The organism is Microvirga sp. jy35, from assembly GCF_056148915.1.
Map to the genome: position 1 here is coordinate 1 of NZ_JBWBEW010000036.1, position 53,133 is coordinate 53,133.

Annotated in this window: 45 protein-coding genes, 2 tRNA genes and 1 pseudogene; 20 read left to right on the forward strand and 28 right to left on the reverse strand. The window is 63.8% G+C overall.

Features of this window, described 5'->3' with window-relative positions:
- Window positions 1-208: 208 nt before the first annotated feature.
- The 4 genes from AC0QTX_RS20930 to AC0QTX_RS20945 form a co-directional block, all read right to left on the reverse strand.
- Window positions 209-394, reverse strand: a complete 186-nt coding sequence (locus AC0QTX_RS20930; RefSeq protein WP_474605754.1) for a hypothetical protein — start codon at window positions 392-394, stop codon at window positions 209-211.
- 276 nt (window positions 395-670) lie between these two features.
- Window positions 671-745, reverse strand: a tRNA-Gly gene (locus AC0QTX_RS20935).
- A gap of 45 nt (window positions 746-790) precedes the next feature.
- The gene (locus AC0QTX_RS20940) at window positions 791-1,882 is read right to left on the reverse strand and encodes a 2'-deoxycytidine 5'-triphosphate deaminase (protein ID WP_474605755.1); all 1,092 of its coding nucleotides are present in this window, start codon (window positions 1,880-1,882) and stop codon (window positions 791-793) included.
- Window positions 1,883-1,957: 75 nt separating this feature from the next.
- Window positions 1,958-2,584: a CDP-alcohol phosphatidyltransferase family protein gene (locus AC0QTX_RS20945; RefSeq protein WP_474605756.1), complete on the reverse strand. Its 627-nt coding sequence runs from the start codon at window positions 2,582-2,584 to the stop codon at window positions 1,958-1,960.
- A gap of 87 nt (window positions 2,585-2,671) precedes the next feature.
- Between AC0QTX_RS20945 and apaG the strand changes: the two genes are divergently transcribed.
- Both apaG and argE read left to right on the forward strand, forming a co-directional pair.
- Window positions 2,672-3,064 carry a Co2+/Mg2+ efflux protein ApaG gene (gene apaG / locus AC0QTX_RS20950; protein WP_474605757.1) on the forward strand — a complete coding sequence of 131 codons (393 nt, stop codon included), beginning with the start codon at window positions 2,672-2,674 and terminating at the stop codon, window positions 3,062-3,064.
- Between the two features lie 8 nt (window positions 3,065-3,072).
- Window positions 3,073-4,245 carry an acetylornithine deacetylase gene (gene argE / locus AC0QTX_RS20955; protein ID WP_474605758.1) on the forward strand — a complete coding sequence of 391 codons (1,173 nt, stop codon included), beginning with the start codon at window positions 3,073-3,075 and terminating at the stop codon, window positions 4,243-4,245.
- Window positions 4,246-4,392: 147 nt separating this feature from the next.
- Here argE and AC0QTX_RS20960 read toward each other — a convergent pair whose 3' ends face one another.
- The 3 genes from AC0QTX_RS20960 to AC0QTX_RS20970 are packed head-to-tail and all read right to left on the reverse strand — an operon-like array spanning window position 4,393 to window position 7,510.
- Complete coding sequence (locus tag AC0QTX_RS20960; protein ID WP_474605759.1) at window positions 4,393-5,382, reverse strand: Hsp33 family molecular chaperone; 990 nt, start codon at window positions 5,380-5,382, stop codon at window positions 4,393-4,395.
- Complete coding sequence (gene argF / locus AC0QTX_RS20965; protein ID WP_474605760.1) at window positions 5,379-6,305, reverse strand: ornithine carbamoyltransferase; 927 nt, start codon at window positions 6,303-6,305, stop codon at window positions 5,379-5,381. Before argF ends, AC0QTX_RS20960 begins: the two co-directional genes overlap by 4 nt.
- Window positions 6,302-7,510, reverse strand: coding sequence for an acetylornithine transaminase (locus AC0QTX_RS20970; RefSeq protein ID WP_474605761.1), 1,209 nt, complete (start codon window positions 7,508-7,510; stop codon window positions 6,302-6,304). The genes argF and AC0QTX_RS20970 overlap by 4 nt, the downstream gene beginning before the upstream one ends.
- A 374-nt stretch (window positions 7,511-7,884) precedes the next feature.
- On the opposite strand from AC0QTX_RS20970, the gene AC0QTX_RS20975 reads away from it, so the two are divergent.
- Entirely contained in the window at window positions 7,885-8,424 is a 540-nt protein-coding gene (locus AC0QTX_RS20975; RefSeq protein ID WP_474605762.1) for a GcrA family cell cycle regulator, read from the forward strand.
- Window positions 8,425-8,500: 76 nt separating this feature from the next.
- Here AC0QTX_RS20975 and phoB read toward each other — a convergent pair whose 3' ends face one another.
- The 8 genes from phoB to AC0QTX_RS21015 all read right to left on the reverse strand — a co-directional run bounded on the left by phoB (window position 8,501) and on the right by AC0QTX_RS21015 (window position 16,341).
- Window positions 8,501-9,217: a phosphate regulon transcriptional regulator PhoB gene (gene phoB, locus AC0QTX_RS20980; protein WP_474605763.1), complete on the reverse strand. Its 717-nt coding sequence runs from the start codon at window positions 9,215-9,217 to the stop codon at window positions 8,501-8,503.
- Between the two features lie 2 nt (window positions 9,218-9,219).
- Window positions 9,220-9,933: a phosphate signaling complex protein PhoU gene (gene phoU / locus AC0QTX_RS20985; RefSeq protein ID WP_036348087.1), complete on the reverse strand. Its 714-nt coding sequence runs from the start codon at window positions 9,931-9,933 to the stop codon at window positions 9,220-9,222.
- A gap of 25 nt (window positions 9,934-9,958) precedes the next feature.
- Window positions 9,959-10,777 (reverse strand): phosphate ABC transporter ATP-binding protein PstB, encoded by an 819-nt coding sequence (gene pstB / locus AC0QTX_RS20990; RefSeq protein WP_474605764.1) that lies wholly within the window; start codon window positions 10,775-10,777, stop codon window positions 9,959-9,961.
- On the reverse strand, window positions 10,774-11,682 hold the full coding sequence (gene pstA / locus AC0QTX_RS20995) for a phosphate ABC transporter permease PstA (protein ID WP_474605765.1): 909 nt from the start codon (window positions 11,680-11,682) through the stop codon (window positions 10,774-10,776). The genes pstB and pstA overlap by 4 nt, the downstream gene beginning before the upstream one ends.
- A 7-nt stretch (window positions 11,683-11,689) precedes the next feature.
- A complete protein-coding gene (gene pstC / locus AC0QTX_RS21000) occupies window positions 11,690-12,664 on the reverse strand; it encodes a phosphate ABC transporter permease subunit PstC (RefSeq protein WP_474605766.1) in 975 nt (324 codons plus the stop codon).
- A 35-nt stretch (window positions 12,665-12,699) separates the two neighbouring features.
- Window positions 12,700-13,743 carry a phosphate ABC transporter substrate-binding protein PstS gene (gene pstS, locus AC0QTX_RS21005; RefSeq protein ID WP_474605767.1) on the reverse strand — a complete coding sequence of 348 codons (1,044 nt, stop codon included), beginning with the start codon at window positions 13,741-13,743 and terminating at the stop codon, window positions 12,700-12,702.
- A gap of 177 nt (window positions 13,744-13,920) precedes the next feature.
- Window positions 13,921-15,219 carry an ATP-binding protein gene (locus AC0QTX_RS21010; RefSeq protein ID WP_474605768.1) on the reverse strand — a complete coding sequence of 433 codons (1,299 nt, stop codon included), beginning with the start codon at window positions 15,217-15,219 and terminating at the stop codon, window positions 13,921-13,923.
- Between the two features lie 57 nt (window positions 15,220-15,276).
- The gene (locus AC0QTX_RS21015) at window positions 15,277-16,341 is read right to left on the reverse strand and encodes a lysylphosphatidylglycerol synthase domain-containing protein (protein ID WP_474605769.1); all 1,065 of its coding nucleotides are present in this window, start codon (window positions 16,339-16,341) and stop codon (window positions 15,277-15,279) included.
- A 262-nt stretch (window positions 16,342-16,603) separates the two neighbouring features.
- Between AC0QTX_RS21015 and AC0QTX_RS21020 the strand changes: the two genes are divergently transcribed.
- Together AC0QTX_RS21020 and cobU are read left to right on the forward strand one after the other, a co-directional pair.
- Entirely contained in the window at window positions 16,604-17,995 is a 1,392-nt protein-coding gene (locus tag AC0QTX_RS21020) for a sensor histidine kinase (RefSeq protein ID WP_474605770.1), read from the forward strand.
- 6 nt (window positions 17,996-18,001) lie between these two features.
- A complete protein-coding gene (cobU, locus tag AC0QTX_RS21025; protein WP_474605771.1) occupies window positions 18,002-18,547 on the forward strand; it encodes a bifunctional adenosylcobinamide kinase/adenosylcobinamide-phosphate guanylyltransferase in 546 nt (181 codons plus the stop codon).
- A 12-nt stretch (window positions 18,548-18,559) separates the two neighbouring features.
- Here cobU and AC0QTX_RS21030 read toward each other — a convergent pair whose 3' ends face one another.
- Window positions 18,560-19,336 carry an ABC transporter substrate-binding protein gene (locus tag AC0QTX_RS21030; RefSeq protein ID WP_474605772.1) on the reverse strand — a complete coding sequence of 259 codons (777 nt, stop codon included), beginning with the start codon at window positions 19,334-19,336 and terminating at the stop codon, window positions 18,560-18,562.
- A gap of 443 nt (window positions 19,337-19,779) precedes the next feature.
- Between AC0QTX_RS21030 and AC0QTX_RS21035 the strand changes: the two genes are divergently transcribed.
- Window positions 19,780-20,937: a transglycosylase SLT domain-containing protein gene (locus AC0QTX_RS21035; protein WP_474605773.1), complete on the forward strand. Its 1,158-nt coding sequence runs from the start codon at window positions 19,780-19,782 to the stop codon at window positions 20,935-20,937.
- Here AC0QTX_RS21035 and AC0QTX_RS21040 read toward each other — a convergent pair.
- Window positions 20,892-22,217 (reverse strand): MFS transporter, encoded by a 1,326-nt coding sequence (locus tag AC0QTX_RS21040; protein ID WP_474605774.1) that lies wholly within the window; start codon window positions 22,215-22,217, stop codon window positions 20,892-20,894. The two genes, AC0QTX_RS21035 and AC0QTX_RS21040, sit on opposite strands and share 46 nt — an antisense overlap.
- Window positions 22,218-22,372: 155 nt before the next feature.
- Window positions 22,373-22,603: a hypothetical protein gene (locus tag AC0QTX_RS21045; protein ID WP_474605775.1), complete on the reverse strand. Its 231-nt coding sequence runs from the start codon at window positions 22,601-22,603 to the stop codon at window positions 22,373-22,375.
- Between the two features lie 303 nt (window positions 22,604-22,906).
- On the opposite strand from AC0QTX_RS21045, the gene ggt reads away from it, so the two are divergent.
- The 7 genes from ggt (at window position 22,907) to AC0QTX_RS21080 (ending at window position 30,644) form a co-directional block, all read left to right on the forward strand.
- The gene (gene ggt, locus AC0QTX_RS21050) at window positions 22,907-24,661 is read left to right on the forward strand and encodes a gamma-glutamyltransferase (RefSeq protein WP_474605776.1); all 1,755 of its coding nucleotides are present in this window, start codon (window positions 22,907-22,909) and stop codon (window positions 24,659-24,661) included.
- A 73-nt stretch (window positions 24,662-24,734) separates the two neighbouring features.
- On the forward strand, window positions 24,735-25,652 hold the full coding sequence (rfbD, locus tag AC0QTX_RS21055) for a dTDP-4-dehydrorhamnose reductase (protein ID WP_474605777.1): 918 nt from the start codon (window positions 24,735-24,737) through the stop codon (window positions 25,650-25,652).
- Window positions 25,653-25,723: 71 nt separating this feature from the next.
- Window positions 25,724-26,914, forward strand: coding sequence for an O-succinylhomoserine sulfhydrylase (locus tag AC0QTX_RS21060; protein ID WP_474605778.1), 1,191 nt, complete (start codon window positions 25,724-25,726; stop codon window positions 26,912-26,914).
- Between the two features lie 305 nt (window positions 26,915-27,219).
- Entirely contained in the window at window positions 27,220-28,356 is a 1,137-nt protein-coding gene (locus AC0QTX_RS21065) for a TRAP transporter substrate-binding protein (protein ID WP_474605779.1), read from the forward strand.
- Window positions 28,357-28,461: 105 nt separating this feature from the next.
- Complete coding sequence (locus AC0QTX_RS21070; RefSeq protein ID WP_474605780.1) at window positions 28,462-29,046, forward strand: TRAP transporter small permease subunit; 585 nt, start codon at window positions 28,462-28,464, stop codon at window positions 29,044-29,046.
- A complete protein-coding gene (locus tag AC0QTX_RS21075; RefSeq protein ID WP_474605781.1) occupies window positions 29,046-30,383 on the forward strand; it encodes a TRAP transporter large permease in 1,338 nt (445 codons plus the stop codon). Before AC0QTX_RS21070 ends, AC0QTX_RS21075 begins: the two co-directional genes overlap by 1 nt.
- Window positions 30,384-30,479: 96 nt before the next feature.
- A complete protein-coding gene (locus AC0QTX_RS21080; protein WP_474605782.1) occupies window positions 30,480-30,644 on the forward strand; it encodes a hypothetical protein in 165 nt (54 codons plus the stop codon).
- Between the two features lie 444 nt (window positions 30,645-31,088).
- On the opposite strand, the pseudogene AC0QTX_RS21085 reads toward AC0QTX_RS21080, so the two are convergent.
- A pseudogene (locus tag AC0QTX_RS21085) lies at window positions 31,089-31,268 on the reverse strand (hypothetical protein); the annotation flags it as partial.
- 267 nt (window positions 31,269-31,535) lie between these two features.
- Entirely contained in the window at window positions 31,536-31,700 is a 165-nt protein-coding gene (locus AC0QTX_RS21090; RefSeq protein ID WP_474605783.1) for a hypothetical protein, read from the reverse strand.
- A gap of 532 nt (window positions 31,701-32,232) precedes the next feature.
- On the opposite strand from AC0QTX_RS21090, the gene AC0QTX_RS21095 reads away from it, so the two are divergent.
- Entirely contained in the window at window positions 32,233-32,643 is a 411-nt protein-coding gene (locus tag AC0QTX_RS21095; protein WP_474605784.1) for a hypothetical protein, read from the forward strand.
- 389 nt (window positions 32,644-33,032) lie between these two features.
- Complete coding sequence (locus AC0QTX_RS21100) at window positions 33,033-34,532, forward strand: polysaccharide lyase family 7 protein (protein WP_474605785.1); 1,500 nt, start codon at window positions 33,033-33,035, stop codon at window positions 34,530-34,532.
- A 69-nt stretch (window positions 34,533-34,601) separates the two neighbouring features.
- Here AC0QTX_RS21100 and AC0QTX_RS21105 read toward each other — a convergent pair.
- Window positions 34,602-34,677, reverse strand: a tRNA-Glu gene (locus AC0QTX_RS21105).
- Window positions 34,678-34,772: 95 nt separating this feature from the next.
- Here AC0QTX_RS21105 and AC0QTX_RS21110 point away from each other — a divergent pair.
- Complete coding sequence (locus AC0QTX_RS21110; RefSeq protein WP_474605786.1) at window positions 34,773-35,771, forward strand: RluA family pseudouridine synthase; 999 nt, start codon at window positions 34,773-34,775, stop codon at window positions 35,769-35,771.
- A 188-nt stretch (window positions 35,772-35,959) separates the two neighbouring features.
- Complete coding sequence (rpoH, locus tag AC0QTX_RS21115; protein ID WP_474605787.1) at window positions 35,960-36,850, forward strand: RNA polymerase sigma factor RpoH; 891 nt, start codon at window positions 35,960-35,962, stop codon at window positions 36,848-36,850.
- A gap of 75 nt (window positions 36,851-36,925) precedes the next feature.
- On the opposite strand, the gene AC0QTX_RS21120 is transcribed toward rpoH, so the two are convergent.
- The 3 genes from AC0QTX_RS21120 to AC0QTX_RS21130 form a co-directional block, all read right to left on the reverse strand.
- A complete protein-coding gene (locus tag AC0QTX_RS21120; protein WP_474605788.1) occupies window positions 36,926-38,122 on the reverse strand; it encodes a histidine kinase in 1,197 nt (398 codons plus the stop codon).
- Window positions 38,123-38,156: 34 nt separating this feature from the next.
- Window positions 38,157-39,449 carry an adenylosuccinate synthase gene (locus tag AC0QTX_RS21125; RefSeq protein ID WP_474605789.1) on the reverse strand — a complete coding sequence of 431 codons (1,293 nt, stop codon included), beginning with the start codon at window positions 39,447-39,449 and terminating at the stop codon, window positions 38,157-38,159.
- Window positions 39,450-40,300: 851 nt separating this feature from the next.
- Complete coding sequence (locus tag AC0QTX_RS21130) at window positions 40,301-41,164, reverse strand: type 1 glutamine amidotransferase (protein ID WP_474605797.1); 864 nt, start codon at window positions 41,162-41,164, stop codon at window positions 40,301-40,303.
- 76 nt (window positions 41,165-41,240) lie between these two features.
- Here AC0QTX_RS21130 and AC0QTX_RS21135 point away from each other — a divergent pair, with 76 nt between their 5' ends.
- A complete protein-coding gene (locus AC0QTX_RS21135) occupies window positions 41,241-42,146 on the forward strand; it encodes a DMT family transporter (protein ID WP_474605790.1) in 906 nt (301 codons plus the stop codon).
- A 179-nt stretch (window positions 42,147-42,325) separates the two neighbouring features.
- Here the strand turns inward: AC0QTX_RS21135 and purU are convergent, their stop codons facing one another.
- The 3 genes from purU to AC0QTX_RS21150 form a co-directional block, all read right to left on the reverse strand.
- The gene (gene purU / locus AC0QTX_RS21140; RefSeq protein ID WP_474605791.1) at window positions 42,326-43,219 is read right to left on the reverse strand and encodes a formyltetrahydrofolate deformylase; all 894 of its coding nucleotides are present in this window, start codon (window positions 43,217-43,219) and stop codon (window positions 42,326-42,328) included.
- 111 nt (window positions 43,220-43,330) lie between these two features.
- Complete coding sequence (gene serA, locus AC0QTX_RS21145) at window positions 43,331-44,923, reverse strand: phosphoglycerate dehydrogenase (RefSeq protein ID WP_474605792.1); 1,593 nt, start codon at window positions 44,921-44,923, stop codon at window positions 43,331-43,333.
- Window positions 44,924-45,101: 178 nt separating this feature from the next.
- On the reverse strand, window positions 45,102-46,274 hold the full coding sequence (locus AC0QTX_RS21150; RefSeq protein WP_474605793.1) for a phosphoserine transaminase: 1,173 nt from the start codon (window positions 46,272-46,274) through the stop codon (window positions 45,102-45,104).
- A gap of 246 nt (window positions 46,275-46,520) precedes the next feature.
- Between AC0QTX_RS21150 and AC0QTX_RS21155 the strand changes: the two genes are divergently transcribed.
- Window positions 46,521-47,795 (forward strand): efflux RND transporter periplasmic adaptor subunit, encoded by a 1,275-nt coding sequence (locus tag AC0QTX_RS21155; protein ID WP_474605794.1) that lies wholly within the window; start codon window positions 46,521-46,523, stop codon window positions 47,793-47,795.
- 173 nt (window positions 47,796-47,968) lie between these two features.
- Window positions 47,969-51,130, forward strand: coding sequence for an efflux RND transporter permease subunit (locus AC0QTX_RS21160; protein WP_474605795.1), 3,162 nt, complete (start codon window positions 47,969-47,971; stop codon window positions 51,128-51,130).
- Between the two features lie 246 nt (window positions 51,131-51,376).
- On the opposite strand, the gene glmM is transcribed toward AC0QTX_RS21160, so the two are convergent.
- The gene (glmM, locus tag AC0QTX_RS21165) at window positions 51,377-52,732 is read right to left on the reverse strand and encodes a phosphoglucosamine mutase (RefSeq protein WP_474605796.1); all 1,356 of its coding nucleotides are present in this window, start codon (window positions 52,730-52,732) and stop codon (window positions 51,377-51,379) included.
- Window positions 52,733-53,133: the final 401 nt, after the last annotated feature.

Genomic DNA, 53,133 nt, shown 5'->3' on the forward strand with positions numbered 1-53,133 from the left:
TCATCCGATCCTTGCGGATCGGCGCAAGGACACCGCCGCCTACGCTTCTCTTCCCCTCTCAACAATGTCAAAGAGCATGTCTCACAAGAGACTGGAAAGAACCTCAAGGACCCCGGCTTTCCTTGCGGACGATCCAGGACTTGAAGCTTCCCCCGGCAGCAGCCCCAAAGAACCGCGCCGTCGATGAAGATGTTCTACTCGAACCCTCTCAGAAGGTCAACACCATTTTCGAAAATTTTTCCGAAATCGGCATCGCCCGTCGCCACGCCTCAGCAATCAGGCAAGCTTCAGCGTTCACAGAGAGCGTATTCGCCTCTGCGTTTACTTGATCCAGATCGACAACATCGATCTGGAACCTTCTTTTTTCGTCAGAGGAACCATGAAGGGCTGCCATATACTGGCGCTCATGGCTCGTGCCGCAGATCAGGATCCTCTGGGATCACCGATCGAGACCCGAACGCATACGGGATCCGAAGACCTCGGCAGCGTCGGCGTCTTTTGAGATTGAAGCTCGCCTGAACTGAATTCCGGCGGGGTTGCGGATATGTCGATTCCCGGTTCGTTTGTCAACACCCGGCAAGCGAACACCGAAGGCATTTCCCTACTCCCTCGACAGCCAAGGTAAACGGAAGCGCTGTTCCGCCGGCCTTAGCCTCGATTGTGAAAGAAATGGAGCGGGCGATGGGAATCGAACCCACGACATTCAGCTTGGGAAGCTGACGTTCTACCTCTGAACTACGCCCGCGCGCCCTTATTCATATCCGGCCTTCCGGCGATCCGGCAAGGGGGGTCAGCGGAAGTGCTTCGAGAGCTTCAGCCCCTGGGCCTGGTAGTTCGAGCCAGCGCCGGCGCCGTAGAGCACCTTCGGCCGCTCGGCCATGCGCTCATAGACGAGCCTTCCAACAATCTGTCCGTCCTCCAGGATGAAGGGCACGTCGCGGGACCGCACCTCGAGCACGGCCCGGGCCCCCTCCCCTCCGGCTTCAGCATGACCGAAGCCCGGATCGAAGAAGCCGGCGTAGTGGACGCGGAACTCGCCCACGAGGGGATCAAAAGGCACCATCTCGGCCGCATAATCCGGAGGCACGTGCACGGCCTCTTTCGAGGCCAGGATGTAGAACTGGCCCGGATCCAGGATCAGGGTGTGGGAAGCATCCGCGTAGAGCGGCTCCCAGAAGTCGGCGACGCGGCAGGAGCCCGGCTTGTCCACATCAACGAGGCCCGTGTGTCGCTTGGCCCGGTAGCCGATCAGGTTGTCCGGCCCGAAACCGGCGAGATCCACACTCACCGCCACACCATCCTGGATCGAGGGTTCGGCGGAGGTCACCACCCTTTCGCGCTGATGGAGCTCCAGGAGTTCCGCATCGCTCAGGCGCACTTCGCCCCTGCGCAGGCGCAGCTGGGACAGACGAGTTCCGGTTCGGACCAGCACCGGGAAGGTCCGTGGTGAGATCTCGGCGTAGAGACGCCCGCGATAGCCGGCCCCAATCGTATCGAATTCCTGGCCCTGATCGGCGATGACTCTGGTGAACACGTCGATACGGCCTGTGGAGCTCTTGGGGTTTGCGGCCGCCGAGAGATCCCCTGGCAAAGCCAGTTCCTCCTGGAGTTCCGCGATATAGACACTGCCGGTCTCCAGGATGGCACCCAGGCTCAGATCAATCTCGTGAAAGCTCAGCTGGTCGAGACGGTCGCGCACCGTATGGTTCCGGCCTGGCAGAAAGCTGGCCCGGACCCGATAGGCCCGGCGCCCCAGCCTGAGATCCAGGCTCGCCGGCTGGACCTGATCCGGCGCAAAGGGCGTCTCAGGTCTGATGGCACCCGCCTCCGCCAGGCGCATGATGGCATCAGCCGATTGGATTCCGTCCTTCAACGCTACCATGTCCGTCATCCGAGAGCCCTGCCGTCTTCAGAGTGTTGAGCCTGACAGTATCCTCTAAGCCTTGTTACGGAATTCTCAATCGCTTTCCTCAGGATCGTCCCGGAAGGCGTGCCAAGCCAGGGTGATGCGGGCCAGCGCGCTCATCACAGTCAGCCCGGCGAAGGCATAGGCCAAGATCGGGAAGTGCTGCGGAAGCAGGATCATGACGGCAAAGAACAGGATCGTCTCCGTGCCCTCCATAAAGCCTGCCGTGAAATAGATCGATTTGATGCCCCGGATGTCGCTGCTCATGCGCCGCTTGGCGGCAACGGCCGCGAAGGCGAGGAAGCTCGCGCCGTTTACATAGAAGGAGAACAGAAGGACGGCTGCCGGCAATGCAAAGGCGCCAGAGTCCCGCAGGGCAAAGGCCAGAGGGATGGCTCCGTAGATGGCGAAATCGAGCACGATGTCTAGGAACCCTCCCCGGTCCGTCCGCCGGGTGGAGCGGGCGATGGCGCCATCCAGGCCATCGAGGAGCCTGTTGAGCCCGAAGAGGACGAGCGCCGCCGCGTCGAGATTCAGGGTGATCATAAGGGCCGCGGCGAGGCCGATCCCCAGCCCTACGAGTGTCACGGCATCGGCGGCGACCCCCATTCCTGCAAGGCTCTGCCCGAGGCGATCCAGCGGCGGATCCATCCTGCGCCGCATCCATCCGTCGAGCATAGCCGTTCTCCTCAGCCTCGATTGACGAGGTGTGAGGACGGCCTTACCACGGGGAGGTCGAACTCCTCTACTGGCTGAAGGCAGCTCATGTACAAGGCTGTGACCCGCGGCATCTCTGTGACGGTAACGCCCCGCTACATGCCCGAAGAATCTTCCCCCGACGACGGCCGCTACTTCTTCGCCTACACGGTGGAGATCATCAACAGGAGCCTGGAGCGGGTTCAACTGCGCGCCCGCCACTGGCGTATCACCGACGAGCACGGCCATGTGCAGGAGGTGCGCGGGGCTGGCGTGGTCGGCGAGGAGCCGGTGCTCGGGCCGGGCGAGAGCTTCAGCTACACGAGCGGCTGCCCCCTGACGACCCCGAGCGGCACCATGCAGGGCACCTACCTGATGGAAACCGCCGGCGGCGAGACCTTCGACGCCGAAATCCCCGCCTTCTCACTCGATATCCCGCGCGCGAAGCGCGTGCTGCACTGAGGTTCCCGATGTCATCCCAAGGCCAGCGGCTCACGCCGCTCGAAATGCTGGCGAAGCTCGTGTCGTTCGACACGGTGAGCTCGAAGTCGAACCTGCCCCTGATCGAATTCGTGGAAGACTACCTGCAGAGCTGGGATGTGCCGTATGTGCGCGTGCCGAACCAAACCGGCGACAAGGCGGCCATCTATGCAACGGTCGGCCCGCAGGACCGTGGCGGCATCGTGCTCTCCGGCCACACGGACGTGGTGCCCGTGACAGGTCAGTCCTGGACGACCGATCCCTTCACCCTGCGGGTCGAGAGCGGGCGCGCCTATGGACGCGGCGCGGTGGATATGAAGGCCTTCGATGCTCTCGCCTTGGCGCTCATCCCGGAGTTCCAGGCCGCGAACCTCATGACGCCGATTCACATCCTGCTTTCCTATGACGAGGAGACGACCTGTCTCGGCGTGGTCGACGTGATCCGACGCCTCGGCCATGACCTGCCGCTGCCGAAGGCGGCCATCGTGGGCGAGCCGACCATGATGGAGGTGGTGGATGCACACAAAAGCGTCGTCACCTTCAGCACGACGGTGCACGGCTTCGAGGCGCATTCGTCGAAACCGTATCTCGGCGCGAGCGCCGTGATGACGGCGGCCGAGCTGATTGCGGAACTCAACCGCGTCGGCGATGACATGATGGAGCGCGGCGACACGAGCGGGCGCTTCGATCCGCCCTATACGACCGTGCATGTGGGTACGATTGCAGGCGGCACGGCGCGCAACATCCTGTCGAAATCCTGCAGCTTCCATTGGGAGTTCCGGGGCCTGCCGAACCTCGATCCCGAGGAGATTCCAAACCGTCTGGAGACATTCGCGCAGGAGGTTGCCCTCAAGCGTCTCAACCGCTTCGGTGACTTCGGGCGGATCGAGACGAAGCTTGAGGTCGCCGTGCCAGGCCTCGCACCGGAACCGGGATCCTTTGCGGAGACTCTCGCCCTGCGGCTCGCTGGCAAGAACCACACGCAGACCGTACCATTCGGCACGGAAGCTGGCCATTATCAGGCGGCAGGCATTCCAACCGTGGTCTGCGGGCCTGGCTCCATCGATCAGGCGCACCAGCCTGATGAATATATCACGCTGGATCAGCTCGAAGCGGGCGCGGCCTTCATGCGCCGGCTCGCGGCGGCATGCGCGAGTTCATAAACTTACCTGTCAGCACCTAACCTCATCCTGAGGAGGTCCCGGAGCGACCGTCTCCAAGGAGGATCCAGTGCTCTCTGGAAGATCCTTCGAGACGCAGCCTCACGGCGGCTCCTCAGGATTGAGGTGAGTGTGTGTTGAAAGGCCGCGTTATGCTTCCGACTTGGCGATCTCGGCCTCCACCTTCACCGGGTCGAGATCGTAGAAGCGGGAGCAGAACTCGCAGGTGATGCCGATGCGGCCGTTCTCGCCCACCATGTCGCGGCGGTCTTCCGGCGGAAAGCGGCGCATCATCCCCATGATGCGCTCGTGCGAGCAGGTGCATTCCTCATGCACGTGCTGCCCTTCGAAGACGCGCACGCCGCGCTCGTGGAACAGACGATAGAGAAGCGTCTCGCTGGACACGGTGGGATCGATCAGCTCATGGTCCTCGACCGTACCGATCAGGGACTTGGCCTCCATCCAGGCATCGTCCTCGGACGGCGCCGCCAGATCGTTCGACGGGTGACCCTCGGGAACATCACCCGGATCGAGATCCGCCTGCCGCAGGCGCTCGGGAGACGAGGGCAGGAACTGGATCATCAGACCGCCGGCGCGATAGGTGTGGCGGCCGTTCTCGAACTGCTCGGCCACGGCGAGCCGCACCTGCGTCGGGATCTGCTCCGACTGGCGGAAATACTGGTGCGCCGCCTCCTCGAAGCCTTGGCCATCGAGCGCGACGACACCCTGGTAGCGGCTGCGCTCGGATCCCTGGTCGATGGTCATGGCGAGATAGCCGGAGCCTAGAAGTTCGCCCGTGCCCGCCGAGGCTGGATCGAGCGTTTCGAGCCGGTCCTTGTCGAACCGGGCCGTGGCGCGCAGGCGGTCCGGCGCATTGAAGTCGACCACCACCATGTCGATGACGCCGTCGGTCTTGGTCTGCAACTGGAAGCGCCCCTCGAGCTTGAGGGACGCGCCGAGCATGACGGTGAGCGCCGCCGCCTCGCCGATGACGCGGGCCACCCGGTCGGGATAGCCGTGGCGGGCCAGGATTGTGTCGATGGAAGGACCGAGGCGCACCACGCGCCCGCGCACGTCGAGGGGCTCGACCGCGAAGGGGAGGACGACGTCATCATTTCCTTCAAACGAGGCTGAACTCATGCGCTTGCTGCTCCGAGGCACCAGGCTAGGATGCCCTTCTGGGCGTGAAGCCGGTTCTCGGCCTCGTCGAAGACAACGGATTGCGGACCGTCCATCACTTCATCCGTCACCTCCTCGCCGCGATGGGCGGGAAGGCAATGCATGAAGATGGCCTCCTTGTCGGCCACGCCCATGAGCCTGCCGTTGACCTGATAGGGCTTGAGCAGGTTCTGGCGGCGGAACTCGTCGTCGTCGCCCATGGACACCCAGCAATCGGTGATGACCGCGTGGGCCCCATCGGCGGCCTCGAAGGCATCGGTGGTCACGCTGATCTTGGCCCCTTCCTGTTTCGCCCAGGACAAAAGCTCCGGACGGGGGGCAAGTTCCGGCGGGGACGCGATCTTCAGGGTGAAATCGAGACGCGCCGCCGCGTGAACCCAGGAGGCGAGCACGTTGTTGGCGTCGCCCGTCCAGGCTACGGTCCTGCCCTCGATGGAGCCGCGATGCTCCTCGAAGGTCATGATGTCGGCCATGATCTGGCACGGATGCGTCATCTTGGTCAGACCGTTGATCACCGGGATCGAGGCGTACTGGGCGAGCTCCGTCACCATGGCATGATCGAGGGTGCGGATCATGATGGCGTCCACGTAGCGCGACAGAACTCGCGCGGTGTCGGCGATGCTCTCGCCGCGGCCGAGCTGCATCTCCTTGCCGGTAAGCATCAGGGTCTCGCCGCCGAGCTCGCGCATGCCGACATCGAAGGAGACGCGGGTGCGGGTCGAGGGCTTGTCGAAGACCATAGCCAGGACCTTGCCCTCGAGGGGGCGCTCCTTGGCCTTCTCGCCGCGGCGGCGCTTGGCCTTGATCTCGGAGCCGATCTTCAAAAGGCCCCGGATATCCGCTCCGGAGAAATCGCTCAAGTCGAGGAAGTGGCGGGTTGTCATTGAACGGCTCCCCGCTGGGCGGCAGAGGCCTGCCCGGCTTCGATGGCCGTGCAGGCGGCCTCGATGCGGTTGACGGCCTCGCCGATCTCCGCGTCGCTGATGATCAGCGGCGGCAGGAGGCGGGCCACATTGTCGCCGGCCCCGATCAGGAGCAGCTTCTGGGCACGGGCGGCGGCGATGAACTCGGTGTTGGGCACCACAATGCGCAGGCCCATCATGAGGCCGTTGCCGCGCACAGTGTCAATGACGCCAGGATGGCGATCCTTCAGCTCGGCGAGGCGCTGCTTGAGCAGGAGGCCCTTGCGTTCCACCTCCTTCAGGAAGCCGGGTTCCAGGATCACGTCGAGCACCGCGTTGCCCACCGCCATGGCCAGCGGGTTGCCCCCGAAGGTGGTGCCGTGGGTGCCGACCGTCATGCCCTTGGCGGCCTCGGCCGTGGCAAGGCACGCACCCATCGGGAAGCCGCCGCCGATGCCTTTGGCGACAGACATGATGTCGGGCGTCACACCGGTCCATTCATAGGCGAAGAGCTTGCCGGTGCGCCCGACTCCGGTCTGGATCTCGTCGAAGATCAGGAGCAGACCCTGGCTGTCGCAGAGATGGCGCAGCTCGCGCAGGAAAGCGTTGGAGACGGTCCGGATGCCGCCCTCGCCCTGGATCGGCTCGATCATCAAGGCGGCGGTCTCAGGGCCGATCACGGCCTTCAGGGCATCCAAGTCCTCGACGGGCACCTGATCGAAGCCTTCCACCTTGGGGCCGAAGCCCTCCAGGTACTTGGCCTGGCCGCCGGCCGCGATGGTCGCCAGCGTCCGGCCGTGGAAGGCGCCCTCGAAGGTGACAATGCGGAAGCGCTCCGGATGTCCGTTCACGGAATGATACTTGCGGGCCATCTTGATGGCGGCTTCATTCGCCTCGGCGCCGGAATTCGAGAAGAAGACCACGTCTGCGAAGGTGTTCTCGACCAGGCGCTTGGCCAGCCGCTCCCCTTCGGGGATCTGGAACAGGTTCGAGGTGTGCCAGACCTTGGAGGCCTGTTCGGTCAGGGCCTGAACGAGGTGCGGATGAGCGTGTCCGAGGGCATTGACGGCAATGCCGGCCCCGAAATCAAGGTATCGCTCGCCATCTCGGCCGAAGAGCCAGGGGCCCTCCCCTTTCTCGAAGGAAAGCTCGGCGCGCGCATAGGTCGGCAGCAATGGCGATGTCACAGGTTGTCTCCGCCTCCAAGGACCCAAGGTCGCACCCGGGTCCGAAAAAGAAAGCGCCGCCCCAACGGGGGCGGCACGAATAGGGATTCTACCGAGGTGCGAGACCCTGTCAATTCAAGAGAAATGAACTGACTCATCACAAGGAACTTTTCCCAAAGGTCAGTTCCTTGGGGAAAACGACAGGCCCTGTCCAGGGACTCTTGCGCCGGAGTCCACCCATCCTGTAACTTCGGGTCAGTCGAGTACGGCATTCGTGCGGCGGCATTCACCCTCAGGAGCGGCCCAAGCAACGCGGTCGGACACAAAAACCCTGTCCGCGATGTATCCGGGATTCTGAGCGTTTGAAGGCCGCCTCCGATGGAGGCAGATTGAAAATGATAGATGCGGGCGCAACTTGGACGGACGAGCGGGTCGAGCTTCTGAAGAAGCTCTGGACCGATGGTTTGAGCGCGAGCCAGATCGCCGCCGAGCTTGGCAACGTGACCCGCAACGCGGTTATCGGCAAGGTTCACCGCCTCGGCCTGTCCGGCCGCGCCAAGGATGCCAAGCCGGCCGCTTCCGCGGCGGCGGCCCGCCCCCGCAAGGGAACCCGCGCGCCGAGCGCGCCGGCGCCGATTGCGCCCCAGCCCCACGTCAACAACGTGGTGGTCGCGCCGATGGCGCTCCAGCCCATCACCCAGGAGCCGAGCGTCTACGTGGAGGAGGACCTTGCCGTCCCGGTCTCCGAGCGCGTGACCATCATGGACCTGCGTGAGTCAATGTGCCGCTGGCCCATGGGCGACCCGACCAAGCCGGAATTCCGCTTCTGCGGGGCTCGCTCCATCACGGGACTTCCCTATTGCACCCACCACGCCCGCATCGCCTACCAGCCGGTGGCCGACCGGAAGCGCGAGCGGAAGCTCGCCCGGGCATAAACCTCAAAGTTTTCAAAAGAAAAGGGCTGCGCTGATCGCTTCAGCGCAGCCCTTTTCCTTGATTGTATCCTGTGGTTCAGGCCTCCATCGCCTGCTCCTCGCGAGCAAAGGTCTCGTCGAAGGAGTAGCCGGCGCCCCGCACGGTGCGGATGGGGTCGGGCTTGCGCGGCAGGTTGATCGCCTTGCGCAGGCGCCCAACATGGACGTCGACCGTGCGCTCGTCGATATAAACGTCGTGGCCCCAAACGGCATTGAGCAGGTGCTCGCGGGAAAAGACGCGGCCTGGGCTCTGCATCAGGAATTCCAGCAGGCGGAACTCCGTCGGCCCCAAGTGCAGCTCCTGGCTCGCACGGCGCACCCGGTGGGTCTCTCGGTCGAGCTCGATGTCGCCAGCCCTGAGGAGGGTCGCAATGTGGGCGGGCTTCGTCCGGCGCAGGAGCGCACGGACCCGTGCCAGCAGCTCCGGCACGGAGAAGGGCTTCACGATGTAATCGTCGGCACCGGTGGACAGCCCGCGGATGCGGTCGCCCTCCTCGCCGCGCGCCGTGAGCATGATCACCGGCAGGCGTTCGGTTTCCGACCGGGCGCGGATGCGGCGGCACAGCTCAATGCCGGAGAGTCCAGGCAGCATCCAGTCGAGCAGCACGATGTCGGGCACCTGCTCCCGCAGGCGGATCTCCGCCTCGTCGCCGCGGGAAACGCCGTCCACCTCGTAGCCCTCGGCCTCGAGGTTGTAGCGCAGGAGGAGCATCAAGGGCTCCTCATCCTCCACAATGAGAACGCGAGGCCCCATGGTCAGGCTCCTGCCTCGACCGTCGTGTCGATGGAACGGTCGTTCTTGGGCCGGTCGATGGCCAGCGTTTCGGCCGTGACGAGATAATGGACCGTCTCGGCGATATTGGTGGTGTGATCGCCGATGCGCTCGATGTTCTTGGCACAGAAGAGGAGATGCGTGCAGAACGAGATGTTGCGCGGGTCTTCCATCATGTAGGTGAGGAGTTCGCGAAACAGCGAGGTGTAGAGCGCGTCGATGGCGCCGTCGCGTTTCCACACGTCGAGCGCCTTCGCCGTATCCTTCTGCGCATAGGCGTCGAGCACGTCCTTGAGCTGGCCCATCACCAGATCGTTCATGTGCCGGAGCCCGACCACGATCTTGTGCGGCTGGAAGTCGTCGCCGATGGCAAGCGCCCGCTTGGCGATGTTCTTGGCAAGATCGCCGATGCGCTCCACGTCGCCGGCGATGCGGATGGCCGAGATGGTCTCGCGCAGGTCGACCGCCAGGGGCTGACGGCGTGCGATGGTGAGAATGGCGTTCTCCTCAACCTCGCGATGGAGCACATCGAGGCGCGGGTCGGACGCGATCACCGTCTGGGCCAGAGGCTTGTCGTGGCGGGCCAGCGCGGCAACGGAATCGACCAGCATCTTCTCGGCGATGCCGCCCATCTCGGCGATGCGCTGCCGGAGCCCCTGGAGATCGGTGTCGTAGGAGCGGACGATATGCTCTGACATGAAGGTTCTCCCTGAGCCGCTTCGATCAGCCGAAGCGGCCCGTGATGTAATCTTGGGTCTGTTTCTTGGTGGGGTTCATGAACATCTTGGTCGTCGGCCCGAACTCCACGACCTCTCCGAGATACATGAAGGCGGTGAACTGCGAGATGCGCGCCGCCTGCTGCATGTTGTGCGTGACGATCACGATGGTGAACTCGGAGCGGAGCTGCTCGATCAGCTCCTCGATCTTGCCGGTGGAGATCGGGTCGAGCGCCGAGGTCGGCTCGTCGAGGAGGATCACTTCGGGCTTCTGCGCGATGGTGCGCGCAATACACAGGCGCTGCTGCTGGCCGCCGGACAGGCTCATGCCGGACTGACGCAGCTTGTCTTTCGCCTCATCCCACAACGCTGCCTTGCGCAGGGCCTCCTCGACGCGGCCGTCGAGTTCTGATTTCGGCAGCCTCTCGTAGAGTTTGATGCCGAATGCGATGTTGTCGTAGATCGACATCGGGAACGGCGTCGGCTTCTGGAACACCATGCCGACGCGGGCGCGGAGTTCGTTCACATCGATCGAAGGCGACAGGACATTCTGCCCGTCGAGCAGGATCTCGCCGTCCGCGCGCTGCTCAGGGTACAGGCTGTAGATGCGGTTGAAGGTGCGCAGCAGGGTCGACTTACCGCAGCCGGACGGGCCGATGAGCGCCGTCACCTGCCGGTCGTAAAAGTCGAGGGAGATATCCTTCAGGCTGCGGAAGTCGCCGTAATAGAAATTCAGGTTTCTGACGGCGATGCGCACCGGCGCTTCTGCATTTCCAGCGGCGGCTTTTCCGACGGCGCTGCTCGTATTAAGGGCAATCGTGCTCATCGGACTCTATCCTTCCTCAGGAGCAGGCGCGCCACGATCGACAGCGCCAGGATCGACATGGTGATGATGAGGGCGCCGGCCCATGCCAGTTCGCGCCAGTTCTCATAGGGCGAGAGCGCAAACTGGTAGATCATGACCGGCAGGTTGGCGACGCCACCCATCAGGTTGGGGTTGAACCAGAAATTATTGTTGAGGGCCGTGAACAGCAGCGGCGCGGTTTCGCCGGCGATGCGGGCGGTGGCCAGCAGCACGCCGGTCACCATGCCGGCCCGAGCCGCCTTCCAGCTGATCTTGATGATCACGGTCGACATGGGCGCACCGAGCGCAGCACCCGCCTCGCGCAGCGGACCCGGCACGAGGCGCAGCATGTCCTCCGTGGTGCGCACGATCACGGGAACCGCGATGATCGCGAGGGCCACCCCGCCCGCCCAGCCGGAATAGCCGCCCATGGGCTGCACCATGAGCATGTAGACGAAGAGGCCGATGAGAATGCTGGGCGCGGCGAGCAGGATGTCGTTCACGAAGCGGATGACCTCCGCGAGCTTCGAGCCCTTCCCGTACTCGGAGAGATAGGTGCCGGCCAGCACGCCCACAGGCGTCGCCACCACGATGCCGAGCACCGTGAGGATCAGGCTGCCCACGATGGCGTTTGCGATGCCGCCGCCCTGGCTCCCCGGTCCCGGGGTCGTCTCGGTGAACACCGCCAGCGACATGCCGCCGATCCCTTCGACGAGGAGCATCAGAAGGATCCAGCCGAGGACGAAGGCGCCCAGGACCGTGAACAAGGTGCAGATGATCTTGAGGGCGCGGTCGGCCACGTGGCGGCTGCGGCGCACCCGCCCCCAGGGGGCAGGAGCGGTCGTCGGTTCAGCTGCGGCCGGGTGCTGCAGAGCGGTGTCCATCATGTACTCCTCAGCCCACCTTCACCCGGGACACCAGGATCCTGGCGAGCACGAGCACGGTGAACGTGACCAGGAACAGGATGCAGCCCAGCGCCATGAGGGCGTTCAGCTGCAGGCCGATGGCCTCGTTGAATTCGTTGGCGATGCGCGACGCGATGGTGGAGCCCGGGTCGAAGAGCGAGCCCGACAGGCGGTTGGCATTGCCGACCACGAAGGTCACGGCCATCGTTTCGCCGAGCGCGCGGCCGAGGCCGAGCATGATCGCGCCGATGATGCTGACGCCGGCCTGGGGCACAAGCACGTTGCGGACCACTTCCCAGGTGGTGCAGCCGATCCCATAGGCGCTCTCGCGCAGGATTGACGGGATCTGATCGAGAATGTCCCGCGCGATCGAGGCGATGAAGGGGATGATCATGATCGCCAGAATGATTCCGGCTGTGAGAATGCCGACGCCGGAGGGGGTGCGCGCATACAGGATGGTGCCGATGATCGGCATTCCCTCGACGATGTTGGAGACGGGGATCTGAACGTAGTTGGCGAACAGAGGCGCGAAGACGAAGAGGCCCCACATGCCGTAGATGATGCTGGGAACGGCCGCCAGGAGCTCGATGGTCGTCGCCACGGGCCGCTTGAGCCAGGGCGGGCAGAGCTGCGTCAGGAAAATGGCGATGCCCAGGGACAGAGGCACGCCGATCACAAGGGCGATCAGCGCCGTCGTCAGCGTTCCGACGATGGCAACCCAGGCGCCGTACTGGTCTTCGTTGACGTTCCAGACGCTCGACGTGATGAAGCCGAGGCCGAATTCACGGAAAGCGGGCATCCCGCCGTAGATCATCGATCCGATGATGCCCAGCAGCACGATCAGCACCAGAAGGGCGGATGCGAGGCTGGCCAGTCGGAAGAGCCTGTCGAAGCTGGGTGGAGTGGACCGACGAGCGGGAGCATCCGCGCTCGTAACGAGACGTTCTTGCGAGAGAGCTACCATTCGCCGATCCGCTGTGTTGTTTGATCGAGGTCAGATTACTGCGTGAAGACAGGCTGACCCGAAGCGTTCTTGATCTCGCTCTTCCACGTCGCGCGCACCTGATCCTTCAGCTGGGCGGGAAGCGGGACATAATCGAGCTCAACAGCCATCTTGTCGCCGTTCTTGAACGACCAGTCGAAGAACTTCAAGGCTTCAGCCACCTGCTCCGGCTTCTCGGGAGCCTTGGGAACGATGATGAAGGTCGGAGCCGTGATCGGCCAAGCCTCATCGCCCGCCTGGTTCGTGAGCGAGATCCCGTAGCCGGGGGTCGACTTCCAATCCGCATTGGCGGCAGCGGCCTGGAACGTCTTGGCTTCCGGCGAGACGAACTTGCCGTTCTTGTTCTGGAGCTGAGCGAACGGGATGCTGTTCTGCTTGGCGTAGGCATATTCCACATAGCCGATCGAGTTCGGCACCTGCTTCACGAGAGCGGCGACGCCCTCATTGCCCTTGCCGCCCTGACCCACGGGCCACTGCACCGAAGAGCCCGCGCCAGGCCCGCTCTTCCAGGGCTCGGAGACCTGGGACAGGTAGGTGGTGAACACGCTGGTAGTGCCGGATCCGTCGGAGCGGTAGACCGGAGTGATCGTCGCGTTGGGGAGCGTCACGCCTTGGTTGATCTGGGCGATCTTGGCGTCATTCCATTTGGCGATCTTGCCGTTGAAGATGTCAGCGAGAACCTCGCCCGTCAGCTTGAGCTGACCGGCGGAAACGCCCTGGACGTTGTAGACGGGAACCACGCCGCCCATGACGGCCGGGAACTGAACGAAGCCGTCCTTCTGCAGTTCCTCGCCTTTGAGGGGAGCATCGGTCGCACCGAAATCGACGGTCTTGGCCCGGATCTGGCGGATGCCGCCGCTGGAGCCGATGGACTGGTAGTTCAACCGGTTACCCGTCTCCTTGTTATAGGCCTCGGCCCATTTGGCGTAGATCGGGAACGGGAACGTCGCGCCTGCGCCGGTGATGTCAGCGGCAGAGGCCGTGGTCGTAAAGCTCGCGACGGCAAGGCCAGCCGCAATGGCGTAGGACATGATCTTCAAGGGTCAATCTCCTGTTCATGCAGCGTGACAGGCGGCTTTACAAAGCCAGGGCCGCGTCACGTGATGGGACAGCTAGGCCCGACGGATGTCTCCTCTACGACAGTTGGATGACAATTACATGACACTCCTTCCGGATCCCTTGGAGCGTCTCGATTTCTGCCCTGAGGAAAGCTGCGGTCAGGAACGGGCCTCGGGCAGCGTCACCGTGAACCGGGCGCCCTGCCCCGGTTCGCTGGCAATGTCGAAATGGCCCCGGTGGCGGTTGACGATGTGCTTGACGATGGCAAGCCCCAGGCCCGTCCCGCCCTTGTCGCGGCTCTGGGCCACATCTGCGCGGTAGAACCGCTCCGTCAGGCGCGGCAGGTGCTCGGGCGCGATGCCGGGGCCGTAATCCTGGACGGTAAAGGTGACATGCGGACCCTGCTCGCCATGGGAGGATCCGATGCTGGCGATCTCCACGTCCACCCTGCCGCCGCTCTCGCCATATTTCACCCCATTCTCGATCAGGTTCTCGGCAACGCGCAAGAGCTCATCGCGGTCGCCGCGCACGAGAATGGGATGCTCTGGCAGCCTAGCCTGGATGACGACGCCCCTCTCCCGGGCCATCGGCAACAGGGTTTCGACCATCTGGGACGCGATGGAGGCAAGATCGACCGTCTGGGTTGGAGAGAGATGAGCCCGCATCTCGATGCGCGACAGAGACAGGAGATCGTCGATCAGCCGCTTCATGCGCTGCGCCTGGCCCTTCATGATGTCGAGGAAGCGTTCCCGAGCCTTCACGTCGTCGCGGGCGGGTCCCTGAAGGGTCTCGATGAAGCCCAGCACCGAGGCCAGCGGAGTGCGCAATTCATGGCTCGCATTGGCCACGAAATCGGCCCGCATGGCTTCCAGACGGCGGGCAGAGGTGAGGTCGCGAAAGAACAGGACGACCCCGGCCTGAACCCCGGTGCTCGGTGCGTCAGCCTGAAGAGGGCCGATATGCACCTCGAAGGTGCGCTCGGTGGGAACCCTTTCCGAATACTCGACCTTCAGGGGCTCGCCCTTCTCCAGAACCCTCTGAATGCCGTCGAGCACGTCGGGACTGCGAAGCGCGAAGGATAACGGGTGCCCGGTCTTCAGTCCGCTCAGGAGGCCGTAGGCGGCCTTGTTGGCCTCGATGACCACGGCGCGCTGATCGACCAGGATGACAGGATCGGGGATCTGGGCCAGAACCGCCTCGGCGACGCTGGGACGCTGGGGCTTGGTTGGTTGCGATCGAACCCCGACCCCGAGGCTGCGCTTCGGCCCGGCGACCACAAAGCCGGCGAGAATAGCGATGGCAGCCCAGATCAGAAGCCAGGCATCTCCATTGCCCCGCGCCAGCGTGACGATCACCATGACGAAGCACGTGACCACCGCGGCTCTCACGGCTGCATCACGCAGCAGTGCGGCGCCCTGGGGTTTGGGTTCCGGCGTCGGGTCGTCGGGAGCGCTCATGGAACAGGATGTCTCGGAGGGATTGCACGCCTTCTTTAAGGCACGCGCCGGCAGGTGTCATCTCCCGCCAAGCTCCGCCCCGGCGGCGACCTCATCCTCATCGGGCTTGAAGGCGAGCCGCGCTGCCCGAATACGATTGCGGATCTCATAACCGCCGAGGAGCGAGAGAGCGATTACGAAGGGAACGAGGTAGTAGCACAGGCGATAGAGGAGCAGCGCTCCGAGGACCGGCTCCCTCGGATAGCTCGAGAGGGCGAGAAGGATGGTGGCCTCGAAGACCCCCAAGCCTCCCGGCGCATGGCTGGCCACCCCCAGCATGACGGCGAAGATGTAGACTGCCACGAAGGTCTCGAAGCTGAGGTTGTGACCGCCCGGCAGGAGCACGAAGAGAACGCCCGCACCGGCGCAGACATCGCCGGCGCCGATCAGGATCTGCGCGAGGGACAGGCGGAAACCCGGCAGCTCCAGCTTCCAGCCCTGGATCTTGACCGAACGGCGTTTGAGCGAAACCCAGACCATGTAGGCGGCAACGAAGACGGCGGCACCCAAGCCGACGAGCTGGTTCATCCAGATATGGGTGTAGACGAGGCTCGCCAGTTCGTCGGCCTTGCTGATCAGGCACCAGGCGAGCACGAGCGCCATGCCGAGCCAGAAGGTGACCCCGGCGATCACGGTGAGGCTTGCCACCCGCCCCGGCTTCACACCCTTGGGGGAATAGATCCAGTAGCGGACCGTTCCAGCCGTGAGCAGCGGGAACCCCAGGGTGAAGCTCACCGCGTAACTCGTGAAGGAAGCCAGGGCGGTGGTGCGGTAGGGAATCTGCAGCTTGAGCTGGCGCAGAGCGATAGCATCGTAGCAGGTCAGCAGGCTGTAGCTGATGGCTGTGAAGAGCACCGCCAGACCGATCTGACGCAGGCTGGCAGCCGTGAACGCGGACTTCAGCTCGTTGACGTCAATGTCGGACACGATGTGCCAGAGAACGACAAGCGAAGCGCCGAACAGGAGAAGGCTCGCAGCCATCCCGATCCAGGCGAACCGCTTGGAGCGGCGCTCCTTCGGCTGAAGGGCCTCGGCAGATGACATCTCCGGTGGGGACACCGAGCGGGAGCTCATATCGTTCATGAAAACTGTCAATCAGCCTCAGCGTAGGAAAGGTCGCATCAGGTGCGCGGGCTGTCCTGCATCTATGCGCTGGCGGGGAGAACCGCCAGACGCAGGCGGCCTTTTAATGGTTTCGCAGGACTGGCGCTACTCTTTGCGCCCAGAAAATTCACATGGGAGCGGATGTGGGTTGTCAGCCTCGAAAAAGGCCTACAACAATGCTTCCCTGATCGAAGCTGGCCTGTGAGTGACTTTGGCCATACGAATGGCCCAGGAGTTCTGCGTGGATTTCAAGGATACAGAAACCCAATATGCCGTTCTGGCGGAGTCTCTGCCCCAACTCGTCTGGTCGGCCCGACCGGATGGATATGTCGATTATGTCAACCGCCGCTGGCGTGAGTTTACGGGCCGCTCAGGCGAGCAGATCTTGGGCGACGGCTGGCAGGAATCCGTCCATGCGGATGATCTGGCCGAGACCCGGGACCATTGGAGGCGCTCCCTTGAATCCGGCCAGGCCTTTGAGTGGGAACACCGGATCAGGAGTGCCGCAGGCGACCATAGGTGGTTTCTCAGCCGTGCCATCCCGATCCAGGACCTCACCGGCCAGATCACCCGCTGGTTCGGCACGAGCACCAACATCGACGAGCAGAAAAAGGCAGAGGAAGCCGTTCGGATGCTCGAGAGCCAATATCGCCTAGCCCTCGAGGCTGCCCATCTCGGAACCTGGCAGATCGATCTCGAAAAGCGTCAGATCACCTGGGATGAGGGAAGCTGCGCCCTCTATCGCCTTCCTCACAATGGATTGTACAGCCTAACGCTGGATGAGGCCTGGGACATGGTCCATCCCGAGGACCGGGAGGAGGTCAAGGCACGGATCGCCGCTGCAGTTGCTCCGGGATCGGATGGCAAGTACGACAATCGCTACCGGGCGCAGCTTCCTGACGGGAATCTCCGCTGGTTCCGTTCTCACGGGCAGGCCCTTCACGTGAATGACGGCGGCACCCGTCGCGCCGTCAGCATTTACGGCGTGATCAGCGACATTACGGAGCGCCAAGCTCTCGAGGAAGCGCAGAAGCTTCTGACGCGGGAACTCAATCATCGCGTGAAGAACCTGTTCGCCATCGCGAACGGCATGGTGTCGATGACGGCCCGTACGGCCAAGGACCCCAAGGACATGGCGACTGCGCTGAGAGGGCGGCTCAGCGCCCTTTCACGGGCTCATGAGCTGGTGCAGCCGGCCTCCGCAACCGACACAGGTTCCGGCGCTGACGTCGAGCTCTCCCGCCTGATCGAGGCGGTCCTTGAGCCCTACAGGCAATCCGGCCAGAACAGGATTGCAATCGAAGGGCCAGGCGTTGCCGTGGGTTCCAGCACGACCACGAGTCTTGCTCTGGTTCTGCATGAACTTGCCACGAACGCCGCCAAATATGGATGTCTCTCATCCTCCGAGGGCGAACTCACCATCCGCTGGACGCTCCAGGGCGAGAACGTGGATCTGCGTTGGACCGAGTGGGGCGGACCAGCGATCGAAGGCCCTCCGACCTTCGAAGGCTTCGGCACGCAGCTGTCCCAGAGGAGCATCGCCGGGCAACTCGGGGGAAGCCTCGATCGGGAGTGGCGGCGCGAGGGGCTGAGCGTTCACATGGTCGTCCCCGTCGACCGGCTAAGCGCCTGACCGGCCATGCCTTCGTATCGCCGCGTCCTGGTTTTGGGCGGAGCGCGCTCCGGCAAGAGCCGCATCGCCCTGGAGCTTGCCGAGCAATCCTCATCGCAGCGGATCTATGTCGCGACGGCGCAGGCCTTCGACGACGAGATGCGCGAGCGCATCGCTCTTCACCGTCTGGAACGCGACCGCTCCTGGCGGACGGTCGATGCCCCATTGGAGCTGTCGCGAGCCATCCAGGAGCAGACCGGCCCCGGAAAGGCCGTGCTTGTCGATTGCCTGACCCTTTGGCTCTCCAACATCGTTCTCGCCGAATGCGACCCGACACACGAGTCCGACCGGCTGATGCACACGGTTCGGGAAACGCAGGGCCCTCTCATCCTGGTTTCGAACGAGGTGGGTCAGGGCATCGTGCCCTCGACACCTCTTGGGCGCTCCTTCCGCGACGAGCAGGGGCGCCTGAACCAGAGGATTGCGGAAGCCTGTGATGCGGTGGTCTTCGTAGCCGCAGGCTGCCCGCTCCTCCTGAAGCCGGCCCCTCGCCTGGATCTGAGGCTGGCTTGAGCCCGGCCCCTCTCAGGGCAGCCTGGATTTCACCTCGGCGCGCAGGGCTTCGATCAAGGCTGGGGTCGAGGGGCCTCCGCAGATCGTGAGGTTTCCCGCTATCGCAAGGCGCCGTTCACGAGGCACCGCAGCAGCCAGCGCAGGATGAGCCAGCAGTGCCGTGCCATTGTCGATAGCCTGCTCCGACCCTGCATCGACGAGCATGACGTCCGGCGGAGCGGCGACGATCGTTTCGAGGCGCGCGACGCCTCCGGCATCGAGGCCGAGAACCTCCTGGTGCAGCGTGAAGCCCATCTGCACCAGCACTTCGCTCAAAGGCGAACGGGCAGCCGCAACCCATCCCCCGCGCTCATAAACCAGGATGCTGCGCCCGTTCGCGACGGTCTTCCTTGCTTGATCCAAGGCCGCCTCGATCCGTGCGACGAGGACCTCACCCCGATCCGCATGGCCGAGCCTGCTGGCAAGCTTCCTGATCTGCTCGCGCCCCTCCGCCAGCCCTGACCAGGGGCCGAGCTGGAGAACCTCCAGGCCCTGCCGTTTCAGGACGGTCACCTGATCGTGCTGGCCGTGGGTGCCAGTCAGCACGAGATCGGGCTTGCTGAACAGAATGGCCTCTGCCCCACCCTCGTTCAGGGGCAGGTCTGCAGCCTGCTCTGCCATGAACGAGAGGGTTGGGTCGCGGGCAAGCCGGCTCAAGGAGGCAATCTGGTGACGATCGGCCAGCGCCAGCAGCAATTGGTCCGTGCAGAGATTGAGGGAGGCGACCCGATGCGGCGTTGGCTGAGCCATGGCCGCAGAGATCCCCAAAAGGCACATGATGAGAAAGCCAAATCCTGCGGAACGGCTGTCACGAGGCATTGAGATCATCCCACCTAGCAGTGAGTGCCTGTTTGCTGAAGGCTGCGGCCCTGCAGATCAAGCCAGAATACATTGCGGCATGGAAAGCTGAGCAATTTCCTAAGTGCGGCCGAATGACCCATATGGTTCAGGCAATTATCTGCCTCAGAAAGGTTTTCGTAACCACATTCCTTCATTTGCTTGAGTTTTTCAAAGATTATCCCCTGCATCCGGATAGTTGCAAAAGGTCGCACGTGGGAACAAAGTCCAGAAACACCGTCAAGCTGACCCATTCTGGACATATCTGCCACGCACATACTCACCTCACTTGAACGAAGAACAACCGCATACCTGCCTTGGCAGTGAAGCGGCGCATTTCTAGGGGGCTTCTTCATATGCAGATTGCTCTGACAGCGTCTCCAGACGCATGCCAGCAAAAGGCTTTTTGCCTGGATTTCGCAAGACACAGCGGCTCTCAGACCCGCTGCACGCCTCAGAAGCGCTCCACCCTTCAGGGAGGTCAGACCCTGCTCAACCTGACCAAGATGCTCGGCCTTGGCGCCTGCATCACGCTGGCTATCGGCACAGCTGCCATGCCCCAATCCGCCTCTGCGGCGGAACAGAAGTCAGCTCTTCCGGCGGCTTTTGACGCCGGCGAGAAGGCCATCAAGGTTCCGGGCGCACACGGGGAGCCCTTCACCATGGCGGTGGGCGATGCTGCTCCGGCTGATCCGCTGGAAGATATTGCCCCGGTGCAGACGGCTGAGACCAATCAGGCCCTTCTGCAAAAGCAGATCATCCTGACCATTCCCCTAACCAATCCGCCGACCGCGGCAGGCAGCGATGACGACAAGCCCGTCTCGCGGGAACTCACGGATTACATGGAATTCGAGGAGATGCGCGTTCCCGTCTGGATCGTGGACACGATCCTGCGCGCTTCCAAGATGACTGGCGCCGACCCCGTCTACATGATGGCCCTTGCAGACAAGGAGTCGAGCTTCCTGCCCGGCAACAAGGCCTCAACCTCCTCGGCCGTAGGCTTGTTCCAGTTCATCACTAGCACATGGCTCGAGGTCGTGCGCACCTTCGGGCCGGCACATGGCTTGGTCGCGGAGGCACAGGCGATCGAGCGCACCGACGGCAAGCTCGCCGTAGCGGACGAGAGCATGCGCGAGCACATTCTCGGGCTGCGACGCAATCCCTACATCTCGGCTCTCATGGCAGCCGAGATGATGAAGCGCGACAAGGCGAAGATCGAAACAAGGCTTGGCCGCAAGCTCAACCGTTCGGAATTCTATATGTCCCACTTCTTCGGCGTGGACAGTGCAAGCAAGTTCATCGCCCTTGTGGACGACACGCCCAAGAAGAGCGCACCCGCCGCCTTCCCGGCTGCGGCGAAGTCCAACAAGTCGCTGTTCTTCACCAAGGATGGCAAGAAGACCCGCCAGCTCAGCGTGGCCGAGGTCTATGGCAAGATCGATGACATGATCGACAAGCGTCTCAACCGCTACGGCGACGTATCGACCCGGGTGGCGGGCGACCTTCCCTTCTGATCAGGCGGCTCAACCGCTCCCTCCGGGTCAGGAGCGTGAGGCTGAGGGTCTGCCGCGCCGACCTCTGCCCGGGGCGCCAGGCCCGCCGATGCCGAACTGGTGGGCGCTATATCGACAAAGCCGCCCCTGGCAGGCGGGCGCTGCACCCGGATGATCCGCATCACGATGAAGGCGGCAAGCCCCAGAGAGGCCACGGCCGAGTAGATGAACAGCCCCTTGGGGCCGAGCACCTCCATGGCGAGGGCCCCCAGCAGAGGGCCGACGGTGACCCCCGTCGCCCAGGAAAACAGCAGGGTACCGATTGTGGACACGATCTGCCCCGGCTCGACGATATCGCAGGCATGGGCCACGCAGACCGAGTAGATGCACAGGGCAAGCCCACCCCAGGCCGCAAACGACCACAGGATCAGCAGACTCGCATTCTGCGCACTGGCCCAGAGGATCAGAAGCGAGACCAGGCTCGTGCCGGCGGCCAGGCCTGCGATCACATAGCGCCGGTCCGCACGGTCGGAGAGCCATCCGAGCGGCCATTGCATCGCGAGACTTCCCGCCTGCAGGGCGAAGAGAAGCGCAGCAGCCTGATCCTGGCTCAATCCGATGCTGACGCCGAACACCGGCGTGATCGCGATGACCGGGCCATTGACGAGCCCGACCACGAAGGCTCCAACGACCGCTGACGGAGCCGTGGCGAACAGCTTTCTGACCTCGATCCGCACCCCCTGCGGGGCGTTCGGTTCCTTCGTCGTCGTCGCCGCGATGGGAAGCAGGGAGAGCGTCATCAGCGCGCTCACCGCCATGAACAATCCGTCCGTACGAATGTCGCCGAAGCTGATCCCCAGCGGGGACAGCATCAGGGCGACCTTGGTGCAGATCATGTAGATGGAGAGGATCCGCCCGCGATGGGTCGAGGTGGCGCGGGCGCTGATCCAGCCATCCGTCACGGTGAAGATGCAGGCAAGCGTGACGCCCGTCAGTCCGCGCAGCAGGATCCAGGCCAAGGTCGAATGGGCCTGCGTCATGGCAAGGATCAGAACGGACACCACCGCCGCCAGGCTGGCGAAGGCCCTGATATATCCGACGTGGCGGATGAAGCTCGGGGCGAGGAAGCAGCCTGTCGAGAAGCCTACCCCATAGGCTGCAGCCACGACACCGATGGAGGTGACGGACATGCCTTCCGCCTGCATGCGCAGCGGCATCAGGGCCTGCAGGAGACCATTCCCGGCCTGCAGGAGGGTCGTGGCGGCCGTAATGGTCCAGATCAGAGCAAGGGAGGAGTTCACAATCGAATCGACAATGCGGGGCGGCGGGCGCGAAGGTCAGCAAGATAGAGAGCAGGTGCCGCCTAAGATCAAGTGTCGATCCGGGTCTTGTCCATGGTCATGAAACGGCATGTCCGGCCAAGGGGCCGGACATGCTCGCCGTCGGGTTGAGGAGCCTACTGGCTCGGGCGGTCCTTCTGAAAGCTGGCGAAAAGATAAAAGCCGTTGAACCGCACGCCCTCCATGGCGGCTTTCCGGTCGAAGCCGAGGGGAGCGTCCTGGCTCTGGACCCGACCGCCGAACTGCCAGTTCGGCTCCATGACGAAGGGAGGAACCGAGCGCTCCTCCGGCACGGCACAAACGAGGCCATCCAGTTTCGTGCTTCGGAACAGATTATATGAGTACATGGCCTGCTCCTTTTCTTCTCGCGACGAATCGCATCCTGCCCGAGAACAGTGACAGGAGTGTGATATTGCAGCGCAACATCTGCAGAATTTCTTCTTTTCCGGCGCGGAATGGAAGTGGCGCAAAGGGATGATCCTTTGTTAGGCTCTCCCATCCCAGCGCATCGTGCGGAAGAGTGGACCCGGTTTTCCGCTCTCGACGATGGGCTGCTGAAAGGATTGAGCATCGGATGGATCCTAAAAGTGCAAATCCACTTTTGGGCCCGATGCTCTAGGATGAGCCGCAACAACCAGGGAGCACGCCGCATGACCACTCAGAGCACCCTTCGCCGAAGCCTCATGGGTCTCGGTCTCCTGGCCAGCCTTCCCTTTGCTTCACAGGCTTTTGCTCAAGCAGTCGCCCCATCTCCCGAGGCGCCTACCGGGCGCACGGCCAGGTCCGTCGGCACCGCAACGAAGGATATGGTCGCAGCGGCCAATCCTCTGGCGGCCCAGGCAGGCCGGGAGATTCTTGCGGCAGGCGGGAGCGCCGTCGACGCGGCCATCGCGGTTCAACTGGTTCTCAACCTCGTCGAGCCGCAGAGTTCCGGCATCGGCGGCGGCGCCTTCATGATCTTCTGGGACGGCCGGACCATGGCGGCCCTCGACGGGCGCGAAACGGCGCCCGCCGCCGCCAAGCCCGAGCGCTTTCTCGGACCCGACGGCAAGCCTATGAAATTCTACGATGCCGTGGTGGGCGGCCGCTCAGTCGGCGTGCCGGGAACGCTGCGCCTGCTCGAAATGGCTCACAAGAACTGGGGCAAGCTGTCCTGGCAGCAGGTGATCGAGCCGGCAGCGCACCTGGCCGAGGACGGCTTTGCCATCTCGCCGCGCCTCAACGGCTTGCTGACCCAGGAGAAATTCCTCCAGAACGATCCGGTGGCCCGCGCGTATTTTTACGAGGCCGATGGCAAGCCCAAGGCAGTCGGAACCGTCCTGAAGAACCCGGCCTTCGCCAAGACGCTGCGGACCGTTGCCGAGAAGGGAGCAGAGGCCTTCTACACGGGCGAGATCGCCCAGGACATCGTAGCGACCGTGACGGGACATCCAACCAATCCCGGCGACATGACCCTCGATGACCTCAAGGGCTACAAGGTGCAGGAGCGTGAGGCCCTGTGCGGCAGCTACCGCACCTACAGGATCTGCGGCATGGGCCCGCCGAGTTCCGGCCAGGTCGCCGTGCAGCAGATCATGGGCGTGCTGGAAACTCAGGACATGGCCGCCGTGAAGCCAGGCCCTGACGCGGCACACTGGATCGCGGAAGCCGGCCGCCTGGCTTATGCGGACCGCGCGCTCTTCCTGGCCGATCCGGCCTTCGTGAACGTTCCCGTCAAGGGCCTGACCGATCCCGGCTACATCAAGAGCCGTGCCGGGCTCGTGGACCCGAACAAGTCCATGGGCAAGGCCAAGCCCGGGGATCCGCCGTTCCAGAAGACCTTCCTTTGGGGGGCGTCGGACGGCATCGAATACGGCACGAGCCACATCTCCATCGTCGACCGCAACGGCAATGCCGTGTCCATGACGACCACCATCGAGGATGGCTTCGGGGCGCGGATCATGACCAAGAGCGGGTTCCTGCTCAACAACGAGCTGACGGACTTCTCGTTCGCCACCACGGAGGACGGCAAGCCGATCGCCAATCGCGTCGAGGCCGGCAAGCGCCCGCGTTCGTCCATGGCGCCGACCATGGTGCTCGACGGCAGCGGCAAGCTCCATGCGGTGGTAGGCTCGCCAGGCGGAAGCCTCATTCCCAATTACGTGGCCAAGACGCTCGTGGGCATCCTGGACTGGAAGCTCGATCCTCAGGTCGCCGCCGATCTGCCCAACATGGGCAGCCGCAACGGACCGACGGAGCTTGAGGCCGGCACCGAGGCGGAAGCCTGGAAGGCGGCGCTCGAAGCCAAGGGCCACGAGGTCAAGCTGATCGACCAGAACTCCGGCATCCATGCCATCGTCGTCACGCCGGCAGGGCTCGTCGGCGGTGCCGACAGCCGCCGCGAAGGTGTTGCCATCGGCAACTGACATGTCCATGGAAGTTCGTTTCATAACGCTGCTTCCAGGTCGAAGAAGGCAGATCGAAGAAGGTTGGAGTTCCATGCGTATCATCGTCATCGGCAAGGAAGGGCAGGTCGCCCGCTCCCTGGCGGAGCGGGCGCGGGCTCACGGCGCCCAGGCCGTGCTCGTCGGCCGCCCCAAGCTCGATCTCGCCGATCCGTCGGGCATCGAGGATGCCCTGGTTGAGACCGGCGGCGACATCATCGTGAATGCGTCGGCCTACACCGCCGTCGACCAGGCCGAGTCCGCTCCGGAGCTGGCCGAGGCCATCAACGGGATCGGCGCAGGCGTCGTCGCCGGGGCAGCAGCGGCAATGAACGTGCCCCTGATCCACCTGTCCACCGATTATGTGTTCGACGGTACCGCCGATCATCCGTACCGGGAGGTTGATCCTGTTGCTCCCCTGGGAGTCTACGGGGCCTCGAAGCTCTTAGGAGAGGAGGCCGTGGCAGCCGAGGCAGAGAACTATGCGATCCTGCGCACCGCCTGGATCTACAGCCCCTTCGGCAAGAACTTTGTGAAGACGATGCTGCGCCTCGCGGGCGATCGAGACGAGATCGGCGTCGTGGCCGATCAGCACGGCTCGCCGACCAGCGCCCTGGACATCGCCGACGGCATCATCGCGGTCAGCCGCAACCTGCTTGAAAGGCCGGAGGACAGGACCCTTCGCGGGCTGTTCCACATGGCCGGAACGGGCTTCGCCAGCTGGGCGGAATTCGCGACCGAAATCTTCACCCTGTCAGGGCACTTGGGCGGACCCTCGGCGAAGGTTCGGCCCATTGCGACGGCGGACTACCCTACCCCGGCCAGACGACCGGCCAATTCCCGGCTCGACTGCACCAAGCTCAAGGATGTGCATGGCGTGGTCCTGCCCCCCTGGCGCTCGTCGCTCGAGCCCTGCGTGAAGCGCCTCATCGAAGAGACCCGGAAGGAGTTTCTCCGAGGCAATGTGGGCTGAGCGAGCTGATGCGGATATTTCCGCGGGAGGAGACGATTGTTCTTTATAAAGAACAATCGTAGGATTGCCTCATGACCTCGCCGCAGAAGCCGAACCACCATCTCGAAACCCGCCTCGTTCACGAGGGCCATCAGCGCACCCCCTTCGGGGAAACCTCCGAGGCGCTGTTCCTCACGCAGGGCTTCGTCTACGAGAGCGCGGAGAGCGCCGAGCGGCGCTTCCTCAACGAGGAGCCCGGCTACAGCTACAGCCGCTACTCGAACCCGACCATCGATGCCTTCGAGCAGCGCATCGCCGGTCTTGAAGGCGCGGAAGCGGCCCGTGCGACGGCGAGCGGCATGGCGGCTGTCACGGCCGCCATGGTCGGGCAGGTGCAGGCCGGCGACCATGTGGTGGCGGCGCGTGCGCTCTTCGGCTCCTGCCGCTGGGTGGTGGAAGATTTCCTGCCCCGCTTCGGGGTCGGCTGCACCCTGGTCGACGGAACGGATCTGAACCAGTGGCGCGATGCCGTGAGATCCGAGACCAAGGCTTTCCTGCTGGAGACGCCCACCAACCCGAGTCTTGCGATCATCGATATCGCGGCGGTGGCCGAGATCGCCCATGCCGCAGGCGCAACCCTCACCGTCGACAATGTTTTCGCGACACCCCTCTTCCAGAAGCCGCTCGCGCTTGGCGCCGATTGCGTCGTCTATTCGGCGACAAAGCACATCGACGGCCAAGGCCGATGTCTGGGCGGCGTGATCCTTGCCTCCACCGAGTTCATCGAGAACAAGGTGCAGCAGTTCCTGCGCATGACGGGGCCGTCGATTTCCCCCTTCAACGCCTGGATCCTTCTGAAGGGCCTCGAGACCCTGCCCCTGCGTGTCGAAAGACAGACGGCCACCGCCGGCGCTCTCGCGGATGCGCTCCACGACCATCCCAAGCTGCGCCGCCTGACCTATCCGGGCCGTCCGGACCATCCTCAGGCGGACCTGATCCGGCGCCAGATGAGTGGCGCCTCGACCATGATCGCCCTCGACGTGAAGGGCGGCAAGGAAGGCGCCTTCCGCTTCCTGAACGCTCTGAAGCTGATCAGGATCTCCAACAATCTGGGCGACGCTAAGAGTCTCGTCACCCATCCGGCCACCACCACCCACCAGCGCTTCACGCCCGAGCAGCGCGCCGAGATGGGAATCTCGGACGGTCTGGTGCGCCTGTCGATCGGACTGGAGCACAAGGACGACCTTCTCGAAGATCTCGCCCACGCCCTCGGCCACGCTTGACCATCACAAGCGCGTGATACAGATCCGAGGCCGCCGCAAGATTACCGGCTCACATGAGCGTTGCCTGCCCGGCATTGGGCTGCTTCATCGATGGAGCAGCAGCGCTAGAAAGGTCTTTGTAGAAGAAGATCGACGCTGAACATCGGCCGGTGAAGTCAAACTCATCTACGCCAGAGGTCTATACCGCACGCCCTCCCGCACCCCTTGAAGTCACAAGGGAAATGACACACCATCCTCTGCGGAATAACGCGTTCCAGCATAAGAAAACGCGGCCCTTCACAATGATATGGTTGAGGGAGGAAGCAGTGAAAAAAGATAAATCATCAGCGTCTCAGACTCCGAGTGCATCCAAGCAGTCTCGCCGTCGGTTCCTGCAAGTCGCCGGCCTGGGAGCGGCAGCAACGGTCGCGGCACCTCAGATTTCCAGAGCCCAGACGGCCACCTGGAAATTCCAATCCACCTGGCCGAACCGCGACATCTTCCACGAGTTCTGCAACGACTTCGCCAAGCGCGTAAACGACATGTCCGGCGGGCGCCTGAAGATGGATGTCCTCGCCGCAGGCGCGGTGGTTCCGGCCTTCCAGCTGCAGGACGCGGTGCATGCCGGCATTCTCGACGGCGGCCATGGCGTCTCCGCCTACTGGTACGGCAAGAACAAGGCCTTTGCCCTCTTCGGCACCGGCCCGTCCTTCGGCTGGAACGCCAACTCGTTCTTAGGCTGGATGAACTACGGCGGCGGCTACGACCTCTACAACGAGCTGCAGCAGCAGATCCTGAAGCTCAACATCGTCGGCTTCCTGTCGGGCCCCATGCCGGCCCAGCCGCTCGGCTGGTTCAAGAGCGAGGTGACCTCGGCCGACGCCTTCAAGGGCCTGAAGTACCGCACTGTGGGACTGGCGGCCGATCTCAACCGCCAGCTCGGCGCGGCCGTCACCATCCTGGCCGGCGGCGAGATCGTGCCGGCACTGGAGCGCGGCGTCATCGACGGCGCCGAGTTCAACAACCCGTCCTCCGATCTCGTGCTCGGCTTCCCGGACGTGTCGAAGAACCTGATGCTCCAGAGCTATCACCAGTCCGGAGAAACCTTCGAGCTCATCTTCAACAAAGCGAAGTACGATGCACAGCCCGCCGAGGTGAAGGCGATCATCAAATATGCCGCGGAATCGGCATCGGCCGACATGTCGTGGAAGGCGCTCGACCGCTACTCGAAGGATCTGGAGGCCATCCGTGGCCGCGGCGTCAAAATCGTGAAGACCCCTGACTCGGTGCTGAAGGCGCAGCTCGATGCCTGGAACAAGGTCATCGAAGAGTTCTCGAAGGATGCGTTCTTCAAGAAGGTGATCGACAGTCAGAAGGCCTGGGTGCAGCGGACCTATGCCTATGAGCGCCTGAACGAGCCCTCACGCGACATGGCCTACGACCACTTCTTCAAGACCACCTGAAGAATGGCCGGCGGGTCCGCCGTCTAAGACACTGTCATCAAGCGAGGGCGGCACACATGATGCCGCCCTCGCAATGTCCCGCAGGCTTCCGGAAGGGCCTCGCCCATGCGCTTCGTCTACTTCATCGACCGCATCAACACCTTCATCGGCAAGACCGTTGCCTGGTCGATCCTCGCCCTCACCTTCGCGGTCTGCTACGAGGTGTTTGCGCGCTACGTGCTGCGGGCCCCAACGGAATGGGCCTTTGACGCGAGCTACATGCTCTATGGCCTGCTCTTCATGATAGCAGGCCCCTACACGCTCGCACGCAACAACCACGTGAGAGGCGATTTCCTCTATCGCAACTGGCATCCGCGCCGTCAGGCGGCTATGGATCTCGCGCTTTACTTCCTGTTCTTCTTTCCCGGCATCCTTGCCCTCGTCTATGCGGGCATTCCGTTCTCCCAGATGTCATGGATGATGAACGAGCATTCCATGAACTCACCGAACGGGCCGCCGATCTATCCCTTCAAGGCGCTGATCCCTCTCGCGGGCATTCTGATGGCTTTCCAGGGCATCGTCGAGGTGATCCGCTGCATTCAATGCCTGCGCAACGGCGAGTGGCCGCAGCGCCTGCATGACGTCGAAGAAACCGAGAAGCTCATTCTCGAACAGGCCGAGCAACAAGGCCTTACAAAGGGGAACATCTGATGCTCGCATCCTGGGGGCTGGGAAATCCCGAACTGGGGGTGGTGATGCTCGGCCTGTTCGTGGTCTTCATCATGTTCGGGTTTCCCATCGCGTTCACGCTGATGGCGCTCGGTTTCGGCTTCGGCTACTTCGCCATGGGCGACATCGTGTTCGCTCTGGTCGTGCAGCGCGCCTATTCGGTGATGACGAACGACACGCTCGTTGCCATCCCGCTCTTCGTCTTCATGGGCTACATCATCGAGCGAGCCAACATCCTCGATCGACTGTTCCACTCGATCCAGATCGCGGTCGGCGGGCTTCCCGGATCGCTTGCCATCGCGACTTTGGTCACCTGCGCCCTGTTCGCCACAGCGACCGGCATTGTGGGAGCCGTCGTCACCTTGATGGGCCTTCTCGCCTTCCCGGCCATGCTGCGGGCCGGATACGATGTACGACTTGCCTCGGGTGTGGTCTGCGCCGGCGGATGCCTCGGCATTCTGATTCCGCCCAGCGTGATGCTGATCCTCTATGGCGCCACCGCCGGCGTGTCCGTGCCGAAGCTCTATGCCGGCGCCCTCTTTCCGGGCCTCATGCTCGCTGGACTGTACATGCTCTACGTGCTGATCCGCTGCATGATCAATCCGAGCCTTGCGCCCAAACTTCCCATTGAAGAGCGCAGGGTTCCTCTTGCGAAAGTCATCTGGTCGCTGGCCACGTCGTTCTTTCCGCTCGCGCTGCTCATCCTGTCCGTGCTTGGTGCGATCTTCTTCGGCATCGCGACGCCGACCGAGGCTGCCGCCGTGGGCGCCCTCGGCAGCCTGCTGCTGGCTGCGGCCTATCGCTCTCTCTCCTTCGGCAAGTTGAGGGAATCAGTGATCCTCACCGCCCGCACCTCGGCTATGGTGTGCTGGCTGTTCGTAGGATCCTTCATCTTCTCCTCCATCTTCGCCTTCCTCGGCGGCCATCAGCCGATCGAGAACTTCGTCACAGGCCTGAACCTCTCGCCCTTCTGGTTCCTGATCCTGACGCAGGTGATCATCTTCGTGCTCGGATGGCCGCTGGAATGGACCGAGATCGTCGTGATCTTCGTGCCGATCTTCCTGCCGCTCCTGGATAATTTCGGCATCGACCCGATCTTCTTCGGCATTCTGATTGCCCTCAATATTCAGACGTCGTTCCTGTCGCCGCCGGTAGCCATGGCTCCCTTCTACCTGAAGGGCATCGCGCCCCCGCATGTGAGCATCAACGACATCTTCGCAGGCGTCATGCCGTTCCTGTTCCTGGTCATCGTCGCCATGGCCATGTTCTACATCTTCCCAGGGCTCGGCCTGTGGCTGCCGCGCTATCTCTACGGCTAAGGCTCAGGGGCTGCTGGATAGAAACTTTCTAAACAAGCCCGGAACCCTGAAAGCGCCCTCACGTTGGCCTCCTGTTCGTGCCTGAAGGAGGCCATCATGAAGTGCCAGTTCTGCCAGCAAGACGTGAGCGACCCCTGCCACAACACGCAGGAAATGCAGCAGCGCGCCGCAAGCCACGTGGACCGTTGCGAGCATGCCCTAAAGGATCAGCAGGGCACCGGCTCTGGGGCGCACCGCCGTGACATCCAGAGCGGCAGCTAGGCCACAGCCCGGCACAGACGAGATCGCCCCTGAGGCTGGCTGAGCAAAGCCTTGAAAGCCAGTGTCGTGCACCGGGCCATAGCCGCCCGGATCACGCCGAGCAGGCCCATTGCTCCGCCGGCTATCGGAGCCTGACGGGCACCGACCGGCTCAAAGGTTTCGAGACGACCGGTCCCGATGCCTCCAACGGCGTGGAAGGCAGAAAACCATAGGAGAATGCCGTGGCCCGCAAAGCCCGTATGAGACCATCCTGGAAGAAGTCCACCAAGCGCAAGCAGCAGGCTTCAGGCTCCCGCAAGGAACGGGTGACTCAGCGCAGCTGAGCCGGCAGGATGGACGAACGGCCCGATTGTGCGGGCCGTTTTCTTTGACCGGAGGGTAGAGCTTTGCTCCGGCTCGCTGAAGGGCCCGGAACACTGCCCCCTCCGCTCTCTCGTAAGCTTTCTAATATTCTCGACCAATGCCCTCGCCGCCGTTCCTTTGATCGGTGATGACGAGTTGCGTACCGCTATTCGTCAAGTAATAGTCGGAGCGGTTGCCGGTATAGATTGCAGTGTCGTTACCAACGCCACCTTCCAGCCGATCATTGCCATTACGGCCTATCAGCGTATCGTTCCCGGCATCACCGCGTAAACGCTTGTTGAGCCCTCAGACCCTCTGATGTTGTCGTTGTTCCGGCTGCCTCGAAGGAGTTCGACACTGAACGGCCTGCCGATATCATTGTTCACGCCCTGCACGAGAACGGAGCCGTTCTGTTGGACGCTCGACCGATCGACTACAATGCCAATGGCGCCGTCGATCTGGCGTGTATCGCTTCTGTAACCGACCTCATCATCCCCGCAGCGCCATCAAACGTGTCGCTGCCTGCAAAACCACGGACCTCCGGCAGCCTTACACACCTTTGAAGGAGCCATCGAGAGTAGATTCGTAGACAGCCTCCACTTCAGAGAATGTAGCTGTCCCACCTTGTTCGCCAATCACCGTGCCGGCCTGTTCGGACGTGAACTCCACGACGGTTCCCTTCGTGCGGACCTTAGGGCCGTTGTAGGCGATCATATCGAATCCGCCGCCGGTGATCGTATCGCTACCCAGTCCAACCCAGAACTCGTCGTCGGGCGCGTGCCAGTTAAGTGGTCATTGTACGCCGTCGCATAGATGTGGCCGCCGAACCGGTCATCGCGGGCACTTCCGTTCAGAATGGACCCCCCACCGAGAAGCTGGGAAAACACATCGATTGGGGTGGCGACATCCCCCAGCCACGCGTCCTCGAAAGCGGAGAGCGTCACTCAGAGCGTTTTTCTAGGAATGAGCTGCGGTAAGAAAGGTTGCTCCAACAGAATCTTCTTCGTTTACTGCGGATTTATTTACGGATTCAGCTCTATATTGATAAAATAGTGCAATTTTCCAAAAATTCATGCTTAAATTCAACTTATTCAGAAGTAAGCATGTATTCAGTAATGCAATGTAAAAACGTTAGGTAAGCACCCATATTGAGACTTTGTGATTCTGCGCACATCCTTCATTGTGACCTCGGCTGTAATCAGAAAACGCAAATCAGCCAGGGAATACTTATCGGAGGACCTGAATCATGCACGCTTCTTCACTCAGCTTCAGACTTGCCGTTCTGTTCGTCATCGCCGGCATGGCCATGGGAATCGGCATGGCTGCGACCCAAAACCACGCCATCATGCCGGCTCATGCCCACCTCAACCTGCTGGGATGGGTCTCTCTGTTCCTCTTCGGCATCTATTACGAGCGCCGCCCCACCCTCGACACCAGCCGGTTGGCAATGATTCAGGTGGTCCTGTGGTCGATCGGCACGGTCGTGCTCACGGTGGCTGTCTCCGCCATCCATCTCGGCTATCACGCGGCCGATCCCATCGCGGCTCTCGCATCGCTGATCGTGCTCGCGGCCATGCTCATGTTTGCTTATTTCGTCTTCCGCCCGGCGCGAGACCTTGCTCCCGGCCCGACGGTCCGCCTGACGCCGGCCGAGTAGGACAGGCACCTCCAAGGGCGGCTTTTGCCGCCCTTTTGCGATCCGGGATGAACATGGCCGTACGAAGCGCGACCGCAGAAGGCCGGTTGGCAACTTCCAGCGAAGTAATCTCTGCCATAAGGGTCGAGGCTTATATGCCGCAGATGAGCATACCTTGATATCAGCCGCACAATGTTCTTTGAACTGCGTCAGAGCATCGTCTCAACGACAGCATCGATCTCTGCAGCATCGCGGATGCGCGCTCGATCGATAACTCGTTATAGTAATTTGCTCGCCAGGCCTGAAGGAATATTCATTCCGTCAGCCAGTTCAGTCAGTTCTCGAGAGATTCGGAAGGCGGCCTGGCGTTTCTCGGGCCCGGCGTTCCCTGCAAACTTCAGGCAGCACTCATGGCGCTCGATCCAACCCTTCCTCCCAGCGGAAACTTCAACCTGACCCGATGGAAGATCGGCCTGCCCATCGACGTGAATGGCGCCTATGTCGGTACGGCCACCGAGGTGAAGAACCTCATCGGATACCAGCATCCGGCCTATTTCTACACCGGCCCTGACGGTGCCATGACCTTCGCTGCCCCCGTCGAAGGATCGACCACCAGCGGCTCCAACTATGCCCGTTCGGAACTGCTGGAGATGAACGGCACGGCCCGAGCCGCCTGGAACCTCGAGCAGGGCGGCTTCATGACGGCGACTCTGGAGATTGATCGGGCGCCGATCAAATTCAGCGGCGTTGCCGGCCGCATCGTCATCGGCCAGATCCACGGCCTCGATAACGAACTCGTCCGCCTCTACTGGGAAAATGGCAGGATCTATTTCGTCAATGGACTGGCAGGCGCCACCAACGTCTCTACGACCTTCAATCTCACCAGTACCAATGGTCAGCAGCCGAACGTCTCGCTCGACGAGCAGTTCTCCTACACGATCCACGCCAAGAACAACGACCTCCTGGTCAGCGTCGAGGCCGACGGCCAGACCTATACATCCGTGACGCGCATCAACGACATCTGGGACACGGATGTGTTCTACTTCAAGGCCGGCGCGTATCTCGGCGTGAACGAGACACAGGGTACGGGCTGGGGCCAGACCTCGTTCTACGGGCTCAGCGTCAATCACGACGGGACCGCACCGGTCGATCATCCGGTCGTGGCCGTCAATGATACATATGCGACCACACAAGGCGCGACCCTGACGATCGCAGCCGCCCAAGGCCTGCTGATCAACGATACGGCGGAGAATGGCGGCAAGGTGGCCATTGCGGGCACATTCGCCACCTCGGCAGGTGGCTCGGTGTCAGTGGAGAGCAGCGGAGCGTTCACCTATGCGCCCAAGATCGGGTTCTCGGGTCAGGACAGTTTCATCTACACGGTCAAAGATGCCGACAATGACTCGGCAGACGGCACCGTCGCGATCTCGGTAAACGGCTCATCGCCAACTCGGCCCGTGACGACCCGCACGTTCACCGGGACCAGCAGCGGCAACACCCTGACGGGCTCCTCCGGCAACGATCTGATCGACGGGAAGTCCGGCGACGACAGGCTCTACGGCAAGGGTGGCAGCGACGTGCTGATCGGCGGATCGGGCAGAGACTACTTCATCTTTGACACCAGCCTGGGTTCGACCAACAACGACGTCATCGTCGACTTCATCCCCGTGGACGACACCATCCGCCTCGAAAACGCGGTGTTCACCCGCCTCACGAGCACCGGCACCCTGAGTTCCAGCCTGTTCCGACTCGGACCAAAGGCACTCGATAGCAACGACTACATCGTCTACGACGGCGCCACGGGAGCGCTGTATTACGACTCCGACGGATCAGGCTCGAGAGCAGCAGTCCAGTTCGCCTTGATCGAGAAGAAAGCCCGTCTCACGACGTCCGATCTCGTCGTGATCTGACGGACCTTCCGGATTCGACGGGATCAAAAGAAAAGCCCCGCCGAAGCGGGGCTTTTTCCTTAGAACCTTTGGCGCTCCCTAGGGGACTCGAACCCCTGTTTTCGCCGTGAGAGGGCGACGTCCTAGACCGCTAGACGAAGGGAGCTAGCAAGGTGGAGGCCGCTCGTATAACCACCCTTCTGATTTGCTTCAAGCCCCTTTGCTGGAAAAAAGCGAAGGCCGACCGGAAATGAGGATGCGGTGAACGACGCGACGCGGCAGGAATGGACGTTAGAGGATGGCTTGGCGCCTGATCGGCTCGACCGGGTGCTGGCAGGGCTCCAGGGAGAACTGTCCCGCAGCCGTCTCCAGGCGCTGATCCGGGAGGGCCAGGTGACCGTCGACGGCGCGCCGGTGCTGGATCCCAACAGGAAGGTGGCTGGCGGTGCCAGGGTTGAGCTGATCGTGCCGCCCCCCGTGCCGGCGGAACCCGCCGGCGAGGTGATGGCGCTCAGCGTCGTCTACGAGGATGACGACGTGATCGTCATCGACAAGCCTCCGGGCCTCGTGGTCCATCCGGCGGCGGGGCATGATTCAGGCACCCTGGTGAACGCGCTCATCGCCCATTGCGGCGAGAGCCTGTCGGGCATCGGCGGGGTGAAGCGGCCCGGCATCGTGCATCGGCTCGACAAGGATACCTCGGGCCTGCTGGTGGTGGCCAAGAACGACCTCGCCCATCAGGCCCTGGCGGCGCAGTTCGCCGATCACGGCCGCACAGGGCCCCTGGAGCGGGCCTATCTGGCTATCCTCTGGGGGGTGCCCGAGCGGCGGCGCGGAACCGTGGAGGCGGCCCTTGCCCGCTCGACGCACAACCGCGAGAAGATCGTGGTCGTGGGCGAAGAGCGCGGCCGTTATGCCATCACCCATTATGAACTCCTGGAGACCCTGCCCCCTGCCCTGCCGGTGGCGAGCCTCGTGCGATGCGAGCTGGAGACGGGACGCACGCACCAGATCCGGGTTCACATGGCCCATCTCGGACACCCGCTCCTGGGTGATGCTACCTATGGCTCCGGGTTCAAGACAAAGGCGAACCGCCTCTCGGAACCGTCGCGGGAGGCGCTGAACGCCCTGCATCGGCAGGCCCTGCATGCCGCGATCCTTGGTTTCGAGCACCCGAGAAGCGGCGAATTCCTCCGCTTCGAAAGCCCGCTCCCGGACGACATGGCGGCCCTTCTCAAGGCGCTGCAGACGCCCGGTTAGCGGCAATGGGTCGCAAAATTCGGCCACGCTGGCACCCTTGCGATGCTGGCGCGTTCACCACGTCTTGAAGCCTGACGCCTCTATTCGGACAAGGTAGAACCGATTATATGAAGAGGTTGGGCGGCCAGCCATGCGAGGGGGCCGCCTCAGGCTTGCCTCGCGGTGAGGGAGCCAAAGGAGGAGACACGATGGCTACAGCGCTTCCGGTGCTTGCCAATGAAGGCGGTCTTTCGCGCTATCTCGACGAGATTCGTCGCTTCCCCATGCTCGAGCCGCATGAGGAATACATGCTCGCCAAAAGCTGGCGCGAGCATGGAGATCGCGAAGCAGCCCACAAGCTCGTTACATCCCACCTGCGCCTGGTCGCCAAGATCGCCATGGGCTACCGCGGCTATGGTCTGCCGATCGGCGAGGTGGTCTCGGAAGGCAATGTCGGCCTGATGCAGGCCGTCAAGCGCTTCGAGCCCGACAAGGGCTTCCGCCTCGCCACTTATGCCATGTGGTGGATCAAGGCGGCGATTCAAGAATACATCCTGCGGTCGTGGTCCCTCGTGAAGATGGGCACCACCGCAAACCAGAAGAAGCTGTTCTTCAACCTGCGCAAGGCGAAGGGCCGCATCTCCGCCTTCGAGGAAGGCGACCTGCACCCTGACAACGTCAAGCAGATCGCCACCCAGCTCGGCGTGACCGAGCAGGACGTGGTGGACATGAACCGCCGTCTCGGCGGCGACTCCTCTCTCAACGCTCCCCTGCGTGACGAGGGCGAAGGCGGCGGCGAGTGGCAGGACTGGCTCGTCGATCAGGGCCAGAGCCAGGAGCAGGTGCTCGTCGAGGAGGAGGAAGGCCAGAACCGGCTGAAGGCCCTGCGCAACGCGCTCTCCGTCCTCAACCCGCGCGAACGCCGGATCTTCGAGGCCCGGCGCCTCTCGGACGACCCGATCACCCTGGAGGAGCTCTCCACCGAGTTCGGCGTGTCCCGCGAGCGCGTCCGCCAGATCGAGGTACGCGCCTTCGAGAAGATCCAGGACGCGGTCAAGAAGAACCTGACCCAGATCGAGACCTCGTCGGCCGAGGCCTGATCCTTCATCGGCAGACCCAATAAAAAAGCCGCGCTCGATGCGCGGCTTTTTTCATTGTCCGAAGTTTGCCTTGGCCTACTGCCACTGGCTGAAGGCGTCGTTGATCACCTGTTCGCCGGAGCCGCCCTTCTCGAAGCTCAGGATAGCCCGTTGGCCCGAGGCCATCCGAACCGGCAGGTCGATCCAGTTGCGGCGCACGAACAGCTGCGTGTTGCGCGCCACATCGGCCTGCAGGTTGGAGAGGCCGATGAGGAACAGGTTCTCGCGCACGGGCACCGGCAGACCGGCAACCGGGGTGCCGCGTGCCGCCTCCTCGCTCTTGAACTGCAGGAGGCCCACGTCACGGATCACGCGGTTCGTATCGCCCGCACGGGTCGTGAAGGTGAGCTCGACCGTATGGGAGGCCGGGAGTGTCGTGTCGAGGTTGCGCCGCAGCACCATCCTCATGGTCAGCCCGGCATCCGGCACGTCAATGTTGGCGATCACGGCCCTTTCCAGCGGCTGGCCCTGACCGGGATTGACATCCTCGAGGCGCCAGGTCACGCGTCCGACCTGCGCCTTGGGGGCCTGGGGATTGGCGGGATCCTCCTCGTAGAAGACCGCACGCTGCGCGACGCCCGTTTCCTGGCGCGGCGCCGGGTTGGGGGCAGAGGCCGGGGGAGGCGCCTGCCCTCCTCCGACGCGCTCGTTGATCTTGGAATCGGCCGGTGGGGCCGCCGGAGCCTCCGCGACCGGCGTCTCGGGAGCAAGGTCCTCGGGCCTGTCGCGCCACAGGAAAGCGAAGGCCGCAATGGCCGCGATCACGAGCGCCAGGACCGAGCCGAACACGATGGTGCGCGCGCGCCCCTTGTTCTGCATGGCCGGATGAGGTCGGCTGTCGATCTTGGGCCGGGCCACTGCGGGCTCGGCATAGGAATCCTCGATCTCATCATCCTGGACCGGCTGGGGAGCCGGCGCCCGCAACCCGTGGACCGAGGTTGCACGCGAGGTTTCAGGCCCCGGCCGGACCGGCGGCTCTTCGGTCAGCATGGTCGCGAAGGCATCGGCATCGAACCCGGCCGAGGGCGCGTAATCTGCCTCAACCCTGGCGATAGCCTCGTCGAGGGAGCGGCTTTCGTGCTGGATCTCCGCCTCCGACAGGGGCGGGTTGAGCGAGCGGAGCTGCGCGATCAGCGCCGTGCGGGCACGCTCGTAGACAGCGTGCCGCTTGTCGGCATTCTGCTCCGGCAAGCCTTCGACGGCCCGGGCGATGAGAGGGTAATAATCTGCCATTTCTCTTCGGAATGGACCCGCTGAGGCCTCGCCGTCAACCCTCAAACGGGTTCTTCATGAGGATTGTGTCGTCACGCTCCGGCGAGGTGGAGAGCACCGCGACCGGCGCGCCGATCAGTTCCTCGATGCGGCGGACATACTTGATGGCCTGCGCCGGCAGGTCCGCCCAGGAGCGGGCGCCCGCCGTGGAGCCGCTCCAGCCCTCGAACTCCTCGTAGATCGGCTCGACGCGGGCTTGTGCGCCTTGGCTCGCCGGGAAGTAGTCGATGATCTGGCCATCGAGCCTGTAGCCGACGCCGATCCTGATGGTCTCGAAGCCGTCGAGGATGTCGAGCTTGGTGAGCGCGATGCCGTCGATGCCGGAGGTGCGCACCGTCTGGCGCACCAGCGTCGCGTCGAACCAGCCGCAGCGGCGCTTGCGGCCCGTGACCACGCCGAATTCCTTGCCCTTCCGGCCGATCAGCTCGCCGGTCTCGTCGAAGAGTTCGGTCGGGAACGGCCCCTCGCCCACGCGGGTCGTGTAGGCCTTGGCGATGCCGAGCACATAGCCGACGGCCCCTGGGCCCAGGCCTGAGCCGGTCGCCGCCTGACCGGCCACTGTGTTGGACGAGGTGACGAACGGATAGGTCCCGTGATCGACGTCGAGCAGCGCGCCTTGCGCACCCTCGAACAGGATGCGCTTGCCTGCCCGGCGCTGCTCGTCGAGGAGGCGCCACACGGCATCCATGTAGGGCAGCACTTTCGGGGCAACCGAGGCCAGCTCCTCATAGATCGCTTTTGCGGCGAACTCCTCGAGGCCGAAGCCGCGGCGAAGCGCGTTGTGGTGGGTGAGCAGCCGGTCGATCTTCTCCGGCAATGTGCTCAGGTCGGCAAGGTCCATGAGGCGGATGGCGCGCCGGCCTGCCTTGTCCTCGTAGGCCGGGCCGATGCCGCGCTTGGTGGTGCCGATCTTGGTGCCGGCGCTGCCGCTTTCCCGGAGGGCATCGAGCTCGCGGTGGATGGAGAGAATCAGCGTGGCGTTTTCCGCCACACGCAGGTTCTCGCGGCTGATAGAGACGCCCTGCTCACCTAAGCGCTCCACCTCGCCGGCCAGAGCATGCGGGTCGAGCACCACGCCGTTGCCGATGACCGAGAGCTTGTTCGGGCGCACGACGCCGGAGGGCAGGAGCGAGAGCTTGTAGACCTTGTCGCCGATCACGAGGGTGTGGCCGGCATTGTGACCGCCCTGGAACCGCACGACCACGTCCGCCTGTTCGGACAGCCAGTCGACGATCTTGCCCTTGCCCTCGTCGCCCCACTGGGCGCCCACGACAACCACGTTCGCCATCGCTCAAACCCTCACATGAAAAAGCCCCGGCGCAAGGCCAGGGCTGGGTAAAAACCTTGCAAACCCTCATGGTGGATCATGCGCCTCAGGTCAAGGCGGAATGAGCCCTGCATCCCCGCATCATAAACACCGGAAAGGCGGGAATGTGGTTCTGCATGTTCAGCCTCGAATGGAAATTGATCTGTCAAAGAGCCAGCACTGTGTGGCCCGCAGCCTGTGGGCTGCGGGCCTGTGGTGAGATCGAGGGTGGCGCGTTGGGCAGCCCGGCTCGATGATGTGTGGTGAAGGGAAGAGCCAGGATGCCTCTTCGCGCACGGCTTGTTTAGGCGTTCAGGCGAGACCAGCCCGGTGACCGCTCCAGGCGGGGTCCGTCTGCTCGACGGGGGCCTGGAGCCGATTCCGACCACCGGCCCACAGCCTGGGCCTCCTGTCGGTGCCGCTTGCGAGGCTGCACCACAGGACCGTGCCTGCTCCCACACTGCGACGCCTCGCGAGCGCGCCCCTCGACAGGAACAGGTCTGCACAACGATATAGCCGAGCTTAGGCGAGCTGTCAAGAACAAAGTAAGAACATTACACTGCCCCACCGCGTCATGGCCGTCCCTGGATTGGGTCCGGGATCAGTCCCGGCCATCCCCGTCCTCTATCCATCTCGTCTCCTTCCGGCCTCTTCCTGAGGAGCAGCCGTGAGGCTGCGTCTCGAAGGAGCATCCAGGGCTCTCTGGAACCTTCTTCGAGACGGCGCTTACGCGCCTCCTCAGGAAGAGGCCGGAGGGGTGGGCCGCAATGGCGCAGATCACCGGAACAAGTCCGGGGATGACGAAGGGAATGTCATTTCGGGCACCACAGAACTCACGCCCGCCCGCGTGCGCTCTTCTCCGTCCGCACCCGATGCTCGATGAAGTTGCGGATCTCGCGGGTGCGGCGGGCAGGTTCGAGAACCTCGGCGTCGATGCCGTAGCGCCAGGCGAGATCGAAGCGGGCAGGATCCTTGTCCAGGGCTGCCAGATCCTCCGCATAGGAAAGAGCTTCCTCCGGCGTGCGGCAGAAGCCCTCCCGCACGAGGATGTCGGTGCGGCGGCTCAGGATCGCGGCGAGTTCGCCGAGCGAGAACTCCGGGTGATACTGCACGCCCCAGAACGTGCCGCCGTCGCGCCGGATCTCGGCTGCCTGCACGGGCGATACCGCATTGCTCGCAATCACCGTGCAATCCTCCGGCACGGCCGTGACCATGTCCAGGTGGATGGCAGGTGCATCGTAGGAAGCCGGACGCCCGTCGAGCAACGGATGACCTTGACCGGCCTGCGTCCTGGTGAGCCTGCGGGCGATGCCGACCTCGCGGCCGAGAGGGTTCTGGCGCACATCACCCTCAGCCGCGACGGTCGCCACCTGCAACCCCCAGCAGGAGCCGAAGGACGGCGTGCGAGAGGCGAAAGCAGCCCGCATCAGGTCGATCTGGCTCAGGATGTCGGGGGTGCGGTCATAGATGTTGAGGTGAGAGCCGGTGAGCACGATGCCGTCATAGGATTCGAGCCCCGCCGCATCGGGCAGGTTTGCGCCCTCATCCGTCGGAAAGGCGATGTCGCACACGGCATCGGACGCGATCCCCTGAATGACCTCCGAGTAGGACTCGGAGAGCGTGAGTCCATAGGCGTCCTTGTGGGCCTGCCTTGCGCCCCGCGTATTGCCCTCAACCACCAGAAACCTTAAGGCCATGCGTGTCACCCGCTTCTCGTCGTGCCGGTTTAGCCGAACGGCGCGCGGCGGCAAGTGCAATAAGGTCCGGCCTCCGATGAAAATCCTGCATTCGCTTTGGAAGGGACTGTGGGGGCAGGCTTACGTGCTCCTGACCCTCACCACGCTGATGTGGGGCGGCAATGCCATCGCCGGTCGACTCGCCGTGGGCGAGGTGTCGCCCATGATGCTCACCTGCCTTCGCTGGGTCATCGTCGTGGTCGTGCTGCTGCCGCTGGTCGGGCGGCAGGTGATGGCGCAATGGCCGCGGATCCGGGAGCGCTGGCTCTTCACGATCCTCATGGGAGCCTTCGGGTTCACCGGCTTCAACGCCCTGTTCTACGCGGCCGCGCATTACACGACCGCCGTCAACCTCACGATCTTCCAGGGCTCGATCCCGGTTCTCGTTCTTCTCGGCACCGTCCTGCTGTTCAAGGCCCGCGTGATCCCGCTGCAGATCATCGGCATGATCGTGACGATCCTCGGCGTGATCCTGGTTTCCGTGAAGGCCGATTTCGAGATCCTCCGGACGCTCGCGCTCAACATCGGCGATGTGTGGACGCTGATCGCCTGCGTGTTCTATGCCGGCTATACCCTCGGCCTGCGCCATCGCCCTGCCATTCCAGGCCTTATCTTCTTCGCGTCCTTGGCCGCGGTAGCCTTCATGACGTCGCTGCCCCTCCTTTGGATCGAGGCAGCCCAGGGCAGCCTGCAAGTCCCGACCGCCAAAGGGTGGGCGATCCTGCTCTATGTGGGCCTCTTGCCCTCACTGCTCTCGCAGGTGTTCTTCATGCGCGGGGTAGAACTCATCGGCCCGGCGCGGGCCGGCCTGTTCGTCAATCTCGTGCCGGTCTTCGGCGCCCTGCTCGCCGTGGTGCTGCTGGGCGAGCCTTTTGCGTATTACCACGCCCTCGGCCTCGTGCTGGTGCTCGGCGGCATCTGGCTCGCGGAGCGGCGGCGGTAGAAGCGGCTCACTCCGACGGGTATTACACCCTCCACTGTCATCCCCGCGAAGGCGGGGATCCATAACCACGATGGTTTGGAAGTGGACGCAACGGATAATCCAGCTTCTGATTCTGCAACGTCAGCGTTTATGGATTCCGGGCTCGCCTGCGGCGCCCCGGAATGACAGTAGCGTTGCTACTAATCCGCAAACACCACCGTCTTGCGTCCGTTGAGCAGGATGCGATCCTCCAGGTGGTAGCGCACGGCGCGCGCCAGCACGCGGCGTTCGATGTCGCGGCCCTTGCGCACGAGGTCGTCCGCCGTGTCGCGGTGCGTGATCGACTCCACGTCCTGCGCGATGATCGGGCCTTCGTCGAGATCGGACGTCACGTAGTGCGCGGTTGCGCCGATCAGCTTCACGCCGCGCACATGGGCCTGGTGGTAGGGCTTCGCCCCCTTGAAGCTCGGCAGGAACGAATGGTGGATGTTGATGCAGCGTCCGACAAGCTTCGCGGCCAGTCCGTCCGAGAGCACCTGCATGTAGCGGGCGAGCACCACAAGATCGGCCTTCGACTCGCGGATGATCTCCCAGACCTGTGCCTCCTGCTCGAGCTTTGTGTCCTTCGTGACCGGCAGGTAGTGGAACGGGATGCTTCCCAGACCCACATGGGCATAGGTCTCGACCGGATGGTTGGCGATGATGCCAACGGGCTCGAAGTCGAGCTCGCCGATGCGCCAGCGGTAGAGGAGATCCGTGAGGCAATGGTCGAACTTCGAGACCAGCAACACGACGCGGCGCTTCTCGGCCTGATCGCGCAGGGTCCAAGTCATGGAGAAGCGCTGGCCAAGCGGCGCGAAGCCGCTTTTGAGCACGTCGAGATCGGTCTCGCCGGCGACAGGATCGAAGACGACACGCATGAAGAACCGGTCGGTCTGCGTGTCGTCGTATTGCTGCGCGTCGAGGATGTTGAGGCCGGCATCCGACAAATGCCCCGCCACGGCGGCCACGATGCCGGGACGGTTCGGGCAGGCGAGCGTCAGAACGAAACGCTGCGACGGGGAGGATGGCATCTCAAGAGCCTCAACTTTCATCGTTCGCATCTTCCGGCGAACCGGTCTCCACTTCGCCGGAAGACGTATTATGGATGGCATTGAGCATCGGATTGATCCCAAAAGCGCGAGCCCACTTTTGGGTCCGATCCTCTAGAACCGCACGGCCCGCGCGCGCTTGACCTGCGGGATGTCCTCGATCAGGCGCAGGAGGTCGTCGGAGACCGGCTCGTCCACCGACACGAAGCAGATGGCGTCTCCGCCGGGCTTGTCGCGACCGAGGGCGAAGGTTGCGACGTTCACGCCGGATTCACCGAGCAGGGTGCCGAAGCGGCCGATGAAGCCGGGCTTGTCGTCATTGCGCACATAGATCATGTGCGGGGCGAACTCGGCATCGACGGCGATGTCGCGGATCTCGATGACGCGCGGCTTGCCGTCCTGGAACACGGTGCCGCCCGCATGGCGCGGCATGTCGTCCGCGTCGACGACGATACGGATGAAGCTCTCGTAGTCGCGGGCCGCATTCTCGCGCTTGACCTCTTCCACCATGATGCCGCGATCGCGGGCGACGAGGGGCGCCGACACCATGTTGATGTCCTGCAGGAAGGGGCGCAGCACGCCGGTCACGGCAGCCGAGGTGAGCGCGCGGGTGTTCATCTCGGCGACCGCGCCCTCGTATTCGATGCGGATGCCCTTGATCGGGGCTTCCGTGAGCTGGCCCAGGAAGGAGCCGAGCTTTTCCGCAAGCGCCACGAAGGGTTTCAGGCGCGGCGCTTCTTCTGCGGTGATCGACGGGAAGTTGACTGCATTCTGGATCGCGCCCTGGAGCAGGTAATCCGACATCTGCTCGGCCACCTGCAGCGCCACGTTCTCCTGCGCCTCCGTGGTGGCCGCGCCGAGATGCGGCGTGCAGACCACGTTGGGGTGGCCGAAGAGCGGGTTGCTCGTCGCGGGCTCCTCGACGAACACGTCGAAGGCCGCCCCCGCCACGTGGCCGGAATCCAGGGCGGCACGAAGCGCCACCTCGTCCACGAGACCGCCGCGGGCGCAGTTGATGATGCGCACGCCCTTCTTGGTCTTGGCGATGTTCTCGGCCGAGAGCACGTTCCTCGTCTTCTCCGTCATCGGCACGTGGAGCGTGATGATGTCGGCACGGCGCAGCAGCTCGTCGAGCTCCACCTTCTCGACCCCGAGCTCGAGGGCGCGCTCCGGCGACAGGAACGGATCGTAGGCGATCACCCTCATGCGCAGCCCGATGGCGCGGTCGGCCACGATGGAGCCGATGTTGCCGCAGCCGATCACGCCGAGGGTCTTGGCCGTCAGCTCGACGCCCATGAAGCGGTTCTTCTCCCACTTGCCGGCCTGCGTCGACGCATCGGCCTGCGGGATCTGGCGCGCGAGCGCGAACATCATGGCGATGGCGTGCTCGGCGGTGGTGATGGAATTGCCGAAGGGCGTGTTCATGACGATGACGCCCTTCGCCGTGGCGGCGGGGATCTCGACATTGTCGACGCCGATGCCGGCGCGGCCGATGACCTTCAGGTTTTTGGCCTGTTCGAGGATCTTGGCCGTGACCTTGGTGGCGGAGCGGATGGCGAGGCCATCGTAGTCGCCGATGATGGCAGCGAGCTTGTCCTTATCCTTGCCGAGGTCGGGCTGGAAATCGACCTCGATGCCGCGATCCTTGAAGATCTGCACGGCGGCGGGGGAGAGAGCGTCGGAAATGAGTACGCGGGGAGCGGGCATGGGGCACCTCGATCTCCCCTCCCCCTTGCGGGGAGGGGTGGGGGTGGGGGTGGTTCGACAGGGTGAGAGGTGGAGCAAAGTGCTGTAACAGCCTCGTGCATTCATCACGACGCAGAGCACTCCTACGTTCCGACCCCCACCCTCGATCCCTCCCCGCAAGGGGGAGGGAAGAAGCGTGTTAAGCCGCTTGCGCGAGCTTTGCCTTTTCCTGCGCGAAGGCCCAGTCGAGCCAGGGCGTCAGGGCTTCGAGGTCGGATTGCTCGACCGTCGCGCCGCACCAGATGCGCAGGCCCGGAGGGGCATCGCGATAGGCGCCGATGTCGAGGGCCACGTTTTCCTTCTCGAGCGCGGAGACAATGCCCTTGGCGACCTGCGCCACAGCCTCGGGTCCCTTGGCGACCACATCGGGATCGGCGATCACGAGGCACACGCTGGTGTTGGAGGCAGTGGCCGGATCCTTGGCGAGGTTGGCGATCCAAGGGGTCTTTGCGACCCAGTCGGTGATCACCTTCGCGTTGGCGTCGGCCTTGGCGAGGAGCGCGTTCAATCCGCCGATGGACTTCGCCCATTCCAGCGCGTCGATGTAGTCCTCCACCGCCAGCATGGACGGCGTGTTGATGGTCTCGCCCTCGAAGATGCCCTCGATGAGCTTGCCGCCCTTGGTCATGCGGAAGATTTTCGGCAGCGGCCAGGCCGGCTTGTAGCTCTCCAACCGTTCGACCGCGCGGGGCGAGAGGATGAGCATGCCATGGGCCGCCTCGCCGCCGAGCACCTTCTGCCAGGAGAAGGTGACCACGTCCAGCTTGGCGAAGTCGAGCTTCTGCGCGAAAGCCGCCGAGGTGGCGTCGCAGATGGTGAGACCTTCACGGTCGGCCGCGATCCAGTCCGCGTTCGGCACGCGCACGCCGGAGGTTGTGCCGTTCCAGGTGAACACCACATCGCGGCTCTTCGTGTCGACCTGCGCGAGATCGGGAAGCTCGCCGTAAGGCGCGTTGATGATCCGGGCATCGGCGAGCTTGAGCTGCTTGACCACGTCCGTGACCCAGCCCTCGCCGAAGCTTTCCCAGGCCAGCATGTCGACGGGCCGCGCCCCGAGCATCGACCAGAGCACCATCTCCACGGCGCCGGTGTCGGAGGCGGGCACGATGCCGATGCGGTAATCGGCCGGCACGTCCAGCACCTCGCGGGTGAGGTCGATGGCGAGCTTCAGGCGCGCCTTGCCGAGCTTGGCGCGATGGGAGCGGCCAAGGCTGTCGGTTTTCAGGTTCTGGAGAGACCATCCGGGGCGCTTCGCGCAGGGGCCGGACGAAAAGAAAGGCGCGCGCGGACGCGCGGCGGGCAGGCTTGTCATGGTATCCATCCTTTCAGATGGGCGCCTCTCGGTGGGGAGAGGTGTCCCGCCGACCGGTATGACGGAGGCGAACGCCACGGTCAAGGCGATTGCTGCTGGATCTGTCGTTGCGGCAGCGATCCAGATTACGAAATCGTAATACAAAACATCGTGTTCAGACGGATCCCTTCGGAGTAATTGGCATATATTGTGCTAGGACGAGTTCCGATATTCCGAACGACAAAGAATGACGTGTAAGGAGCAAGCATGCGTGTGTCCGGTCAACTTGCTGTCATAGCCATGCTGGGGGCGGCAGGCTTTGGCGGCTGGTACGCCTACAAGGGCGGCCATCTGGCCAATGTGCCCGTGATCGGCGCCTATGTGAGCCAACCTTCCGGCCAGCAGGCTGGTGCTCCGAGGGGCCCGGGCGGCCGCGGCGGCCCCACCGGTCCGGCCACGGTCGAGGTCGACACGGTCAAGACCGGACGCATCGTGGAGATCCGGGAGGCGGTCGGCACCGTGCGTGCCTATGAATCGATCACGGTGACCGCCAAGGTGGCAGGCATCATCGGCGAGATCGGCTTCGAGGAAGGCCAGAAGGTCAAGGCCGGCGACACGCTGGTCCAGTTCGATGCCGCCGAGCGCCGCGCCGCCATCGAGCAGGCTGCCGCCGAGGCCAACCGGGCCACGGCGCTCCGGAACGAGATCGCCATCAAGCTCGATCGTGCCCAGGCCCTGCGCCGCACCGGTGCCGGCACCGAGGCCCAGGTCGAGGATCTGACCGCGCAGATGAAGTCGCTCGAAGGCTCGATCGCCTCTGCTCAAGCTCAGCGCAGGGCGGCAGAAGCACGGCTCGAAGAGCTGACGATCCGCGCGCCCTTCGCCGGCCGCGTCGGCACCCGCTCCGTCTCGCTTGGCGCCTATGTAGCGCCAGGAACCCGCATCACGTCCCTCGACGATCTGTCCAAGGTGCGCCTCGACTTCGCCGTGCCGGAGAACCTTCTGGGTCGCCTCGAGCCGGGGCAGACGGTCAATGCTGTCTCTGCAGCCTACCGTGGCCGGATCTTCAAGGGCACGGTCGCGACCATCGACCCCCGGGTCGATCAGACGACCCGCACGGCGCGCCTCACCGCGGAGTTCGACAATCAGGACGAAGCTTTGAAGCCCGGCATGTTCCTGTCCGTGGCCCTGGAGGTCTCCACCAGGGACGACGCCGTCGTGGTGCCGGAGGAAGCGGTCGTCAGCGAGGGCCTGCGCCACATCATCTATCCGGTGAAGGACAACAAGGTGGAGCGCCGCGTCATCACCATCGGCCAGCGACAGGGCGGCAAGGTGGAGGTGGTGGACGGGCTCAAGGCCGGCGAGACCATCGTCGTGCTGGGTGTCCAGCGCGTGCGGCCTGGCGCCGAAGTCATCGCCCGTCCGTTGGGTTCCGGTGCTCCTGCCAGTCCTGCTCCGGCAGCCAATCGCGATCAGCCCTCCCGCTCGTCGCTGAACGTGCCGCAGGCCATCGGCAGCGCCCAGGCGGCAGAGCGGAAGTGAACCACCTTGCTTCCCTCGCCCTTGTGGGGAGGGATCGTGGGTGGGGGTGTGAGCGCCATGCTCTCGGGAGGTGGCGTTGACACCCCCACCTCCAACTCCTCCCCACAAGGGGGAGGAGAGCCTTGTCGAATCTCGTTGCGAGTCCCTCGCTGCCATCTGGATCGAATAAAGCCATGCAGGTTTCAGACCTCTTCATCCGCCGCCCCGTCTTCGCCGTCGTGGTCAGCCTGCTGCTGATCGTGGGTGGCTTGGCCGCGCTCATGAACCTGCCGGTTCGCGAGTATCCGCAGGTCGACCGCCCGGTCGTCTCGGTCTCCACCGTCTATCGCGGCGCCTCGAACGAGGTGATCGAGAGCCGGGTGACCGAGATCATCGAGGGCGCGGTCGCCGGCATCGAAGGCATCCGCCAGATCACGTCGCAGAGCCAGAACGACCGCTCCTCCGTGTCCATCGAGTTCGAGGTTTCCCGCGAGCCGGAAGCCGCGACCTCTGACGTGCGCGACGCCGTGTCCCGCGTGACCGGGCGGCTGCCGGAAGGCGCCGACACGCCGGTGGTGCGAAAAGTCGATGCCAACGCCTCGGCCATTCTATGGGTCGGCGTCACCTCCACCAGCCTCGATGCCCTCGAGCTCAGCGACTTTCTCAAGCGCGTGTATGTGGATCGCCTGTCCACCGTTCCGGGCGTCGCCAATGTGAACTTGAGCGGCGAGCGGCGCTTTGCCATGCGGGTCTGGGTCGACCGCCCGGCCCTCGCGGCCCGAGGGCTGACGGCGCAGGATCTGGAGACCGCCATCAAGCGCCAGAACGTGGAACTTCCCGGCGGCCGGATCGAGTCCAGCCAGCGCGAGTTCACCGTCAAGACCGACTCCCGCCTCGCTACCCCCGAAGAATTCGCGCAGGTGATCGTCACCAACAAGAACGGCTATCTGGTCCGTCTCGGAGAGGTGGCTCAGGTGGAGGTCGGCCCGGAGGATACACGCTTCGAGTTCTACCAATCGGGCGAGACCGCTATCGGCATGGGCGTGGTGCGCCAGTCGACCGCCAACACACTGTCCGTCGTCGATGGCGTGCGCAAGGAATTGGAGGAGCTCAAGTCCTCCCTGCCGCCCGGCACCACTGCCGAGGTGGCCTATGACGAAAGCCAGTTCATCCGCGCGTCCATCGATGGCGTGCTGAAGACCCTCCTGGAAGGTGTGGCGCTGGTGATCCTCGTGATCCTGGTCTTCCTGCGGGACTGGCGCTCGACCATCGTGGCCATGGTGGCGATTCCGGTCTCCATCACGGCAGCCTTCATGGTCATGGCCTTCTTCGGTGCGTCCATCAACGTGCTGACCCTGCTCGCCATCGTGCTCGCCATCGGCATCGTGGTGGACGATGCCATCGTGGAGATCGAGAACGTGCATCGGCGCATCGAGGAGGGTCAGCCGCCGCTGCTGGCCTCCTTCGACGGCGCGCGGGAGATCGGCTTCGCGGTGATCGCCACCACGGCCACCCTGATGGCGGTGTTCGTGCCGCTCGCCTTCATGACCGGCAACACCGGCAAGCTCTTCCGCGAATTCGGCATCACGCTTGCGGCGTCCATCTTCTTCTCGGGCGTGGTGGCGCGCACGCTTACCCCAATGATGTGCTCCAAGCTGATGGTTCCGGCCCATGGCCGCATCCAGCGCATGACCGAGCCGCTCTTCGAGAAGATGAACAATGGCTACCGCTGGCTGCTCTCCCGGGCATTGCGGGTCCCGGTGGTCATCCTCTTCATCGGCTTCCTCGTGTCGCTCTCGGCCTATGGCCTGTTTCAGTCCCTGCCGAAGGAATTCGCCCCGCAGGAGGACCGCGGCGCCATCATCGTGCGGCTCCAGGCCCCGGAAGGCGCAAGCCTCGACTACACCCGCGACCGGGTGAAGGAGGTCGAGAAGGCCATCCTGCCCCTGCAGGAACAGGGCATCATCGCGTCCATGCTGAGCCAGGTCGCACCGGGCTTCGCGCGCCCCTCCCCGGTCAATGAGGGCATCGTGATCGTGCGTCTCGTGCCCTGGGAGGAGCGGACCCAGAACCAGCAGGACATCGTGCGCCAGCTGACGCCGAAGGTGTCGAATTTTCCCGGCGCGCGCGTGTCCGTGGTCAACCCGCCGGCCTTCGGCGGCGCCGGAGGCTTCGGCCAGCCGATCCAGTTCGTGCTCGGCGGTCCCGATTACGACACGATCCGCGGCTGGCGCGACATCGTCATGCAGAAGGCCCAGGAGACGGGCAAGTTCGTCAACATGGACTCGAACTACCGCGAGTCTCAGCCCGACATCCGCGTCCAGATCGACCGCCAGCGCGCCGCCGATCTGGGCGTCTCCGTGGAAGACATCGGCCGCACGCTCCAGCTGATGTTCGGCGAGACCGAAGTCTCGACCTTCGTCAGCCGCGGCGACGAGTATCCGGTGATCATGCGCGCCCGCGCCCAGGACCGCGCGACGCCGAACGATCTCACCAACACCTTCATCCGCGCCGCGAACAGCGAGCTCGTTCCGCTGTCGTCCTTTGTCTCCTTGACGGAATCGGCAGCTCCCCAGGCCCTGAACCGGTTCGACCGCCTGCGCTCGATCACCATCCAGTCCTCCCTGGCACCGGGCGTTTCCATCGGCGAAGGCCTCGAGATTCTCCAGCAGATCGTGCGCGACAACCTGCCGGCGGAGGTGCGCATCGGCTATAACGGGCAGTCGAAGGACTTCCTCGATTCCACGGGCGCGATCTACGTGACCTTCGCCATGGCGCTGCTCGTGGTGTTCCTGGTGCTGGCGGCGCAGTTCGAGAGCTGGATCAATCCGTTCATCATCATGCTGACCGTTCCGCTCGCGGTGACGGGTGGTCTTCTGGCCCTGTTCGTCACGGGCCAGACGCTCAACATCTACAGCCAGATCGGCATGATCCTGCTCATCGGCCTGATGACCAAGAACGGCATCCTGATCGTCGAATTCTCGAACCAACTGCGCGAGCGCGGCTACTCGGTCAGGGATGCGGTGCTCGAAGCGTCGGTCCTGCGCCTGCGGCCGATCCTGATGACCTCCATTGCCATGATCGGCGGCGCCATCCCGCTCGCTTGGTCCACCGGCGCAGGCGCCGAGGCGCGCAATGCCATCGGCTCGGTGATCGTCGGCGGCGTGACGGTCTCCACCATGCTCACCATGCTGGTGGTGCCCTCGATCTATCTGCTCATCGGCGGCTTCACCAAGCCCGCCACCTATGTGGGCGAGATGCTCGACAGGCTCCGCGCTCAGACAGGCCAGCGCCCCCATGGCGAGGATCTGCCGCGCCACACCGCACCGCAGCCCCCGGCCCATCCGGCGGAGTGATCGAAGAAGCAAAGCGGAAGCGCATTTCCCTCCCCCTTGTGGGGAGGGTTCAAGGGTGGGGGTGTCGGCGCTGAACTGGATCAGCGTAACGCTCACACCCCCACCTCCAACTCCTCCCCACAAGGGGGAGGAGGGCTTACGTTGCGCCGCCCTTCGCCCAATCGGTTGAACCGTCACTTCCGCATAAAAAAGCCCCGGCGATCATCTCGCCGGGGCTTTTGCTTGAAGCCGATACAAGCAGCGCTGTTATGCTGCAACCTGGGAGGCAGCCCGGGTCACGGCATCCACCACGTCGTCCACCACGCGGTTGACGAGATCCTCGTTGTCGCCCTCTCCCATCACCCGGATGACGGGCTCGGTGCCGGAGGGGCGGATCACGAGACGGCCTGCTTGGCCGAGAGTCTCGCGCCCTGCCTCGATGGCCTTGATGACCGACGCTTCCTGCAGGGGCTTGCCGGCCTTGTAGCGCACGTTCTTGAGCACCTGCGGCAGGGGCTCGAAGCAATGGCAGACCTCCGAGACCGGCTTGCCGAGGCTCTTGACCACCGCGAGAAGCTGCAGGGCCGCAACCAGGCCGTCGCCCGTGGTGGTGTAGTCGGACATGATGATGTGCCCGGACTGCTCGCCGCCGAGGTTGAAGCCGTGGGCGCGCATGTGCTCGAGCACGTAGCGGTCCCCGACCGCGGTGCGCACGAGGCCGAGGCCCATGCCGCTTAAGTAACGCTCCAGGCCGAGATTCGACATGATCGTGGCGACGATGCCCGGCTGGGACAGGCGGCCGTCGTCCTTCCACGAGCGGGCGACGACGGCCATGAGCTGGTCGCCGTCGACCTTGTGGCCTTTCTCGTCGACGATGAGGACGCGGTCCGCATCGCCGTCGAGGGCGATGCCCACATCGGCGCGCAGCTCGCGAACCTTCTGGATCAGCGCATCGGGGGCGGTGGAGCCGACATCGTGGTTGATGTTGAAGCCGTTCGGCTCCACGCCGATCGACATCACCTCGGCGCCCAGCTCCCACAGGGCTTCCGGAGCCACCTTGTAGCCGGCCCCGTTGGCGCAGTCGATCACGACCCGCATGCCCTCCAGGTCAATCTGGCGCGGCAGGGTGCGCTTGGCGAATTCGATGTAGCGGGCCTGGACGCTCTCGATGCGCTTGGCGCGGCCGAGGGCGGCGGAACCGGACAGGCGGCGGGTGAGATCGGAATCGATCAGCGCTTCGATCTCAAGCTCCATGTCGTCGCTGAGCTTGAACCCGTCCGGGCCGAACAGCTTGATGCCGTTGTCCTCATAGGGGTTGTGCGAGGCCGAGATCATGACGCCGAGGTCGCAGCGCATGGAGCGGGTCAGCATGGCGACCGCAGGGGTCGGGATCGGGCCGAGGAGCAGCACGTCCATGCCCACGGAGGTGAAACCCGCCTGAAGGGCCGACTCGATCATGTAGCCGGACAGCCGCGTATCCTTGCCGATCACAACCCGGTGCCGATAGTCGCCGCGCTGCTGGAACATGAGGCCGGCGGCCTGACCGACCTTCAGAGCGAGGTCCGGTGTGATGATCCCGTTGGCGCGACCCCGAATTCCGTCGGTCCCGAAGTATTTACGCACGTGCTTTGTCTCCGCGTCCCGTTGCGCTGATCCGCGCCTTTGCTTTTTTTTCAAAGCAACCTCCCCCACTTCAGTCAAGGCATGGAGGCCAATTCGCGCCATCACAAGTGATAAGCGATTGTTACAGACCTTAAGCGTAGACCATGGGTAGTATTAGACATTCAAGGTAAACAAAAAAGAACGCCCGCTGGGAGAGCGGGCGTTCCTGGATTTCAAAACTACTGGCGTGCTCAAGCCTGCGGCTGGGGCTCCATGCCGCCATCGCTCTCGCGCGGACGGCCCGGGCGGGTGGTTGGCACCGCCGAACCGCGGGTCGGAGTCGCCGCATCCCCTGCGTCGCGGACGGGGGGCTGGCCGTCGAGGAGGTTGCGGATCTCCTCGCCCGACAGGGTCTCGTACTC

Excerpts from the sequence above, each read along its gene's own strand:
- AC0QTX_RS20930 (WP_474605754.1), bottom strand. The coding sequence starts at position 394 with ATGGCAGCCCTTCATGGTTCCTCTGACGAAAAAAGAAGGTTCCAGATC.
- AC0QTX_RS20940 (WP_474605755.1), bottom strand. The coding sequence starts at position 1,882 with ATGGTAGCGTTGAAGGACGGAATCCAATCGGCTGATGCCATCATGCGC.
- AC0QTX_RS20945 (WP_474605756.1), bottom strand. The coding sequence starts at position 2,584 with ATGCTCGACGGATGGATGCGGCGCAGGATGGATCCGCCGCTGGATCGC.
- apaG (WP_474605757.1), top strand. The coding sequence starts at position 2,672 with ATGTACAAGGCTGTGACCCGCGGCATCTCTGTGACGGTAACGCCCCGC.
- argE (WP_474605758.1), top strand. The coding sequence starts at position 3,073 with ATGTCATCCCAAGGCCAGCGGCTCACGCCGCTCGAAATGCTGGCGAAG.
- AC0QTX_RS20960 (WP_474605759.1), bottom strand. The coding sequence starts at position 5,382 with ATGAGTTCAGCCTCGTTTGAAGGAAATGATGACGTCGTCCTCCCCTTC.
- argF (WP_474605760.1), bottom strand. The coding sequence starts at position 6,305 with ATGACAACCCGCCACTTCCTCGACTTGAGCGATTTCTCCGGAGCGGAT.
- AC0QTX_RS20975 (WP_474605762.1), top strand. The coding sequence starts at position 7,885 with ATGATAGATGCGGGCGCAACTTGGACGGACGAGCGGGTCGAGCTTCTG.
- phoB (WP_474605763.1), bottom strand. The coding sequence starts at position 9,217 with ATGGGGCCTCGCGTTCTCATTGTGGAGGATGAGGAGCCCTTGATGCTC.
- phoU (WP_036348087.1), bottom strand. The coding sequence starts at position 9,933 with ATGTCAGAGCATATCGTCCGCTCCTACGACACCGATCTCCAGGGGCTC.
- pstB (WP_474605764.1), bottom strand. The coding sequence starts at position 10,777 with ATGAGCACGATTGCCCTTAATACGAGCAGCGCCGTCGGAAAAGCCGCC.
- pstA (WP_474605765.1), bottom strand. The coding sequence starts at position 11,682 with ATGATGGACACCGCTCTGCAGCACCCGGCCGCAGCTGAACCGACGACC.
- pstC (WP_474605766.1), bottom strand. The coding sequence starts at position 12,664 with ATGGTAGCTCTCTCGCAAGAACGTCTCGTTACGAGCGCGGATGCTCCC.
- AC0QTX_RS21010 (WP_474605768.1), bottom strand. The coding sequence starts at position 15,219 with ATGAGCGCTCCCGACGACCCGACGCCGGAACCCAAACCCCAGGGCGCC.
- AC0QTX_RS21015 (WP_474605769.1), bottom strand. The coding sequence starts at position 16,341 with ATGAACGATATGAGCTCCCGCTCGGTGTCCCCACCGGAGATGTCATCT.
- cobU (WP_474605771.1), top strand. The coding sequence starts at position 18,002 with ATGCCTTCGTATCGCCGCGTCCTGGTTTTGGGCGGAGCGCGCTCCGGC.
- AC0QTX_RS21030 (WP_474605772.1), bottom strand. The coding sequence starts at position 19,336 with ATGGCTCAGCCAACGCCGCATCGGGTCGCCTCCCTCAATCTCTGCACG.
- AC0QTX_RS21035 (WP_474605773.1), top strand. The coding sequence starts at position 19,780 with ATGCAGATTGCTCTGACAGCGTCTCCAGACGCATGCCAGCAAAAGGCT.
- AC0QTX_RS21045 (WP_474605775.1), bottom strand. The coding sequence starts at position 22,603 with ATGTACTCATATAATCTGTTCCGAAGCACGAAACTGGATGGCCTCGTT.
- ggt (WP_474605776.1), top strand. The coding sequence starts at position 22,907 with ATGACCACTCAGAGCACCCTTCGCCGAAGCCTCATGGGTCTCGGTCTC.
- rfbD (WP_474605777.1), top strand. The coding sequence starts at position 24,735 with ATGCGTATCATCGTCATCGGCAAGGAAGGGCAGGTCGCCCGCTCCCTG.
- AC0QTX_RS21060 (WP_474605778.1), top strand. The coding sequence starts at position 25,724 with ATGACCTCGCCGCAGAAGCCGAACCACCATCTCGAAACCCGCCTCGTT.
- AC0QTX_RS21070 (WP_474605780.1), top strand. The coding sequence starts at position 28,462 with ATGCGCTTCGTCTACTTCATCGACCGCATCAACACCTTCATCGGCAAG.
- AC0QTX_RS21075 (WP_474605781.1), top strand. The coding sequence starts at position 29,046 with ATGCTCGCATCCTGGGGGCTGGGAAATCCCGAACTGGGGGTGGTGATG.
- AC0QTX_RS21080 (WP_474605782.1), top strand. The coding sequence starts at position 30,480 with ATGAAGTGCCAGTTCTGCCAGCAAGACGTGAGCGACCCCTGCCACAAC.
- AC0QTX_RS21090 (WP_474605783.1), bottom strand. The coding sequence starts at position 31,700 with ATGATCGCCTACAACGGCCCTAAGGTCCGCACGAAGGGAACCGTCGTG.
- AC0QTX_RS21095 (WP_474605784.1), top strand. The coding sequence starts at position 32,233 with ATGCACGCTTCTTCACTCAGCTTCAGACTTGCCGTTCTGTTCGTCATC.
- AC0QTX_RS21100 (WP_474605785.1), top strand. The coding sequence starts at position 33,033 with ATGGCGCTCGATCCAACCCTTCCTCCCAGCGGAAACTTCAACCTGACC.
- rpoH (WP_474605787.1), top strand. The coding sequence starts at position 35,960 with ATGGCTACAGCGCTTCCGGTGCTTGCCAATGAAGGCGGTCTTTCGCGC.
- AC0QTX_RS21120 (WP_474605788.1), bottom strand. The coding sequence starts at position 38,122 with ATGGCAGATTATTACCCTCTCATCGCCCGGGCCGTCGAAGGCTTGCCG.
- AC0QTX_RS21125 (WP_474605789.1), bottom strand. The coding sequence starts at position 39,449 with ATGGCGAACGTGGTTGTCGTGGGCGCCCAGTGGGGCGACGAGGGCAAG.
- AC0QTX_RS21130 (WP_474605797.1), bottom strand. The coding sequence starts at position 41,164 with ATGGCCTTAAGGTTTCTGGTGGTTGAGGGCAATACGCGGGGCGCAAGG.
- AC0QTX_RS21135 (WP_474605790.1), top strand. The coding sequence starts at position 41,241 with ATGAAAATCCTGCATTCGCTTTGGAAGGGACTGTGGGGGCAGGCTTAC.
- purU (WP_474605791.1), bottom strand. The coding sequence starts at position 43,219 with ATGAAAGTTGAGGCTCTTGAGATGCCATCCTCCCCGTCGCAGCGTTTC.
- serA (WP_474605792.1), bottom strand. The coding sequence starts at position 44,923 with ATGCCCGCTCCCCGCGTACTCATTTCCGACGCTCTCTCCCCCGCCGCC.
- AC0QTX_RS21150 (WP_474605793.1), bottom strand. The coding sequence starts at position 46,274 with ATGACAAGCCTGCCCGCCGCGCGTCCGCGCGCGCCTTTCTTTTCGTCC.
- AC0QTX_RS21155 (WP_474605794.1), top strand. The coding sequence starts at position 46,521 with ATGCGTGTGTCCGGTCAACTTGCTGTCATAGCCATGCTGGGGGCGGCA.
- AC0QTX_RS21160 (WP_474605795.1), top strand. The coding sequence starts at position 47,969 with ATGCAGGTTTCAGACCTCTTCATCCGCCGCCCCGTCTTCGCCGTCGTG.